49 protein-coding genes and 13 pseudogenes are annotated in these 56042 nt (G+C 37.4%); 26 read left to right on the top strand and 36 right to left on the bottom strand.

Going from position 1 to position 56042, the window contains the following annotated elements; translation table 11 throughout:
• Positions 1-412 (bottom strand): IS5 family transposase (locus RJ01_RS12220; RefSeq protein ID WP_034171286.1); only part of this gene is annotated, 412 nt, incomplete at its 3' end.
• Between the two features lie 150 nt (positions 413-562).
• Between RJ01_RS12220 and RJ01_RS12215 the strand changes: the two genes are divergently transcribed.
• Positions 563-1315, top strand: coding sequence for a hypothetical protein (locus tag RJ01_RS12215; protein WP_034171285.1), 753 nt, complete (start codon positions 563-565; stop codon positions 1313-1315).
• A 689-nt stretch (positions 1316-2004) separates the two neighbouring features.
• Here the strand turns inward: RJ01_RS12215 and RJ01_RS12210 are convergent.
• From RJ01_RS12210 to RJ01_RS12195, 4 genes are all read right to left on the bottom strand, one after another.
• Positions 2005-2586 (bottom strand): hypothetical protein, encoded by a 582-nt coding sequence (locus RJ01_RS12210; protein WP_227504431.1) that lies wholly within the window; start codon positions 2584-2586, stop codon positions 2005-2007.
• A 147-nt stretch (positions 2587-2733) separates the two neighbouring features.
• Entirely contained in the window at positions 2734-3036 is a 303-nt protein-coding gene (locus RJ01_RS12205) for a hypothetical protein (protein WP_034171283.1), read from the bottom strand.
• Between the two features lie 165 nt (positions 3037-3201).
• A complete protein-coding gene (locus tag RJ01_RS12200; protein ID WP_034171282.1) occupies positions 3202-3726 on the bottom strand; it encodes a hypothetical protein in 525 nt (174 codons plus the stop codon).
• Positions 3727-3749: 23 nt separating this feature from the next.
• Positions 3750-4199: a hypothetical protein gene (locus RJ01_RS12195; protein WP_034171281.1), complete on the bottom strand. Its 450-nt coding sequence runs from the start codon at positions 4197-4199 to the stop codon at positions 3750-3752.
• Positions 4200-4475: 276 nt separating this feature from the next.
• Here RJ01_RS12195 and RJ01_RS12190 point away from each other — a divergent pair.
• A pseudogene (locus tag RJ01_RS12190) lies at positions 4476-5087 on the top strand (LysE family translocator).
• 309 nt (positions 5088-5396) lie between these two features.
• On the opposite strand, the gene RJ01_RS12185 reads toward RJ01_RS12190, so the two are convergent.
• The 4 genes from RJ01_RS12185 to arsC all read right to left on the bottom strand — a co-directional run bounded on the left by RJ01_RS12185 (position 5397) and on the right by arsC (position 9139).
• Entirely contained in the window at positions 5397-6971 is a 1575-nt protein-coding gene (locus RJ01_RS12185) for a sensor domain-containing diguanylate cyclase (RefSeq protein ID WP_034171280.1), read from the bottom strand.
• 112 nt (positions 6972-7083) lie between these two features.
• Entirely contained in the window at positions 7084-7548 is a 465-nt protein-coding gene (locus RJ01_RS12180) for an N-acetyltransferase (RefSeq protein ID WP_034171279.1), read from the bottom strand.
• A gap of 111 nt (positions 7549-7659) precedes the next feature.
• The gene (locus RJ01_RS12175) at positions 7660-8592 is read right to left on the bottom strand and encodes an IS5 family transposase (protein WP_034171278.1); all 933 of its coding nucleotides are present in this window, start codon (positions 8590-8592) and stop codon (positions 7660-7662) included.
• Positions 8593-8710: 118 nt separating this feature from the next.
• Positions 8711-9139 (bottom strand): arsenate reductase (glutaredoxin), encoded by a 429-nt coding sequence (gene arsC, locus RJ01_RS12170; protein WP_034171277.1) that lies wholly within the window; start codon positions 9137-9139, stop codon positions 8711-8713.
• An 82-nt stretch (positions 9140-9221) separates the two neighbouring features.
• Between arsC and RJ01_RS12165 the strand changes: the two genes are divergently transcribed.
• The 7 genes and pseudogenes from RJ01_RS12165 to RJ01_RS12135 all read left to right on the top strand — a co-directional run bounded on the left by RJ01_RS12165 (position 9222) and on the right by RJ01_RS12135 (position 14997).
• Complete coding sequence (locus RJ01_RS12165; protein ID WP_034171276.1) at positions 9222-9536, top strand: metalloregulator ArsR/SmtB family transcription factor; 315 nt, start codon at positions 9222-9224, stop codon at positions 9534-9536.
• A 4-nt stretch (positions 9537-9540) separates the two neighbouring features.
• Entirely contained in the window at positions 9541-10581 is a 1041-nt protein-coding gene (arsB, locus tag RJ01_RS12160) for an ACR3 family arsenite efflux transporter (protein ID WP_034171275.1), read from the top strand.
• A 246-nt stretch (positions 10582-10827) separates the two neighbouring features.
• Positions 10828-11985 carry an MFS transporter gene (locus RJ01_RS12155; RefSeq protein WP_034171274.1) on the top strand — a complete coding sequence of 386 codons (1158 nt, stop codon included), beginning with the start codon at positions 10828-10830 and terminating at the stop codon, positions 11983-11985.
• 96 nt (positions 11986-12081) lie between these two features.
• The gene (locus RJ01_RS12150) at positions 12082-12963 is read left to right on the top strand and encodes a LysR family transcriptional regulator (RefSeq protein WP_264673490.1); all 882 of its coding nucleotides are present in this window, start codon (positions 12082-12084) and stop codon (positions 12961-12963) included.
• A gap of 153 nt (positions 12964-13116) precedes the next feature.
• Positions 13117-13256, top strand: a pseudogene (locus RJ01_RS16860) (ISNCY family transposase); the annotation flags it as partial.
• Between the two features lie 604 nt (positions 13257-13860).
• Positions 13861-14247, top strand: a complete 387-nt coding sequence (locus tag RJ01_RS12140) for a diacylglycerol kinase (RefSeq protein ID WP_034171271.1) — start codon at positions 13861-13863, stop codon at positions 14245-14247.
• Between the two features lie 39 nt (positions 14248-14286).
• Positions 14287-14997: a phosphatase PAP2 family protein gene (locus tag RJ01_RS12135; protein WP_004780023.1), complete on the top strand. Its 711-nt coding sequence runs from the start codon at positions 14287-14289 to the stop codon at positions 14995-14997.
• Positions 14998-15023: 26 nt separating this feature from the next.
• On the opposite strand, the gene RJ01_RS12130 is transcribed toward RJ01_RS12135, so the two are convergent.
• The 3 genes from RJ01_RS12130 to RJ01_RS12120 are packed head-to-tail and all read right to left on the bottom strand — an operon-like array spanning position 15024 to position 18693.
• A complete protein-coding gene (locus tag RJ01_RS12130) occupies positions 15024-16337 on the bottom strand; it encodes an ATP-binding protein (RefSeq protein ID WP_171248474.1) in 1314 nt (437 codons plus the stop codon).
• Positions 16338-16343: 6 nt separating this feature from the next.
• Positions 16344-17015: a response regulator transcription factor gene (locus RJ01_RS12125; protein WP_034171269.1), complete on the bottom strand. Its 672-nt coding sequence runs from the start codon at positions 17013-17015 to the stop codon at positions 16344-16346.
• 1 nt (position 17016) lies between these two features.
• Entirely contained in the window at positions 17017-18693 is a 1677-nt protein-coding gene (locus RJ01_RS12120) for a phosphoethanolamine transferase (RefSeq protein ID WP_034171268.1), read from the bottom strand.
• A gap of 657 nt (positions 18694-19350) precedes the next feature.
• Between RJ01_RS12120 and RJ01_RS12115 the strand changes: the two genes are divergently transcribed.
• From RJ01_RS12115 to RJ01_RS15895, 4 genes and pseudogenes are all read left to right on the top strand, one after another.
• On the top strand, positions 19351-19791 hold the full coding sequence (locus RJ01_RS12115) for a transposase family protein (protein WP_052209096.1): 441 nt from the start codon (positions 19351-19353) through the stop codon (positions 19789-19791).
• Entirely contained in the window at positions 19776-20171 is a 396-nt protein-coding gene (locus RJ01_RS12110) for a transposase (RefSeq protein WP_081402673.1), read from the top strand. Before RJ01_RS12115 ends, RJ01_RS12110 begins: the two co-directional genes overlap by 16 nt.
• A 16-nt stretch (positions 20172-20187) precedes the next feature.
• A pseudogene (locus tag RJ01_RS15645) lies at positions 20188-20483 on the top strand (IS3 family transposase); the annotation flags it as partial.
• Positions 20484-21190: 707 nt separating this feature from the next.
• Positions 21191-22485: pseudogene (locus RJ01_RS15895) on the top strand (ISNCY family transposase).
• Between the two features lie 67 nt (positions 22486-22552).
• On the opposite strand, the gene RJ01_RS12085 reads toward RJ01_RS15895, so the two are convergent.
• The 5 genes from RJ01_RS12085 to RJ01_RS12065 all read right to left on the bottom strand — a co-directional run bounded on the left by RJ01_RS12085 (position 22553) and on the right by RJ01_RS12065 (position 27092).
• Complete coding sequence (locus RJ01_RS12085; RefSeq protein ID WP_034171264.1) at positions 22553-23470, bottom strand: LysR family transcriptional regulator; 918 nt, start codon at positions 23468-23470, stop codon at positions 22553-22555.
• Positions 23471-23577: 107 nt separating this feature from the next.
• The gene (locus tag RJ01_RS12080; protein ID WP_034171263.1) at positions 23578-24378 is read right to left on the bottom strand and encodes a sulfite exporter TauE/SafE family protein; all 801 of its coding nucleotides are present in this window, start codon (positions 24376-24378) and stop codon (positions 23578-23580) included.
• A gap of 43 nt (positions 24379-24421) precedes the next feature.
• A complete protein-coding gene (locus RJ01_RS12075) occupies positions 24422-24916 on the bottom strand; it encodes a flavin reductase family protein (protein ID WP_034171288.1) in 495 nt (164 codons plus the stop codon).
• A 97-nt stretch (positions 24917-25013) separates the two neighbouring features.
• On the bottom strand, positions 25014-26057 hold the full coding sequence (locus RJ01_RS12070; RefSeq protein WP_004281804.1) for a methionine synthase: 1044 nt from the start codon (positions 26055-26057) through the stop codon (positions 25014-25016).
• A gap of 51 nt (positions 26058-26108) precedes the next feature.
• Entirely contained in the window at positions 26109-27092 is a 984-nt protein-coding gene (locus RJ01_RS12065; protein ID WP_034171262.1) for a putative oxygenase MesX, read from the bottom strand.
• A gap of 300 nt (positions 27093-27392) precedes the next feature.
• Here RJ01_RS12065 and RJ01_RS16605 point away from each other — a divergent pair, with 300 nt between their 5' ends.
• Positions 27393-27905, top strand: a complete 513-nt coding sequence (locus tag RJ01_RS16605) for a hypothetical protein (RefSeq protein WP_227504430.1) — start codon at positions 27393-27395, stop codon at positions 27903-27905.
• A 71-nt stretch (positions 27906-27976) separates the two neighbouring features.
• On the opposite strand, the gene RJ01_RS12050 is transcribed toward RJ01_RS16605, so the two are convergent.
• On the bottom strand, positions 27977-28453 hold the full coding sequence (locus RJ01_RS12050; RefSeq protein ID WP_034171260.1) for a hypothetical protein: 477 nt from the start codon (positions 28451-28453) through the stop codon (positions 27977-27979).
• Between the two features lie 301 nt (positions 28454-28754).
• On the opposite strand from RJ01_RS12050, the gene RJ01_RS12045 reads away from it, so the two are divergent.
• Positions 28755-29423: an epoxyqueuosine reductase QueH gene (locus RJ01_RS12045; protein ID WP_004647714.1), complete on the top strand. Its 669-nt coding sequence runs from the start codon at positions 28755-28757 to the stop codon at positions 29421-29423.
• Here RJ01_RS12045 and RJ01_RS12040 read toward each other — a convergent pair.
• The 8 genes and pseudogenes from RJ01_RS12040 to RJ01_RS12020 all read right to left on the bottom strand — a co-directional run bounded on the left by RJ01_RS12040 (position 29420) and on the right by RJ01_RS12020 (position 36735).
• Positions 29420-30811, bottom strand: coding sequence for a methylenetetrahydrofolate reductase C-terminal domain-containing protein (locus RJ01_RS12040; protein WP_034171259.1), 1392 nt, complete (start codon positions 30809-30811; stop codon positions 29420-29422). The genes RJ01_RS12045 and RJ01_RS12040 overlap by 4 nt on opposite strands.
• 188 nt (positions 30812-30999) lie before the next feature.
• Positions 31000-31116: pseudogene (locus RJ01_RS16140) on the bottom strand (putative oxygenase MesX); the annotation flags it as partial.
• A 9-nt stretch (positions 31117-31125) separates the two neighbouring features.
• Positions 31126-31242 (bottom strand): annotated as a pseudogene (locus RJ01_RS15890) (transposase); the annotation flags it as partial.
• Between the two features lie 50 nt (positions 31243-31292).
• A complete protein-coding gene (locus RJ01_RS12035; RefSeq protein WP_034171258.1) occupies positions 31293-32498 on the bottom strand; it encodes an integrase arm-type DNA-binding domain-containing protein in 1206 nt (401 codons plus the stop codon).
• A 342-nt stretch (positions 32499-32840) separates the two neighbouring features.
• Positions 32841-33068 (bottom strand): annotated as a pseudogene (locus RJ01_RS15885) (helix-turn-helix domain-containing protein); the annotation flags it as partial.
• A gap of 202 nt (positions 33069-33270) precedes the next feature.
• Positions 33271-33621: a hypothetical protein gene (locus RJ01_RS12030; RefSeq protein WP_034171257.1), complete on the bottom strand. Its 351-nt coding sequence runs from the start codon at positions 33619-33621 to the stop codon at positions 33271-33273.
• 150 nt (positions 33622-33771) lie between these two features.
• Positions 33772-34271, bottom strand: a pseudogene (locus tag RJ01_RS15880) (IS3 family transposase); the annotation flags it as partial.
• Positions 34272-34635: 364 nt separating this feature from the next.
• Entirely contained in the window at positions 34636-36735 is a 2100-nt protein-coding gene (locus RJ01_RS12020; protein ID WP_034171287.1) for a TonB-dependent siderophore receptor, read from the bottom strand.
• A gap of 144 nt (positions 36736-36879) precedes the next feature.
• On the opposite strand from RJ01_RS12020, the pseudogene RJ01_RS12015 reads away from it, so the two are divergent.
• From RJ01_RS12015 to RJ01_RS15870, 5 genes and pseudogenes are all read left to right on the top strand, one after another.
• Positions 36880-37819, top strand: a pseudogene (locus tag RJ01_RS12015) (IS5 family transposase).
• A 435-nt stretch (positions 37820-38254) separates the two neighbouring features.
• Positions 38255-39889 carry a malate dehydrogenase (quinone) gene (mqo, locus tag RJ01_RS12010; protein WP_034171255.1) on the top strand — a complete coding sequence of 545 codons (1635 nt, stop codon included), beginning with the start codon at positions 38255-38257 and terminating at the stop codon, positions 39887-39889.
• 72 nt (positions 39890-39961) lie between these two features.
• Positions 39962-41237 (top strand): annotated as a pseudogene (locus tag RJ01_RS12005) (MFS transporter).
• A 56-nt stretch (positions 41238-41293) separates the two neighbouring features.
• Positions 41294-41779 carry a hypothetical protein gene (locus RJ01_RS12000; RefSeq protein WP_034171254.1) on the top strand — a complete coding sequence of 162 codons (486 nt, stop codon included), beginning with the start codon at positions 41294-41296 and terminating at the stop codon, positions 41777-41779.
• A gap of 351 nt (positions 41780-42130) precedes the next feature.
• Positions 42131-42459 (top strand): annotated as a pseudogene (locus tag RJ01_RS15870) (transposase); the annotation flags it as partial.
• 557 nt (positions 42460-43016) lie between these two features.
• Here RJ01_RS15870 and RJ01_RS11995 read toward each other — a convergent pair.
• Both RJ01_RS11995 and RJ01_RS11990 read right to left on the bottom strand, forming a co-directional pair.
• Entirely contained in the window at positions 43017-43655 is a 639-nt protein-coding gene (locus tag RJ01_RS11995) for a glutathione S-transferase family protein (protein WP_034171253.1), read from the bottom strand.
• A gap of 16 nt (positions 43656-43671) precedes the next feature.
• On the bottom strand, positions 43672-44691 hold the full coding sequence (locus RJ01_RS11990) for an NADP-dependent oxidoreductase (protein WP_034171252.1): 1020 nt from the start codon (positions 44689-44691) through the stop codon (positions 43672-43674).
• A 143-nt stretch (positions 44692-44834) separates the two neighbouring features.
• Here RJ01_RS11990 and RJ01_RS11985 point away from each other — a divergent pair, with 143 nt between their 5' ends.
• Complete coding sequence (locus RJ01_RS11985; protein ID WP_034171251.1) at positions 44835-45443, top strand: TetR/AcrR family transcriptional regulator; 609 nt, start codon at positions 44835-44837, stop codon at positions 45441-45443.
• Between the two features lie 111 nt (positions 45444-45554).
• The gene (locus RJ01_RS11980; protein ID WP_034171250.1) at positions 45555-45785 is read left to right on the top strand and encodes a hypothetical protein; all 231 of its coding nucleotides are present in this window, start codon (positions 45555-45557) and stop codon (positions 45783-45785) included.
• Positions 45786-45868: 83 nt separating this feature from the next.
• Here the strand turns inward: RJ01_RS11980 and RJ01_RS15865 are convergent.
• From RJ01_RS15865 to RJ01_RS11970, 3 genes and pseudogenes are all read right to left on the bottom strand, one after another.
• Positions 45869-46009: pseudogene (locus tag RJ01_RS15865) on the bottom strand (alkene reductase); the annotation flags it as partial.
• 102 nt (positions 46010-46111) lie between these two features.
• On the bottom strand, positions 46112-46789 hold the full coding sequence (locus tag RJ01_RS11975; RefSeq protein WP_004761253.1) for a type 1 glutamine amidotransferase domain-containing protein: 678 nt from the start codon (positions 46787-46789) through the stop codon (positions 46112-46114).
• A gap of 75 nt (positions 46790-46864) precedes the next feature.
• The gene (locus RJ01_RS11970) at positions 46865-48022 is read right to left on the bottom strand and encodes an iron-containing alcohol dehydrogenase (protein ID WP_034171249.1); all 1158 of its coding nucleotides are present in this window, start codon (positions 48020-48022) and stop codon (positions 46865-46867) included.
• Between the two features lie 191 nt (positions 48023-48213).
• Between RJ01_RS11970 and RJ01_RS16855 the strand changes: the two are divergent.
• A pseudogene (locus RJ01_RS16855) lies at positions 48214-48531 on the top strand (IS3 family transposase); the annotation flags it as partial.
• A gap of 85 nt (positions 48532-48616) precedes the next feature.
• Here RJ01_RS16855 and RJ01_RS11965 read toward each other — a convergent pair.
• From RJ01_RS11965 to RJ01_RS11950, 4 genes are all read right to left on the bottom strand, one after another.
• Complete coding sequence (locus tag RJ01_RS11965) at positions 48617-48919, bottom strand: putative quinol monooxygenase (RefSeq protein ID WP_000920558.1); 303 nt, start codon at positions 48917-48919, stop codon at positions 48617-48619.
• A 334-nt stretch (positions 48920-49253) separates the two neighbouring features.
• On the bottom strand, positions 49254-50084 hold the full coding sequence (gene fghA / locus RJ01_RS11960) for an S-formylglutathione hydrolase (protein ID WP_034171248.1): 831 nt from the start codon (positions 50082-50084) through the stop codon (positions 49254-49256).
• 228 nt (positions 50085-50312) lie between these two features.
• On the bottom strand, positions 50313-51425 hold the full coding sequence (locus RJ01_RS11955) for an S-(hydroxymethyl)glutathione dehydrogenase/class III alcohol dehydrogenase (protein ID WP_000842149.1): 1113 nt from the start codon (positions 51423-51425) through the stop codon (positions 50313-50315).
• Positions 51426-51446: 21 nt separating this feature from the next.
• Complete coding sequence (locus tag RJ01_RS11950) at positions 51447-51722, bottom strand: metal/formaldehyde-sensitive transcriptional repressor (RefSeq protein ID WP_001133624.1); 276 nt, start codon at positions 51720-51722, stop codon at positions 51447-51449.
• A gap of 467 nt (positions 51723-52189) precedes the next feature.
• Between RJ01_RS11950 and RJ01_RS11945 the strand changes: the two genes are divergently transcribed.
• Positions 52190-53185, top strand: a complete 996-nt coding sequence (locus tag RJ01_RS11945) for a zinc-dependent alcohol dehydrogenase family protein (protein WP_004812136.1) — start codon at positions 52190-52192, stop codon at positions 53183-53185.
• Positions 53175-54191, top strand: a complete 1017-nt coding sequence (locus RJ01_RS11940) for a zinc-dependent alcohol dehydrogenase family protein (RefSeq protein ID WP_004812134.1) — start codon at positions 53175-53177, stop codon at positions 54189-54191. Before RJ01_RS11945 ends, RJ01_RS11940 begins: the two co-directional genes overlap by 11 nt.
• A 50-nt stretch (positions 54192-54241) precedes the next feature.
• Here the strand turns inward: RJ01_RS11940 and RJ01_RS11935 are convergent, their stop codons facing one another.
• Positions 54242-55141 carry a LysR family transcriptional regulator gene (locus tag RJ01_RS11935; RefSeq protein WP_004812132.1) on the bottom strand — a complete coding sequence of 300 codons (900 nt, stop codon included), beginning with the start codon at positions 55139-55141 and terminating at the stop codon, positions 54242-54244.
• Positions 55142-55276: 135 nt separating this feature from the next.
• Here RJ01_RS11935 and RJ01_RS11930 point away from each other — a divergent pair, with 135 nt between their 5' ends.
• The gene (locus RJ01_RS11930; RefSeq protein WP_004812130.1) at positions 55277-56017 is read left to right on the top strand and encodes an SDR family oxidoreductase; all 741 of its coding nucleotides are present in this window, start codon (positions 55277-55279) and stop codon (positions 56015-56017) included.
• Positions 56018-56042 lie beyond the last annotated feature (25 nt).

Here is a 56042-nt window from a genome sequence, read left to right as displayed (position 1 = left end):
GTTTCTTGCGTTTCCATTCGCCCTCACCTAGAAACTTCATGCCTGTAGAGTCCATGAGTAGATGCAGCCCATCGCTACTTTTTTGGTAGCTGATTGCAATATCAATATGCTTTTGTCTTCTACAAAGCATGGTGTAATCTGGAGCTATCCAATTTAATCCGCAAAGTTTAATCAGACTTTGCACAAAGCCAGTAACCATACGTAAAGACAGACGAAATAAGGATTTAATCATTAAGCAGCATTGGATGGCTGCGTCGGAGTAGGTTTGATTTCGCCCTTGTTTGCCTTTTGATGGCGCATACCATTGCGTAGCAAGATCAAACCAAATGGCAATATTTCCGCGACTCATGAGTGCTCGGTTATATGCGGGCCAATTGGTTGTGCGGTAGATTTTGTGTGTAGGCTTCTTCATTTGAAAATTATATCGCTGAAAAAGCCTTTACAGATAGGTTTGTGCAACAAAGCCGTTATGGATGTAATATATAGTTTTTCCGACGTCAATAAACTCAACTATTTTGGATGTTAAAATAATCAATTATTTTTTAATACGAAAGGTTTTAAGATGAAATCAAAGAAAATACTCGCTCTTGCATTGGTGATGTCGTGTATAGCTGCTCTATCAGGCTGTAACACAACACCTGATAACAATAGTCAGTATACTAATGCAGTCGAGACTTCTCATAAAAATAGTCACAGTAATATTGCTAACCCCCAAGTTTTGGATATTAAGGGCAGTATTACTGGCTATGATACAAAGGAATATATATTCCATGCACAAGCTAATCAAGTATTAAGAGTAGTAAGACAAAACACATCAGACGATGTGGTATTAAATTTACTGTATCTTGGAAATAACAATAAAACTAGTGAACTCTCTGGTGATTTCCAAGTCCTGCCTTATACAGGGGATTATAAGCTTATCGTAAGCCAAACACGCAATGATGCCCGTAAGCATGCAAGCACCGAAATAAAATTTAATTTGAAAGCCTTTATCACTGACCAGCAGCAACCATCTAACCAGCAAAATTATGTCGTCAACTACAAGTGTGATAGCAACGAAAATCTAAGCGTAACCTACCACTTTAATAATCAAAAAACTAGTGCGACAGTGACTTACGATAATATTTCACAACAGCTAAACTTTGATGATCAATATAGTAAAAAAAATAATCCAGTATTCTCCAATAATAACTACTTACTGAGCGTAGGAACTATTAATGATGGCGTGTTTGGAGACTCAGTGGTCTACTCTCTGTTAGATTTAAAAAAATCTAAAGGTGGCTACGCATTATTACAAAACTGTCAAAAATTATAAACGGTGGTCTTTATGCTGTTCAAGTTGGTTTTGAGTTTATAAGTTAATACCTGTTTTGACTGGGTTTAATATTAGAACCCAGTCAAAATTCTGTGTAACTGTTATTTGCTAACAGGAATCTCAATCTCTCACTAACCTCGGCCCAGCAGCAACGCTGATCCGCATTCTGGATGCTCATCCAACCTTGATTTAAAAAATTAGATAATAAAAAACCCTGACATCCTGTCAGGGTTTTTTACTTTTGCTTGATGTGCTGTTATTACCCTCTGGTTCCTGTGCAATAACTTATAATTCTTGTTTTGTGTTATGGAACTTCCTGTTCCTGATGAGTTCATCATAGGAAAGTTCCAGTATCCTGGATAGCCGCAAAGGGCCGGAATTCACGTAAGCCCAGGCGTACAAAATAGCCTAAATTTTATCCCCAGCAATTGGGGATAGTTTTGGAACCTGGATCCGCATGAAATGGGCACCGATCGCCAAATTGATCGTTTTTTAGCCAATTTTACTGGCAAAATGTTACAGATTCGCTTAAAAACTCACCAACTTATTACAAAAGCCAATTTTTTGCCTTTTCTTGGTCATGACTAAAATTTTAAGTTATTGATATTTATATTAATATACAAGTGTATTTCGTAGAACTGCCATTATATTAAATGAGGTACCTTACATACTTCATTCCTCTCTAATTTCTACTGTATGAAATAAGCTTGTGAAAGGCATTGTGCTGTAGTTTCATCAAGCTTTTTTTCGATTTCGTTCCAACTATCGAGATATTCTTGAAATTGCTCATTCATAAAGTTTGAATGTAATGCCACCTGCATATAGTAGCCATCAACAACCAGGGCTATAAAATTTAGGTTGCTTTCAATAATTGCATATCCACCATTTTGCATTTGCAGAAAAGAGCGAGAAGCATAATCTAAATACTTGGCTTCTATTGGAGTCTTAGCAATCATTACTGGAGAATATCCGGCAAAGGTATTTTCATTTTTTGCATTGTTTATAGGTAGCCAATAGAGATATCCATCTGTTTGCTTTAGGCTCTCACATAGCAGTTCGTATAAGTCTTGATTACATTTTTCGTTGTATTTATTTGAATAATCTAATAAATTTAATTTTTTATTTTTAGAAATTACTGAAGGATTGATATAATTATTATGATTAATCCATAAAGTAAATATATTAGAAATATCGGTATATTCCTGATTACTTAATTTCCCATAATAGGGCTTTAAGGGATCACTATCCTCAATCCAAGGTTCAGTTTTCATATTCATAGAACCATTCTCTAGTGTATTTAGACATTCATTTTAAAGTGAAGAAAAACTAAAATTAACATAATACAGATTATACGAACCCCATGCCTTAGACATGGGCTTTTTTTAAATTTCGTATAAGCTCCATTATGTTAAATGGCTTTAATTTTGCTTAGCCCTATATTCATTAAATGCTAGAAGCATTCCCTCTTTTTGTTCTGCAGAGGCATCTGGAAATGAATAAAATCTTTCATAATCTTTTCTAAATTGGCTGCTTTCAATTCTTTTAGCTAAGTCATCAATAAAACCTTTTCCTTGAGTCTGATATTGCTGAATCGTTTGTTTATCTAGGCAGATAGTTTTCTCCCAAGAAATTGCACTCATATTTATAAGAACATTGAGATATATATTTTCGCTATCCTCATATAGTTCCCAAAAATAAGGCTCCATTTCTATAAGTTGCATTTCACTAGTATTTCCAAACTTTTAATTATTTCTAAAATGAACATAATACACCTTATACGAAATCAAAAAAATTGAGATATATCCTTAATTTATCTAGAGCTTTTCAGAAAATGGAATCTAGATTTTTGTCTAGGCTTCCTTAAAGTTAGCATAACGCCCATTATGTTAAATAACCCCATTCCAGACTTCATCTAAGTTCTTTAAATTATTGTATGCTTCTTCAAAATTACTCAATTTGAATGTTAAGACAGGAGATGCAAAGGGCTTCTCCCAAATTACTGATGTAACTAGATCGTGTATATGATTCCAGCTTCGTCCAAATCTAATCCATGTGACCTCTGTTTCTGTAATAACTTGTTCAACCATAATTACGCTACACACAAGGTCTAAATCATCAGGACAAATTAAAATTGGTACGACTGTCGAGACAGCACCATATTCAGAAACTTCAGGTTTTAGAATTTTCCAGGCATCACTTAAAGACAGATTGTTTTCAAAGTCATATAACCATCCTTGTGCTGGAACAAGAGTATTTGTCTCTTCAATGATATTGGTGTTTTTATCTATCCATACATTTAATGGAATCCCATCAATAGCAAGAATTGGAAACGGTTTAGGATTCCCTCTTCCATCTTGAATACATCCACTAATAGGGTGTTGCTTTAATAAAATTGCTGAAATTAAGTTCATATATTTCGTTTAAATATTTAATCTTAAATAACTTCAAAAAACTCTTGTTGAATACCTAGCCTTCCATCTTTATATTCGATTATATATAGCTTGATATCTTCAAAAATACCTTTGTATGTAATTGAAATTAAATATAGTTGTTGAAAGTCATCTCCTTTTTCATACAATTTTATATTAGAGACTTTTACCCAATCAAAATTTGCACTGTTTCCACCAGAACATGGTTGATAATATTCTTCATGATTATGCCAATATTTTTCAAAAATTTTTCTTTTTAAATCAATTAAATAATTCATATCTGCATTTTCATATTTATCACCAATATGTAGTTTTTCAACTTCATACATGTCTGCATAATATGATTTTAAAAAATTAGTGATAATTTCTTCTTTATTCTGTCGTATTACATCACCATTCGTGACTCTATCAACCATGTTTGAAAAACTTAGTAGAATCTCAATATCTTCACGCATTTAAAATTCACATCAAAATTAAAAAATAAGAATATCTTAGTGTTAATTTGTAGTCCATTTAACATAATGGCCGTTATGTGAAATTTGAAGAAGTCTAGACAAAAATCTAGGCTCTAATTTCTGAAAAATCATCAATAAAAATGGGAGCTTAAACTCTCATTTTTGACTTCGCATAACGTGTATTATGTTAACTTTAGCTGAACTTCAATTTTTTTTCTGATTGGCCTTAAATTATTTAATTTATAATTGGTACTTTTCTAGTTTGATAGAGACAGTATGCTTGAGCTTCTAATTCCATTTTTTATAGCGATTATCTTGTTAACTGTAACTCCCGGATTGGATACAGCCCTAATAATAAGAACTGCTACAGTGGAGAATAAATGTAAAGCATTTCATGCTGGATTAGGTATAGCCTCCGGATGTCTAGTATAGGGCATCTTAATTGCTTTGGGTGTGGGAGTTATCTTATCAGCCTCCGAATTAGCCTTTAACTTAATGAAATGGGTCGGGGCTATCTATTTGGTATGGCTAGGTTTAGGTTTACTATTCAAGCCAAGAAAAAGCTTTGAGATAAAAACTACTAAAATGAGAAATGAAAACTGGTTCTTAAAAGGATTTCTTACTAATATTTTGAATCCTAAAGTGGGGATCTTTTATATTTCCTTCCTACCACAATTTGTACCTAGTAGTGGAAATTCTACCTTATGGCTTTTAAGTTTGGTAAGTGTGCATGTTAGTTTAGGCATTTTATGGTCAGTCATTCTTATTACTTCAATGCAATCTATTTCCAAGTTTCTTCATCGAAATGGAGCATTGAAAAAAATTGATCAAATTACGGGATCAATTTTTATATTATTTGCCGTCAAACTAGCTTTTACTAATAGATGATACTGTGATTTTTTGAAATCGTGGCCCTTATTTAACATAATGGTACTTACACGAAATTTTCAAAAAAACAGTGAAAATGGGAGCCTTTAACTCCCATTTTTGTGTTATTCCTAAGTAGAAATGTCCTACCTTAAAACCAAGTAGAAATATCCTATACAGACATTTCCAAGTCAAGCACAGGATTGGGTGAGTGGATATTACGATTCTAATAATGATACTTTTATACACCGAATAGGGTAGACGATATAATCTACGATTAATGGTAGTAGTCCAGCCTATTCATATGTATAAATTTTTTTTAACTATTGATTAGAACTTTACACAGTTCCTTCCACTGTTCTTAGCTTCATAAAGATATTTATCTGCAATTTTAAAAACTTCTGAAATATCCTCAGAACTTTCAGGCCAAGAAGCTATCCCTATAGAAACTGTAATAGACCCTACATTTGGGATGGTCTGTGTTGCTAGTTCTTTTCTAAATCGCTCAGCACTTTCATAAACATCTTGTTGGCTAGTATTAGGTATCACAACAATAAATTCCTCCCCACCATAACGACAACAGACGTCATTTTTACGAAAACTTTTTTGCATAGTTTTTGCAAGATACTTTAGAACCGAATCACCTTGATCATGTCCATATGTGTCATTTATTCTTTTAAAAAAATCTATATCTATTAGTAAAATAGATAAATTATTTTTTTCATTCATTTGATTGGTTATAAAAAAGTTCATTCCCCTACGATTCATTAGACCAGTAAGAGGGTCAGTGTTAACATAGTGATCCATTTCATTGATTTTTATTGAAAAGTTTTTAACACTTAGTAAAAGAGCGTGTTTTAATTTAACTATTTCGTAATACCATGGATAAATAGTTTTAATTTCACCCCGTACTTCTGGTAGATGAAGCGAACCAGCAATATTCGCTAATTTATGCAGAGGTGATGCTATGAAAAAAGAACATTTCCATACGATATAAAAGATAATTAAATAGAATATAAAGATTCCAGCAGAAACTTTATAAATAATTGAAGTAGCTTGCTTTAATAATTCCATAGTAGGTTGTTGCGAGACAATTATCCAATCTGTAGTTTTTATATGTGAAAATCCAGCAAGATTATCTATCCCTCTACTATTGATCAGGCGAATTTTTCCAACTTTTTGCTTTTTTATATATTCTAAACCATTGTTATTTTTTACTATATCCCCAACTCTTTTATGATCAGGATGAAAAATTATCTGACCATTTCCATCAATGACATACATATAGCTTTTTTTATAGCTTTCAGATGTAGTTAACATCTGATTAATAATATTTTTTTCCTTTAAATAAATAGTAGATCCAATAAATCCCTTATAGTTTTTTTTACTATCATAAATCGGCTGAGAAATAAAAATAATCATATTCTTTCTAATAGAAAGATAAGGTGTAGAGATATAAGGCTTTTTATTTTTTATTGAGTTATTAATTCCTAATGTGCTTTGTACTTTGTTTTTATCAATGTTTAAAATATTAGGTGAATAGTTGATCAACCTACCCTGAGGATCGCTAATTACTACGCTATTGTAGTAATTAGATTGCATATTTAATCTCTGTACTTCTGATTCTCTAGTGCTTTCATCATCAAAATCTTTTCCTAATACTTTTGCACTATAATCGAGTTGGGTTAATATATTTTTAAAATGATTATCAGTACTTGTTGCAATTTTATTTGCATATTCAGAGTTTAATGATAATGAATTATTGATAAGTTGATTTTTTACTATTTGATAACTAACAACTAAAGAAATAATAAAAAGGGTAGATACAGAAAATACTGCTAAAAAAAGTATTAGGTTTCTAAGAGTTAAATCAAGTTTTTTTTTAATAAATAAAAATAATTTCATTCACTTACAATTAATTAAGTATAGCTTTTAAGTTTAGTATACTTTTAGATAATACTTAAAGCTATATTCATATTTATTTGTTCTAATAACTATATATTTAACATAAAATCTCTTATACGCAATTAGCTTCGGTCTGTCTCAACAGCTCATATTCTTGAATAGAATTTCTCAATTCGCCAATAGGTAGAATATGAGTATCTTTAAACCCTAATTTTCTCATGAACGCCTGACAATCAGGATTAGGGCATTCTACTTGCAAAAATTCATAACCAAATCTTTGGCCAAACATACAAAGTACTTTCAGCAATTCAGTACCATGCCCCCTTTTTGTCTGACGAAACCCAATTCTCGCAACAACAATAGATTTGTGATCTGGAGCTGCATGTCGACAATCTCCAAATCGAAGATACAAATCATCTAAACCTATATTAAAGTGAGCCGTCATATATTCATCCTTATGCTGAAGGAAAAAAATATCTGCTCGTCTTAGGGAATATCCAAGTTTTCTAACTGTAAATTTTTTTAACACGTCTAATGCGGCTTTTCGTTCAATCTTATCAATCACAAAATTTGGCATATATAAAAATCCATCCGAAAAATACTACTCTCCATGAGCAACCAATTATAGTATCTAGTGGCTTTGTTGCACAAAGATTTAAAAATTAAGATTTCCCATATCTACTCAAATTTAAGTGGCAACTTGGGTGTGAGGTCGGCCTAACTCTGTGAATTTATTTAATACTGCTACACGTGCATGCATCTCATTGACTTGGCTTTGGAAGTTTCTCGAACTGAGTTTATCCCCCAATAATTTGATGCAATGCATCTTAGTTTCGACCAAACTTCGCCGATGATAGCCTGACCATTTTTTCCATAGTGTCCTGCCTAAACGTTTAACTGTTCGAAGTAATTCATTTCGCTCTAACGAGCTGATCTTTGTATCTTTCCAAGGTTTCGCATTTTTTCTTGGCGGAATCACAGCATGCGCTTGCCGATCTGCAATGACCTGACGGCATTGTTTTGTGTCATAAGCACCATCGGTATAAACAGAGTCAATCTGCTCATCTTGTGGAATTTGATCAAGTAAATCCCCAAGGACTTGTGAATCACTCACATTATTCGCTGTGAGCTGAACTGCTAGTATTTGTAGGGTTTTCGCATCTATACCAATATGTAGTTTACGCCATTGTCGACGATATTCAGGCTGATGTTTCTTGCGTTTCCATTCGCCTTCACCTAAAAATTTCAAGCCAGTGGAGTCTACGAGTAGATGCAGTCCATCACTACTTTTTTGATAACAAATCGAAATATCAATATACCTTTGTCTTCTGCAAATGGCGGAATAATCTGGTGCTGTCCAATCTAAACCACAAAGCTTAATGAGGCTTTGCACAAAGCCAGTGACCATGCGTAGAGAAAGACGAAATATGGATTTAATCATTAAGCAGCATTGGATGGCAGTATCGGAATAAGTTTGATTTCGACCATGTTTGCTTTTGGGTTGAGCATACCATTGTGTTTTTGGATCAAACCAAATGGCAATATTCCCACGATTAATGAGAGCTTGGTTATATGTGGACCAATTGGTTGTACGGTAGATTTTAGGTGTAGGCTTATTCATTCGAAAATTATATTAGGGAATAAGCCTTTAGAGATAGGTTTGTGCAACAAAGCCTCTCTAAATTAAAACCCTAATTTTAGCTTAATCTCCCCCTCCCATTATGTTAAATGAGGCGGATTTATTTAATCCGCTTACCATTTTTATCGATGATTATTTCACCATCTTCTTTGATAAAAGCTCCTAATTGAGGCGCAGACAAAATATCTAAAACGAGTTCAGATGGTCTACATAGTTTTACGCCCAGTTCAGTCACAACAAATGGACGGTTAATTAAAATTGGATACTCAAGCATAAAATTAATGAGCTGTTCATCTGTCCAGTGCTGCTGATCCAAGTTGTGAGCTTCAAAATGTTCCACGTTTTTGCGAATAGCTTTACGTACAGAGAGACCTGATTTCTCAATTAAATTAATGAGTTCACTTTTACTTGGAGGGTTGAGAAGATACTCAATAATTTCGGGTTCTTCTCCGGTATTTCGAATTAGCGCCAGTGTATTTCTTGATGTTCCGCACGCTGGATTATGATAGATCTTAACTTTTGATGACATTGGACTTACTCAGGACTTTATAATATTGCATTTATATATGGATATACGTATATTCGCAATAGCATATATAAGAGTATAGATTATGGATCAAGCAGATTTCTTTAAATGCCTATCTGACCCGACACGTCTAGATATTTTAAAAATTATTTTAAAAAGACAAAATGTATGTGTTTGTGAAATCACAGAGATATTACAACTGAGCCAACCTAAAATTTCTCGTCATTTGGCTTTACTCCGTAACCTTTCAATTTTGCTAGATGAGCGCAAAGGACAATGGGTGTACTACCGATTAAATCCTGATTTACCAGAATGGGTAAATGCAGTTCTCAATGTTTTAAATGATGAAGTACTGAATAAACCTGCGAGCAACTTATCTATCTCTATGCAATGCGAGTAATTCAATGTCCGCATCAAAGCTCTCATTCTTAGATCGAAACCTAACTCTATGGATTTTCATTGCCATGGCATTAGGCGTAGGTATTGGGGTGTTTTTCCCTCAAACATCTGTTGTATTAGATCAATTAAGCATTAATTCAGTGAATATCCCTATCGCAATAGGGCTTATTTTGATGATGTATCCCCCACTTGCCAAAGTTGACTATGCAACCTTGCCTAAAGTCTTTGAGGACAAGCGAACCCTTACATTATCTCTTGTTCAAAACTGGATCATTGCACCTTGTCTAATGTTTGCTTTGGCAATCATTTTTCTGCACACCTATCCTGAATATATGACTGGCCTAATTCTCATAGGCTTAGCTCGATGTATTGCGATGGTCCTCGTCTGGAATGGTCTGGCATGTGGGGATAATCAATATGTTGCTGCCTTGGTTGCGTTTAACAGTATCTTCCAGATCTTGTTCTTTAGTACTTATGCTTGGTTGTTCTTGACCTTCTTACCGCCATTCTTTGGGGTAGAAGCACAAATCATTGATGTAAGTTTTTGGACCATTACCCATGCTGTTCTGGTTTATCTAGGTATTCCATTCTTACTTGGTTTTTTAACCCGGCTGATTTTAGTCAAACAGAAAGGTTTGGATTGGTATCAAACTAAGTTTATTCCAAAGATTAGCCCAATCAGCCTTATTGCGCTTTTATTCACGATTGTAGCCATGTTCAGTCTTAAAGGTAATGAAGTGATTAGCCTTCCTCTAGACGTGCTTAGAATCGCTATTCCTTTATCGATCTATTTTGTTGCAATGTTCTTCATCAGCTTCTTTATGAGTAAGTGGATGGGTAACGATTACCCTAAAACGACTGCTATTTCCTTTACAGCGGCAGGCAACAATTTTGAATTAGCACTGGCTGTGGCGATTGCCACTTTTGGATTAGCTTCACCTGTAGCTTTCACAACAGTGATTGGACCGCTTGTTGAAGTGCCTGTATTGATTGCCTTAGTCACGGTTTCGCTATGGCTTAGAAAAAAAGTTTTTAAAGAAGTATGAATCAAAAGAGTATTTAGTTTTCCTAAAATTAACATAATACACCTTATGCGAAGTCAAGAATGGGAGCCTTAAGCTCCCATTTTTACTGTATTTTTTTGAAAATTTCGTATAACGCCCATTATGTTAAATAGCCGATATAGCTCTTATTAATAGGTATAATTTTTTTTATATTTAATATAAATATTATAATTTTTTTATATATTTATAGAAATTAAACTTCTCATATATTTAAATATGAGTTTAAAAATGCCATTCATTATCTACATCTTTACAATAACGGCTTTTGCTTTAGGTCTAGCGGAGTTTGTACCAATTGGTATCACAGATGTGATGGCAAAAAGTTTAGGAGTTAATGTTGAAAAAATCGGTTCACTTGTTACTGCTTATGCACTAGGAGCTACATTCTCAGCACCTATAGTAACTCTCTTAACAAATGGTTGGTCACGAAAGAAAGTCATGTTAATGACCACCGTTATTTTTACTCTAGGTAGTTTAATTACCGCTCTAACAACTAACTTAACCTTAATGATTATTGCCCGATTTATTGCAGGAATGGGACATGGTTTATTCTTAGCTGTTGCTGCAAGTACAGCAGCTAAACTAGCAGGTCATGGACGTGAAGGTCGTGCAGTAGCCATTGTATTTGGAGGGTTCACCATCGCAATGGCTATAGGAGTTCCTTTTAGTACTTATCTAGGCAGTATTATTGATTGGCATTTAGCATTGTTATTGATTGCAATATTTGGTGCTTTCGGGTTTTTAGGATTATTTATTGGTATGAAAGATCCTTTAATTACTGATTTAGACCAGAAATATAGTATTAAACAAGGGCTTCTAAGTTTATTAAATTCCAAATTAATATATGGAGCCTTAGTAACGGTATTTGCTTTCTCTGGATCTTTTGTTGCTTATACCTATATTGCTTCAATGCTTATTGAAGTGACAGAAGTTAATGTAACTTCAATACCTGTATACACTCTCTTATTTGGTATATTTGCTGCAATTGGTAATATGCTAGGTGGAAAAATTACAGATGCAGTTGGTACAAATAAAGCCAATATTGTAATTATTGTGGGTATTGCCCTTAGTACCTTAAGTATGTGGTTATTTATACATTCTGCAGTGATGATGCTTATTCTTGTATCCTTACTTGGCCTATTTACTTTTGGTTCAGTGCCTACTCTGCAAGCTAGATTAATGGAGATTGCAAAAAAACATGCACCTAATTCAGATAGTATTGCATCAGGTCTGAATATTGCTGGTTTTAACTTTGCAATTGCACTGGGATCAACACTAGGTGCCTTGACTATCAGCCATGTCGGTTTGATCTATACAGGCATTACAGGCGCTTGTTTAGCTATTATTGGCCTCGTAATTTTAATGGTTCAAATTAAAAAAAATTAAGTTATGAAGTAGAAAAAATCTATCGATTTTTTTCTACTTTTCTTATTTTCGATAACTTAAAATCAATATTAAAGAAATATCTGAATGATCAAACTTATGAGCCGTCTTACCCATTTAAGGACCTTTCTAGAAGTATATAGATCAAAATCTTTTTCAAAAGCAGCAGAGAATTTATCAATAACTCAACCCGCTGCTTCACTACATATTCAGTCTTTAGAAGCTTTTATTGGCAATAAGCTTTTTATACGTAAGCCACGTGGTGTTGAACCTACTATTGCCGCTGATGAATTAGCCCGGTCAATAGCATCTAATGTTGATGCACTTGAACTAAAGCTATCTTCCTTTAAATTAGGTGACGTGTCTGGTGGGATAATATTTCTAGCTGCTCCAGCAGATTTTATATATTACTGCTTAACATCACCTTTTATTTCGTTGATGGAGAAAGGTTTCAATATCCGTTGTCAAACAGGTAATAAAAATAGAATATATGAGCTTCTAGAAGATAAGCTAATCGATTTAGCAGTTACAGCATCTAAGCCTAATGAAGAAAAGTTCGAATTTTTACCATTAATTACTGAAAAATTCTTATTGGTGCATGCTCCAAACCTGAGTAATAAAATTGGTAAGAAGCCTAATAAGGATGTTTTAACACAGATACCATTAATTTCTTATGATGAAGATTTACCTTTAATAAGAACAGTTTGGTCAGCCTTATTTAAAACTAAAATTAATATGATTGCATCATGCATTGTTCCTGACTTAAGAGCTATTAAACAACTTTTAATAGCTGGACATGGTTGGTCGGTGCTACCTGATTATCATTGTGAAGAAGAACTTAGAACGGGAAAGTTGATAGCAATCAACAATAAAATTGAAGCACCAGAGAACCAGCTCTATTTAGTTTGGAACAGAGGTGTACCGAAACCGAATATCTCTTTTGTTAGGGAGTATCTTTTAAATTATTTTAGTTTAAAATAATATTAATTTCTTAGATTTTCTAAAATTAACATAATACACCTTATACGAAAGCTCCAGAGTTTGTTAGAACCCATTTAAAGTGTCTATATTCTCACCAATAAAAATGTCTAGTTTATGGTGGTTTAAACATCATGGACTGGATATGAAATATAGATGCTGATCACTATGTCTGACAAAGAAATTCAACGTCTTGCAGTTCTGCAAGACGTTCGAGATCATCGCATTATTCAAGTCTATGCTTTAGAATTTTTAAATCTTTTGACTTTCAAATCACTCGTTTGATTAAATTTTTAATTATTAGAATTTTTCAAGAATTGTATTACATTAAGTGCAAAGTGACTCTATTTTAAAATATGGTTTGAATCCTACTTTAAGATCTCGAGCTGAGATGCTAATATTTATTAAGTTATTTCTAATAGAAGTATACAAATGAAGGGCAAAATAAGCATTCTTATCATAATAATAATTATATTAGCTTTAGCCATTAAGATAGAAAATGACAGAAAAAAACAAAGGATTAATGAGTCGATTCTGAATGACAAAAATACTCGAGTACCTTAACCAAATAGCTGACCTACTCCTTGAACAATATACCTCTTGCGAAAGTATCATTTTACCTAATTTTTGAATTGGCTAAAACCTTATAAAATGTAGCTTTGGGCTGTTTAAATTTTGACTAACGCAAGAAGTCTAATCATGATATTAGTTACTACTTTTGATGATTTTTAAGAAGATGTGTAATGAGGGATACCTTAGAGCATTTCAAGAAATTAAAAACTATTGAAGTGGGTTAAGCCATTTTTTGCGCCAAAACAATCAAATAAACATCCATTTTTAAGGGAGTTTTAAGGTTAAAAATTTAAATTAATCAAATCTCGTCTTAACTGAATCACTTCTATGTCCCCCGATCGTTCACTCTACAAAGGTACTTCCGGAACACAACGTATTTTCAATGCTGCTCGTTATTCCGCGACCGGCCTTAAAACAGCCTTCCGAACTGAAGCAGCCTTTCGGCAGATCGTGCTGATTAACCTGATTTTGATTCCTCTTAGTTTTTGGATATCACAGAGTCTAGCTGAGCAAGCACTCATGGTGGCTGTGTGCCTGCTAGCACTGATTGTTGAACTGATTAACTCAGCAATTGAGGCAGTAGTGGATCGTATTTCCATAGAACAGCATGAGTTATCCAAAAATGCTAAGGATATGGGCAGTGCCGCCCAGTTTGTCGCACTCATTTTAATTACCGTAACTTGGGGCATCATTTTAATCGGTCATTCGTTTTGATCTTATTTCTGCTACAACGACAAGAATGGAATATTTAAAATGTCGTCCGAACGATCTCGTTTTTTACTGAATCAAATATTGCTACTGAGTTTCAGTTTTTTGCTTCTCTGGAATTTTTTTGATGTGGGTGGAGTCATTGATTTAAAACTAATCTATCCATTTATCGATGGTCAGGGACAATTTCCCCTCCGGCAAGATTGGGCACTGGCAGAGTTAAATCATCGTTATATCAAAGATCTGTTAATTCTAGTTTATATAGTGCTATTCATTGGTTGGATGGTCGCACTAAAATGGCAATCTTGGCATAAGAGGCGTTGGGAATTAGGTTATTTCTTTATAATGGTAGTGCTTACAACTGGGATAATCGGAATTATCAAATCCCAGTCAGTTCATGCCTGTCCTTGGGATATGGTAACACCTACATCTAATGGGTTTTTATGGGATTTCAGTGCTACCGCTGGACATTGTTTTCCTGGTGGACATGCATCTAGTGGTTTTGCATTAATGACAGGCTATTTTGTTTATCGCACTGTAAACCGTCAGCGGGCTTATTTTTTTCTAATCGCTGCAGCGATCTTAGGCTTCGCTATGGGCTGGGCACAAATGATGCGAGGGGCACATTTCCTGAGTCACAACCTGTGGACTGGCTGGGTGATTTGGTGCATTAATATCATTGGTTATGTTTTATTTAGCCACAAAATGCCAGTTGAAAAAAACGCTTCCTTGCTCGCTAGCATCAAACAGCCTTAATACCTAAAAGACAAAAGTCTATCTATTTAGGCTTCGACCAAGGCAAATTTCACTTGTACACACAGACCACCTAAGCTGCTACTTTTTGAAAATTCTAAAGTACCGCCCAAACGTTCAGTTGCTTTATCCACAATTGATAGACCTAAACCACTACCAATTTCAGCATGGTTATGAACCCGATAGAATCTCTGACGAATTTGGTTAAATTGCGCTGGATCAATCCCTGCTCCACTATCTTCTATCTGTAGAATCGCCTGTTGACCTTGCTGCAATATCGATACATTGATCACGCCATGCTCTGGGCTGTATTTAATTGCATTATCAATCAGGTTATAAATAATCGAGTGTAGGGCTGAGGCCTGGCCCTGAATCAACAATTCTTGCTGTTGTTCTACTCCTAAATCAATTTCTTTTTGTAGTGCCAGCTGGATCAACTGCTCAATGCAGGCGACTGTCATTTGATTCAGAGACAGGGATTGTACAGGCTCAGTTAAACCTTCTGTGACATCCTGTTTAGCCAAACTTAACAGTTGATTTACCAGATGTTGCATCCTTAAGATGCCCAGACTCAAGTTGTGCAAGGCATCACTTTGTGGAAATTGCTGTAATAAGATCTGTAACTGTAAATTTAAAGCTGTCAGTGGTGTACGTAGTTCATGTGCAGAGTCTGCTACAAATTGACGCTGCTCTTGTTGGGCTAAGGAAATACGGCCAAACAGGTAATTCATTTCCTGAATGGTCGGTTCTAGCTCCAAAGGATATTCTTTCATTTCAATTGGTTTTAATTCTTGAGCCTTACGGCTGGCCAATTCTGTTTTAAAATCAATAAGAGGCTGAAAATTTCTCCGAATTACCCAGCTTAAACCGAATATAGCAAAAGGAAGAAATAGTACATAAGGGAGAAGCATATTCACTGCGAGCTCCAATGCTAGATCTTGCCGGACATTTTTTTGCTGGCTTACTTGGATCTGTAATTGGTCTCCAGGAATGATATAAGTTAGCCAGGTTCCGTATGGGGTTTGATGTGTATAGAATCCTGCTTTCTTGACCGATGCAACCAAAACATCCTGTGGATGTAATGTAGTATCTGTATAAGACCAAATATCTACAAATAAATCTTCTTCACTATACTGTTTTCCTAAATCAATCTCGCTTTGTAGCGGTTCAGGATGATTTTCTGCAATGCGCTCTGCGAGACTTTGCATCTGTTTGTCCAAGACTTCATTAATTTCTTCAAGTGCAATCCGGTATGCCGCAGAGATTAGTACACAGCCTAATACTACGCTAAACAATGAAATATAAATAATTAGACGTTTTTGCAAGGAATAGCGTTTTTTCATCATGCTTTACCCTAAGCGATATCCTAGTCCACGAATCGTCCGGATAAAGTCTTTCCCTAATTTGGCCCGCAGATGATGAATATAGACTTCCACAGTATTACTACTTACATCACTATCGAAATCATAAAGTTTGTCTTCTAAATCATTTTTAGAAAAAATTTTGTTTGGATACGTTAATAGTGCGGTGAGAATAGACCATTCTCGATTAGATAATTCGATAGCCTGTCCGTTAAATAATGCGATGTGTTGCTCAATATCCAATTCCAAACCACTGTGTAATAACTTCTTATTAGTATCTTTCTCAATATTTATACTTCCACTTCGACGCATTAAAGCGTGAATACGTGCCAGTAGCTCGTCAAATTCATAAGGTTTAATTAAGTAATCATCTGCCCCATTATTCAGTCCATCTACCCGGTTTTGTAGCTGATCTCGAGCAGAAATAATCAGGACAGGTAAACTTGGGAACTTTTGACGGATATTTTTAAGTACCAGCATACCATCCATCATTGGCAAACCCAGATCTAGTAGGACAATATTATAATTTTGCTGTTGTAGCTGTTTTAAGCCATCAATACCATTGTTGACCCAGTGCACATCAAATTGATGGAGCTTGAGCAATGTTTTAGTTGACTCGGCAATCATGAAGTCATCTTCAATAATCAATATTTTATGCATCTCAAGCTCTGTTCTTTAATGATGATGAGCATTGTGCAAGCATATCATTTTTAGCTTCAATCACTTGCGTTTTTATACCCAGCAAACTCAATAAACTCGGGAACAGATTATCCTGACTGTGCATCTTACCGGTTTGTGCTTTGAGACAGTTGACCTGCTGGGTATTGTACTGTTGCCAATACTCTGAAAACCACATCAACATTGGAACATGGGTCTGTTGCGTTGGTGCTATGCTATAAGGGGCACCGTGCAGATATAGACCATGTTCTCCGGTAGATTCACCATGATCAGACAGATACCAGAAACCAGTTTGATATTGTTTTTGATCCTGCAACGTTTTGATCATCTGAGCAAGGACATAATCTGTATAGACAATAGAATTATCATAGCTATTTTTTAGCTCATCGGCGCTACAGCCCTGAATGGCATTGGTATTACAGGTTGGTTGGAAAGGTTGGTATGGTGATTTGGAGCGTTTGAAATAAGCCGGACCGTGGCTGCCCATTTGGTGCAGAACGATCAACTGTGGTTTTTGATTATTTTTATCGAGATGTGACAAATAATCTTTCAGACTATCTACCAATATTTCGTCAAAACATTCACCTTCAGCATCACACCACTTTTGTTTCAGTTGAATGGGAATTTGATAATTTTGAATCCGGTTACAGGCACCTTTACAGCCAGAATTATTATCAATCCAAGTCACTTGATAACCAGCACGCTGAGCAATATCTAGTAATCCTTCACGATGGCTAGCCAACTGTTCATCATAGTTTTGACGTGTCATCCCTGAAAACATACAAGGTACTGAAACAGCTGTGGCAGTTCCGCAAGAACTGACTTGATTAAAATTTATCACCTGCAGTTTGCTCAGTTCAGGATTTGTATTACGTGCATAGCCATTTAGAGCAAAGCTCTCAGCACGTGCAGTTTCCCCTACTACCAGCACCATCAATTTAGGTTTGCTTTGCATTTGAGTCTGCTGAAGTAGATGTGCATCTTCACCAAAGGTCACCAATGGCAAATTTGCTTTAGGGGCTTTTTTCTTATAATAGGATAATGTAGATGCAATACTGTTTTGTGGGGAGATCATCCCTTTCAGGTCACGATGCTCACGAAAGATGGCAGCATAATCGACATAAAAACAGAATAATAAGCTGAGTATTAATCCGAGTGAAAGTACACTGCTCAAACTTTTATGCAACAATTGACGCCCCAATGATACAGGCTGAATTTTAAGTATCCACACGATAAAGAGTGGGAAAATGACAAATACCAATGTCCAGATAATTAATCGTATTGACCAAAGATCCCGAATTTCACGAACATCAGTTTGTAACATATTCTGGATCTGGTCTGGGGTAATGACTATACCTAGACTATTAACAAAATAAGCACTAAAGCCACCCAGAATGATCAGAATACTGGCTAGTATTTTGGCATTCCACTTCCAGATAAGCCATTGTAATACCAGATAATAAAAGCCAATAACAACCAAGACTGTCGTAGCTAATAATGCCCATGCTTTGAAATTGCTATGGGGCGTCAGTTGATGAATTTTTTGATAAAAAGAAAAATTCAAAACTAATCCCAACCAAATAGCGAGCATCAGATTAAATCTTGCTAAACGAATTGGTTTGATTTGAAGAAAGCTTGGAAAAGAAGTCAGTTTAAGCATTTTTTAAGTTCGAAGACTTTAATATGCTTTAGCCTAAAATTTGAATCTTAAAAATGACTTAAAATAATCTGAGAACTACAAAAACTCAGACATATTTTAATTTCAAATCTAATCCTAAGACATCAAAAAATATAAGCCATTGTTTAATATTAAATTGTATTTATCAGTAAGGTTATTAGTAAGCATCGGTTTTATTGCACAAAGATTTGAAAGGCAAAGCGCCCCTTAATTGAGCCAAATTTAAGACGTAACGTGGGTAAGTGGTCGACCTAATTCCGTCATAGATCAGTTTTTAATCAACTCCAAGTTGTAGATTTCAGCTTACAATCTTGCATAGGAATGAACATAAAAAGTGCCTGTTGACTGCCATCACTCTCCTAGACAAATATCATCTATTATTATAGTCAGCCTCAGAGTGAAGTCTGTCTGAACCTTACCGGGTTTGTCGGAGACCAACTTTCTTGAGATGAGATAAAGTATTGTTTCGCAAGATGTAGCGAAGCCTAGTGTCCCGATGACAAAACCAAAATATACCCCTGAAATTAGAGGTAGAACGGTTCAATTATTGATTAGATCTCTTGCATAAATCAAAAAATGACTAACCTGGTAGTCGTTTTTCGTACCGATCAATAAGCCGTATTTGGTTAGCATTGTTGCATGAACTACTCAAAAGTAAAAATACTGCCAAGCCAGCAGTTTAAACGACTTGTCGGAATACAACCCTCAACTTTTGCAGAAATGCTTGAAGTATTGAGAGCCGCTCAAAGTGATAGTCGACGAGGAAGACCCTCAATACTTTCGCTTGAAGATCAGCTGTTGATGACCTTAAGCTATTGGCGCGAATATCGCATACTCTTCTATATTGCGATGACCTATGGTATCCATGAATCAAGCGCTTCACGCATTATTCAAAAGATTGAAAACCTTTTAATAAAGTCCGATAAATTTTATTTACCTAAAAAGTTACCACAAGGCGAAGGTGCAGATTGGGGAGTTATCGTGATTGATGCCACTGAAATGACGATAGAACGTCCAAAAAAAAATAGAAAAAGTACTATAGCGGCAAGAAAAAACGTCATACGATCAAAGCCCAGCTGACGATTCACTACGAGACTGGCCAAATTATATCAACAGCCATTGCACATGGCAGCGTGCATGATTTTGAGTTATTTAAAAAACAGCGTAAAAAACAAAAATACAAGGCATTATTGCTTGTAGATAAAGGCTATCAAGGTTTGAATCGACTGGGAGTGAACGGCCTTATTCCCTTTAGATCAAGCAAAAATAAGCCATTGACGCTGTTACATAAGCAAATCAATCGTGAAATTGGAAAACGACGTATCCGAATTGAGCACGTAAATGGCAAATTAAAGACCTTTAGAATTCTTGCTGAGCGTTATCGCAATCGGCGTAAACGGATGGGTTTACGCCTTAATTTGATTACTGCAATTTACAACATGGAATTGATTAAAAAATGATTTTTGCAAGAGGTCTATTGAATCTGAAAAAGATTATACTTCTACTTGGGCTGCAATCACAGCAATTGCTCCCAAGATTGGCTGTACTTCTGAAACACTACGTTTCTGGCATCAGAAGCATTTGAGTCAACAGAATCCAGCCAAAGTACAGCAACTTTCAGATCAAGAACGTATTAAACAACTCAAACGTGGCAATAAAGAATTGCAAAGAGCCAATGAAACTCTACGTAAAGCAGCCGCTTTTTTCACCCAGGCGGAGCTCGAATGCCCACACAAATAATGGTGGATTTTATCCATCATGATAAAGAACTGTAGGGATAGTCACGTACTCATAGATCTATCTAAATTAACAAGAGTTTATGGGAATCCAACTGGTGCCCAGTACGTGTACAATCAGAGATCGAAAATGTTCTAAAAGATCAAATTTCTTTACTTAAAAATCAGTTAGATTTAGCAAATCAAAGAGAAAGCTCTTTAGTGCAACATATTGAAGATCTCACTCATAGAATTGAGTTTAAAGGCACCTTAGAACAGTCAAGACAAGAAAATACTAGTAAACTAAATGAATCTAGTAATATGAATATAGCAACAGATCCTCGGTCAGAGACTGAGTCAAACTATGACGAATTGACTACTCCTAGGCAAAACAATAAGCATATTCTTATTCTAGGGCATGTTGAGTTAGCACCGAAAAAGTGGCTTTTAGAGCCGTTTTTTTAGACCCTATGATTAACCATAATTATTTAACTAATATGAAAAAAGTCGTGAAAATTTGATTAAATAATAAACGTAGAACGTGAAAAATCATAAAAAAAGCCCACTTTGGGGGGATGGGGCAAAAAATAAACTACAGGTTTGAGTTTTCAAGAGAATTTTAACACTGTTATTCACCAATTAAAATGTCTAGTTTATGATGGTTTTTATCATCATGGACTGGATATGAAATATAGATGCTAATCACTATGTCTGATAAAGAGATTCAAAGTCTTGCAGTTCTGTAAGACGTTTGAGATCATCGTATTATCCAGGTCCGTGCTGCTGAAATCCTGAATCTTTCTACCCGTCAACTTACCCGGTTATTGCAGAAGCTTAATCAAGATGGGGTTTCAGGTCTGGCGCATGCCAGTCGTGGTCAACCTGGCCATCGTCGCCATGACGTCCTGTTAAAATCAAAATGTCTTTCCATTATTTCTGAACATCTGCTGGGCTTTGGACCTAAATTGGCGCATGAGAAGCTCAGCAGCATATTTGACCCGAATATCCCGGTAGAAACGGTTCGTTCGGCGCTGGATGACGCCCAATGACCTGTGGATCGAGATCAGCGCATGAAACGTCCGTACCAGCCACGCTATAACCGTGATTGCTTCGGTGAGCTGATCTAGATTGATGGCTCATACCATGACTGGTTTGAAGGTCGAGCTGTAAAATGCTGCTTGCTGGTTTATATCGATGATGCCGCTGGAAAGCTGTTGCATCTGTGCTTTTGTGAGGCTGAAACGACCTTTGATTACATGCTTTCAACCCGAGCCTACATTGAACAATACGGCAAACCTCTGGACTTTTATAGCGACAAACATTTGGTATTCAGAGTTAAGCAGAAATCCAGGCAGGACAGCCAGATCACGCAATTTAACCGGATTCTGAATGAGTTAAACATTGATATTATCTTTGGCAACTCACCACAGGCCAAAGGTCGCGTAGAACGCGATAGAACCCTTCAAAACCGTTTGATCAAGGAGATACGTCTGGGAAGGCATCAGTTCGATTGCCGAAGCGAATGCCTGGCTAACCTGCTTCATTGAGCAGTTTAATCAGAGAAGTTTGCCAAATGTGCGCGAAACTCAAAGAACCTGCATCAGCCATTAACCGAATCTGATCTTGAACTGGATGAGATTTTTACTTGACGTGAACCCCGTAGAGTCACGAATAGCCTGACCATTACTTATGATAAATGCGTATATCTCCTAGAGAAGACAGAAGAAAATCAGAGGCTGATCAGTAAATATCTTGAGTTTTTGGAATACCCGGAAGTACTGTAGCCATCATGTGTGATGGTCGAAAGCTCAACTACAGCCTCTTCGATAAATTAAGTCAGCTGAATCAGTGAGAGATTGTTGAGAATAAGCGGTTAGGTTCAGTCCTGGCGCATATTTAACATCAACATGAAGAATTGGAAAAACAAAATAAACGTTCTCGTTTCAAGAAAAGTATGCCGAGTCGTAAAGCTCAGAAAGCTGTTATTGAACAAAGAAATCTGAATCCTGTGCTTGACTCTTGGGGGGTAAAAAAACAGGACATTTTAATTGGTGAATAACATACAAATCTACTGTACACTTTTTTAGCACTCCTTTGACCCTGAAGTAAAGGAAAAAAGCCTAGATTTAAACATAATAGCTATTTCGTTTCTTAGAAAATCGTTCAAGCTGCTTTAAGAACCCTTCAAAATAGTCTCTCTGTTTTTCACCCGTTCTAAAACCTGCATATAAGGTTCGGCGTAATCCTTCAGGTGAAACACATTCTAGACGTCGTGACGTGACCCAGCCTTTCGCTTCATATTCATTCACTACCCAATCAGGTAGCGCTGCAATACCACGTCCGCTCGCCACAAGCTGAATCAGCATTTGGGTTAAGTCAGTGGTTCGAATGTTTTTAGGTTGAATATTTTCAGGAATAAATAGTTTCGACATGATATCTAAACGATGTTTATCCACTGGATAAGTAATCAGTGTTTCTTCAGCTAACTCTTGAGCGGTAATTTGTTCTACACGTACCAATGGATGGGTTGTTGATAAAACAAGTCGCGATTCATATTCAAATACCGGAAAGTATTCAACACCTTTTAAAGCGATTGGATCTGCTGTAATCAGTAAGTCAAATTCGCCATTTTGCAATAACTCATGTGGATTCGCTTCAAATCCTGATGCGAAGTCTAAATCGACATCTGGATATTGAATACGGTACTGATTTAATAGTGGCATAAGCCAATCGAAACAACTATGGCATTCAGAAGAAAATGTGATTCGACCTGTTTGACCATGCAGAATTCTACTGATATCAGCTTGTGCGATTTGTACTTGTGGCAAAATCTCATCTGCTAGTTTTAGTAGACGTTGACCAACATTAGAAAAAGTAATAGGCCGAGTCTTGCGGTTCACGACCTCAATACCCATCCACTGATCAAGCTCACGTAGCTGATGAGATACCGCTGAAGGTGTAATGCAAAGATCGCTCGCAGCTGCGACTAAAGAACCATGTTCTCTTAAAGCTGAAAGCATTTTTAAGTGTTTTAATTCGATCATCTTGGGAGAAACTCAAATCATTGTCCTTGTAAGGATACATTAAAAGCAAAGATTAAAAGCCCACATGAAGCAGGCTATTTAACATGATGAATGATCATTGCGTAATATCAAATGAATCCTTTCACAAGGAAAAAGCATCCAACAATGACCAATAAAAGGGCAAAGCATTTCTTCAACATTACTGGCGATAAGGCATGTGCAGCCTTCGCACCAAATTTTGCAGTGATGAAACTCATGATACTGATGCCAATGAAGGCATAAATATGAACATAACCAATAGTATTCGGCACATTGATTTCAGCATTCATGCCAAAAAGCATAAATCCTAATGCACCTGCAACCGCAATCGGTAACCCACACGCCGCAGATGTTCCAACAGCCTTCTGCATGACCACACCATAGCGATTCAGATATGGAACCGTCAGACTTCCACCACCAATACCAAAGATTGCTGATGCAACCCCAATCACACTACCTGCAGCAACTTGTTGACCTGATGAGGGTAACGTTTTCGTTGGGTCAATTGCTTTTTTGGCACCTGTAAACATCGTATATGCGACCCAAATCAGAAATAAGCCAACAATGATTTGTAGATGTAATCCTGATATCAAACCAGCAATACCTGCCCCAAAAAAACAACCAATTACCATAGGTGGCGCTAGATTTTTAAAAACAGGCCAAATCACAGCACCAGTTTTATGATGCGCCATCAATGAGCTAATCGAGGTTACAACAATGGTTGCCAAAGATGTGCCTAATGCGAGGTGCATAACCACATCGGGGTCATAGCCCATTTGGGTAAAGACAATAAAAAGCAGTGGTACAATAATCGTACCACCGCCGACACCAAACAGCCCTGCCGCAAAACCAGCAAAAGCACCGATGATTAAAAAGGTTATAAGTTCCACAATAGACTAACTTTTAAAAAGATGAAGGAATTAAGGCATTGGGTTAAACGTGTTCCAATTGACCCACTTGATGATAAGCACGGTTAAAATACACCAGACTTTCTTCTTGATCGCTTTGTTGAACTTTAAGAACACGACACATGAATACACTGTGTGTACCGACTTGCTGAATATCTTGAATCTCACAGTCAAAACTGACCAAGGCATCTTTCAAAATAGGTGAACCAGTTTCCATCGTACTCCAATCACCGAGTTTGAAACGATCTTCTGAGCTGAATTTACTTGAAGCAAAAGCATTTGAAAGCTGTTCATGCTGAGTACTTAGTACGTTTACAGCCAAGACTTTATTTTCAACAAAATGGGCATGTGAACGGGAGGATTGATTCATACAGACTAATAACATTGGCGGTGTATCCGTCACGCTACATACGGCAGATGCAGTAAATCCATGCATACCTTTTTCACCCAAAGTCGTAATAACATTCACTGCTGTGGTGAGTAAAGACATTGCATTTCTAAAGTCTGTTGCTTCAATCATCTCTTTCATCTCAAATGTACATATCACGTGCTCGTGCATAAAGCTGGACAAATGACCTTGCGATGATTTGTTCTGCTTCGCACGAGACTACGTTTGATTAAGCTTCTAGCTCTTTACGAACAATGGCAGCACCTGCGCTTAAAGCTTCAAGTTTGCCACGTGCCACTTGGCGAGATAGCGGTGTCATACCACAGTTAGTTGAAGGATACAGTTTATCTGCATCAACAAATTGCAATGCTTTGCGTAGCGTATTTGCTACTTCCTCTGCAGTTTCCACTTGAGTGGTTGCCACATCAATTGCACCCACCATCACTTTCTTACCACGGATCAATTCGATTAAATCCATTGGTACACGTGAGTTTTGGCATTCAAGTGAAATAATATCGAGCTTAGATTGTTGTAGTTTCGGGAATGACTCTTCGTATTGACGCCATTCATTACCTAAAGTTTGTTTCCAATCTGTATTGGCTTTAATGCCGTAACCATAGCAAATATGAACTGCGGTTTCACATTTTAGACCTTCAAGTGCACGTTCTAAGGTTGGTACACCCCAGTCATTCACTTCATCAAAGAATACGTTAAACGCAGGTTCATCAAATTGAATAATGTCTACGCCTGCTGCTTCAAGTTCTAAAGCTTCTTGGTTCAAAATTTTGGCAAATTCCCAAGCCAGTTTTTCACGGCTCTTGTAGTGTCCGTCAAAAAGTGTATCAATCATGGTCATTGGACCAGGCAACGCCCATTTAATTGGCTGACTGGTTTGGCTGCGTAAAAATTTCGCATCGTCTACAAACACTGCTTTTTTACGAGAAACTTCACCCACAACTGAAGGTACACTTGCATCATAACGATTACGAATACGCATGGTTTCACGCTTTTCGAAATCTACACCTTCAAGATGTTCAATAAACGTGGTTACAAAGTGCTGACGGGTTTGCTCACCATCACTCACGATATCGATACCTGCAGTGACTTGCTCATGTAATGATAATTTCAAAGCATCACGTTTAGCTTCTAATAATTCTTCGCCTTCAAGCTTCCATGCAGACCATAATTTTTCAGGTTCAGCTAACCAAGACGGTTTTGGCAAGCTACCCGCAGTTGAAGTTGGGAGTAAAAGTTTCGGTTGTGTAAGCGCCATGTCTAATCTTCTTTCTCTAAAATTCGTCAGTCTGTGTGTCAATTCGATGTCTTAAGCAGCTGTTTCGACCTTAAAGTTTGCTGCCCATTCATTTAAAATATCTTGATATGGTTTGATGAAGTTTTCTTCTGTCCATTTACCTTGCTTAACCGCTAACTCACTACGTTCAACACGGTCATAAACGATACGTGTCAGTGAGTAATCGCCATAGCTCAAGCTTGGTTGATACTCCACACCTGCCGGAGAGTTGGTGTTGTAAATTTCAGGACGATAAATTTTTTGGAAGCTTTCCATGGTTGCAATCGCGCTGATCAATTCAAAATCAGTATAATCACGAACTAAGTCGCCAGCGAAATAGAATGCTAATGGTGCATTACCACCTTCTGGTTTGAAGTAACGTACACGTAAGCCCATTTTGGCGAAATATTCATCGGTACGTGAATATTCATCATTGGTATATTCCTCACCTAAAATAGGATGTACGTTTGCCGTACGGTAATAGGTTTTAGAGGTTGAAACACTTAAACAAATCACAGGTGGCTTGGTAAATTCTGCCTTAAATACATCTGAATTCACCAAATGTTGATACAATTTACCATGTAGATCTCCAAAATCTTCAGGTTTTTCACCTACACCACAACCCAATTGAGGCAATACTACGCTGAAGTCGTAATCACGCACATAAGATGAGAAGCTATTGCCGATCATGCCTTCAATACGCTCCCCTGTTTTATGGTCAATCACTACACTTTTCAGTGTTTCAATAAATGGAAAGGTTTGGCCATTGCCTTCGATATCAATTTCAGCAGAAATGATGTCGATCTCAAGTGAGTAGCGATCACCTTTCGGGTTATCAACGGTCGCCAAGCTATTAAAACGGTTGTTGATCATCGCAAGGGTACGACGCAAGTTTTCTTCACGGCTTTCTCCACGTGCCAAATTGGCAAAATTTGTGGTTAAACGTGTGCTTTCTGCTGGCGTGTAGTTTTCATCAAAACGGATACGTTTAATTGAACATTCAAATGCTGTACTCATGGAGATTACCACCTAAAAATTTTATAAAAAGCTAAATTTCTGAATGGCTGTATTTAAACGTGAATAAGAAAGTGAGTAAAACGATATAAATTCAGCTTAAGATGAGAAATACTCATCTTAATAAATTAAAGATGCTGAGGATTTTTAGTTATTCAGTAAGCTAAGAGCATATTCTGGTCCAATTGGACACTTAATAGTATATCGTACTGGACATAGATTCTTCTTTTAATTGGATACTCTGATTTTCAGATACTCTTTGTATCTAAAACGAAATTTAAATGAAAAAGTAAAATAAGTCCTATGAAAAAAGCAGTTATTGCACTGAGTTGCTTAAGTATATTTATGACAGGCTGTTCCTCGCTTCTTAATCCAAGTATTCACAATTCACTAAAAGAAGTGAGAACATCGAACTTCCTAAAAAATGAAGATAAAACAAAAACCATTGGTGGGATTGATGCAAACAGTAATGGTGTTCGAGATGATATTGAGGGATACATAAATCTCAAATATGGAAATAACCCCAAATTTGTTAGCGTATATATGCAGTATGCAAAAGAATTACGAACAAAGCTGACGTTGGCTAGTGATGATCGTGAAGCCTATCGTAGAGCATCACACAAAGTCAGCAGGCAAATGATTTGTGCTTCGAAAATTGACTATGAAGTTGAGCCTGAAAAAATGTATCGGGACACAATGATCATCTATGCTCTGTCGGTGAATACTAAGCAGCGCAAGGCTGAAAGTAATCGTATTAGCTCATTGGTGAGTGGCATGGTCTTCATATTGCCAACTGAGGAACATTGCAAAAATTAACGATTTATTAAAATGTCCAAGTTAAAGAAGAATGGGTGTCCAAATACTTATTGATTTTGCAAGCTAAGCGGCTATCTAAAATCTTTATCTGAAATTGGTAATGTTTTTTGCAACTCTACCAAAGATAATAAATCTCCAACTATCAAGTATGTGTAAATAACATAACGATCAGCTTTTTGCCTAGAAGTAATAATATTATGAGAACCTTTCTGAGCAGCTTTGAAAATAGCATCTAACCGTTCACCCAAATATTTCATCTGTGAACCAACGATTTCCTCAAATCTTTTAGAGTCTGACTGCTCATCAACATATGTAATAATTCGATTTATATAATTATCCACACCTAATTTAATAATTTTAGTTTTACCATTATCTAAATTAATAGTCTTATCCTCTCTAGCAGGATAAATCACATCAGCAGTATCTTGTAATATTCGCCTACAACTATGAACGGCATTTGACCAATCCTCTGAATTTTCGGACGTTAAATTCTCATAAACAGATGCAAATTTTTGTGCTGATAATGGTACTTTGGTAATCGAATTCATTTAGCAATCTTGCCAATCTACTCGCCTTTAATGCGCAATTAGATAAAGAAGAGGTACTTAACTCAATATTACTAATAATTTCTTCACTTAATTTTAAAGCTTCATTCAATGACTCTTGATTAACTTGCAATGTTCTGATTCCAAAGCATTATTGTAGTTATTCTCTTATATACTTTAGTTCTTATTAAATTTCAATTAGTGAATTTCTTTCATCTTAACCTTAGAAAATATCAGTATATCAAATCCTTACTATCTAATTAAATCGTTAAAATATAGGGTTTAGATTTAAACCCATATCACTATGTCAAACAAACTTGAACGTCAGAAATTGACTCTCCCAGCAGGTCACGACAAGCTTCTGCTTCACTCCTGCTGTGCACCATGCTCGGGTGAAGTGATGGAAACCCTAATTGAATCAGGCATCGACTTTTCGATCTTTTTTTATAATCCCAATATTCACCCTGTCAAGGAATATGAAATCCGTAAGGAAGAAAATATTCGCTTTGCAGAAAAACATAATATTCCTTTTATTGACTGTGATTACGATACAGACAATTGGTTTGCACGTGCCAAAGGCATGGAAAATGAGCCAGAGAAAGGTATTCGCTGTACCATGTGTTTTGATATGCGCTTTGAACGGACTGCCCTTTATGCAGCTGAAAATGGCTTCAGCCTAATTAGTAGCTCATTGGGTATTTCTCGTTGGAAAGATATGAAGCAGATCAATGATTGTGGGCATCGTTCTGCTTCACATTATGAAGGTATCACCTATTGGGACTACAACTGGCGTAAAAATGGTGGTGCTGTTCGTATGCTTGAAATCAGCAAGAAGGAAGAATTCTACCAACAAGAATATTGTGGCTGTGTATACTCCTTACGTGATACCAACCGTTGGCGTATGAGCCAAGGTCGTGATCGCATCAAATTGGGCGTGAAATTTTATTCGAATGCCATGGATGATGAAAGCTAAGCTTCGGTCGCCAGATACCAATTTTTCCAGGAACTGGTTCCACGGACTTCAATAGGCACAGTTGGAATCAGTTTTTCTTTTAGAACATCAGTCTGTCCCACGGCTTTGGCAAGTCGGGCTTTCACAGAATGAATGCATTCACGATCTCCAAACTCACAGCGATCCAATGTCGTACCACCACAAGGACCATTCGCCAATCCTTTGGGGCAAGTTTCAGGGCAAATATATAAAGTATCTCCTAACCTACATTGACCACAACTTTCACAACCCACGACCCCTTGCTTAGAGATAAATTCAGTTTTTAACAATGCTTTTGCTGCAGGCGTATTTTCCCAGAGTGAGGCTTTAAAAATAAAATGCCCCACACCTTTGGCAATTTTGGACTCAAATAGAGCCTTGTGCATGAAATGCAATTGCTGATATTTAATAAGCTGGCTAGAGGATGGTTGGCGGGAATAATAAGCTAATTGTGGCACGAGTTCCTTTTTAGTCTCCACTTGCCACAGTGCATTCCAGAGTGCTTCGAGTTCCTGTAAACCATAATGTCGATATTGTTCAATATATTTTTCTAAAAGCTTTTGCTCTTCAGGCTTATGGCATGCTGAAAGATGCACACCTGCAAAACCCAAATACTTACACATCAATATTTGTATAGCACAACGTTTATAAGCATTCTCAGTTCGTCCATCCTGTTCTTCCTGAGCCAACACTCGTAACATGTGTGGTGTAATCACAATTCCTGCGATCTTATGTTTCACCATAAAATTGGCACGTGCCAAACTAAGTGGCATAACACAAGCAAGTATATTTTGTGGGTATCGATGACGATTTAAAAAAGCCTTGGCTTGTTTTAAAGCCTCCATATCGTAACCCAACTGGGTAACGATAAAGTCTGCTCCTGCTTTAATCTTTTTGTGAAGTTTTAAATATTGTGCATCACGTTCAGCTTCAGCATATTTAAAGGGATTAAAAGCTACACCAATATGAAATCCACCATAACACTTTGCGGCCATAACCGCATTTACAGACTCTAAATATCGGGTGCGATTCGTTCCATCTTGACCATTTGTATGCCCTTTTAACTTATCACCTGTGAGAAGCAGTAAATTTCTTTGTCCTGAAGCTTGAGTTAATTTTAAGAAGGTCTCAAAATCAGTAATATCCCGACCTTTCCCTGAATAATGGATGATTTTTTCCACTGATGAAGAAAATGTCTTCGCACATTCAAGTGGTGGCAAATCACTATCGGCATGCACTCGATCTGCCAAAGTGATCGCACATGGAAATTCTGCTAAAGACATTGGTACGGCAATGCCCTTAGCAGAACTTAAATATTCCAACAAAATACAAAACTGATTGTGCTTAAAATGGGAAGCAAGCTGTGACATAAAATAAAGTTCAAATAAAAATGATTAAAGCAGGTCGCTATTATATTCGACCTAATAGAATCAGCCCGATTAATCTTAAATAGGCTGATATAGAAAATTTTAGTCAATAATTATGCAATGAATCTATTCACTACATTCAATCAGGCAACTTTCTCATTAGATTCTCGCTCTAATGTGAAATGAAATGCCTATTTTTCAAGAATATTTTGATACGACTTAATGAAGTTCTCTTCTATCCATTTACCTTGCTTAAGATTCAGTTGAACACGTTCAACACCTTCATAAACTTTACGAGTTAAGAGAAATCATCATTGTGAACAGACTATTTCTCTAAGTTGATTCATCACAACATGTAATTTATAGCCATAGAACCGGCCCATTGAGCTTTTACCACGAGATGCAATTTTAGATAATGATTTATAGCGGTGAATAGGTTTGTGCAACAAAGCCTATTCTAATTAAAACTTGGATTTCATAACCATTAATTTACAGTACAACTATCAATAAAATCGCCCCACCATTGCATCATTTCCATACGCTGATTAAAATATTCTGCATGATTATAACTTGCACGGGTTTTATTTTTATCAGTATGAGATAGCTGTGCTTCAATCCAATTTGATTGAAATAAACCGGATTCATTTAATATGGTACTAAATGTCGATCGTAACCCATGAGAAGTTAATTCATTTTTAGTATATCCCATTTTTCTGATAATCAAGTTCAGGGTATTAAAATGAATAGGTTTATTATTGTTTCGGGGGCTAGAAAACACATATTTTTCGCCATGAGACCAAACGAGTGCTGATTTTACAACTTCAAGTGCTTGATCAGATAGTGGAACTAAAAATTCAGGAATATCATGACCTAAAATAACTTTTCTTCTATATTGTTTAATATGTAAGGCTGGTATTTTCCATATTTTTTTATCCAGATCGAAATGATGCGGTTCACAAAGCAGTAATTCTCCACCTCGTACGCCTGTATATAACTTAAATAATAGGGCTTTTTTAATAATAGGATCTGTATTAACCTGCTTTAATCTAGCTAAAAAGCTAGATAGTTCATCTGAGTTTAAATACGGATAATTTTTTTTAATTTTATTATTGATTAATATTTTATGAAGACCATGGGCAATATTATATTCACAATAACCCATTGCTACAGCATAATCATAAATCTGATTTAAATAACTATAGGCTTTCTTTACAGGTTCTTTTACATTTCTAGATTCTATATTTTTAATAATCTTAACTAGATCATATCTTTTAATTTCAATAAATGGTATTAGTCCAATATTTGGATAAACATCCTGATCTAAACATTTTTTTGCGAGCTGAATTACACCGCATCGTGGTTCATCTTCAAAGGAATTTTTAATTTTAAATTCTAACCACTCTTCACAAATATCCTGAAAAGTTTTGATGTATTTTTTATGCAGTGGTTTATTTTCATAATTATTAAATTTATATTCATCCCGGACTAATCTGGCCTCTTTCAAGGACATTACAGGATATTCACCCAACTTCATGCGAGGACGTTTATTTGTCCCTGCAAGTGAATAGCGGTAACTCCAAGATTTACGTCCGTTTGGTTCTACCTTCAAACTTAAGCCGTCATCATCTGCCAGAAAATAGATTTTTTCCTTTGGTTTAGCTTGACGTACCTTAATTTCAGTAAGACTCATGAATTTTTAACCTAACCACAAATGGCACTGCTCAATTCAATTATAGCAAATTTAAGCGATATTCATATGATGCGTATCATACGCATCACATATTTTTATAAGTAATTGTTAAATATAATTTATATTTAGATTGGTTATTCCCTAGTAACCAATTAATTAACCATTGATTTTGCAAGTCTTAAATTGGCATTTGAAGTGCAACCCCATGTTATGACCATTCACATTTCTGCTCCATCATTCATGGTTACTTATTAGTTATGTTATTATGTCAGGAGCGATACAAGAATTAGGGTAACCTTATTATGGAAATAGCGAATACGAAATTACTAGCTGGCGCTTTGATAGCCCTAACTTTAAAGCTTCTAGCTCAGCATTGATTTTAGTATTTGGCGATTTTAAGGAACATTTACTATGACTACTTAATCCATCAATACCTTGTTCAGAATATCGTTTCCACCACTTGCATAAAGTTGGTCTAGAAATGCCACATCTCCGACAAACCAGGCCAGCATTATTGGTCTCTTCAAATAATTTAACCCATACGAGTCTTTGTTGAATTTCTCTGTTCATAGACACCCATTATATTGAAGTGATGTCTATGAATCACACAGATTATCATAAGGCTTTTGCAACTGTCGCACCTCATGTTTGAATTCACCCATTAACAGAGTGCGAATTAGTCCTTGATCATGTTTGACCACATTTCAAGGAATAGTGTCCAACTTTCGGTATGCAGATTATGGTGTGGGGTTCTCTTAAAGTTTAAACCTTATTATTTTACTTCAGTAATGCTGATTGGCTGGTCTTTTACAAATTCAACAACCCCTTCACCACGTTTAAAGTGAATTGAAACTCCATTATTATTAGCTAAACGAATACCACTACCAGCAACTGTTTGCTTTAAACGATATACCATGCCTGAGTTATCAGTCATTAAAGCAGTTTCAAAGTTATCCGATGATTTCAGAAAAATTAATAAACCATTTGGACCAGAAAATTTAAGGACCTGCGTATCAGCTGAAGTATTGCTTGTAGCCTTATCTTGTAAAGTTTCAGTCTTTGGACTCGAAGTACACCCAGTCATTGTTAAAACTAACAAAGTTAAACTTAGAAAATATTTCATTTAACTACCTTTTTCATCTGTAAATCATAGGTGTATTTATACTAATTGTTATAATTTAACAATAAAACAGATATTACTTTTTTTTACATAAAAAAGCCATAAATCGCATTTTGAACCTTACTGGATTTATCAGAGATTTTTTTATTTAAGTTAGGCCACCTGACCTAACGGGTTAATCTTATCATAGTACATTGCTTCAAACTCAAAAGGCGATACATAACCTAGTGCACTGTGTACATGCTTTTTATTAAACCAATCTACCCAATTTAATGTCGCAAGTTGTACATCTGCTAAACTTTGCCAATCTGCTTTTAAATATTCAATCATCTCTGTTTTGTATAAGCCATTTACTGTTTCAGCCAAAGCATTATCATATGAGTTCCCGTTGTACCGATTGATGCTCGTAAATTTTCTGCTCCTAAACGATTGGTATAGCGAATGGAAAGATATTGCATACCTCTGTAGGAATGGTGAATCACATTCTTTGGCATGCCTCGATCGTGCAATACTTGCTCTAATGCATCGAGTACCATATCTGTATTCATACGTGTTGATACTTTCCATCCAACAATTGCTCGTGAGAACACATCAATAATAAAGGCGGTATAGACCCAGCCTGAATTTGTTTGAATATACGTAAAGTCACTCACCTGAGATACCGTCTTGGTAGTCAATCAATAATTGAACCGCTCTATCTCTGATTTCAGGGGTATATTTTACTTTCTTCATCGGAACACTACGCTTCGCTACGTCGTGCGAAGCAATGCTTCTCATCTCAGGAAAGTTGGTCTCAAACAAACCCGGTACGGTTCAACATGCTATCAAATGAATATTAAACCTCTTGCGAAAGTATTATTTTTGACTATTTTAGACTTTGATATTTATTTAAAAATCAACGTTTATCACTGATTAAATTTTGACTAACGCAAGAGGTCTATTATGTTGATAGATATTTAATTAGCAAAGTATAAGTACATGTGCATACTTTGCTAAATTCATGTTATTAGGATGTTTTTAATACTTGAATTTAACCGTAAAATTTACTTGACGGGGGTTACCAAAAGCCACGACTCGGTTATCAATTACACCCGAATAGTAGTTTTTATCAAAAAGATTGCGAACAGATAATTGTGCTCCCCAATGTTCTGCATCATATCCTGCGTCAGCGTTATAAATAGTATAAGCAGGTAGTTCAATATCGAGACCTGATAACTCTGTTTCACTGGCACCCGTAATTCCTGCACCTACATACCACCCCAAAGAACCTTGAGGACGATAACGAGCCATAAAGCTATAAGTGTGTTCTGGAGTATTTTCTAAACGTTGTCCAATACTGCTGATATCAGTACTCTTAGTTGTTTTAGAGTCATATGTATAAGCATATGCGACAGAAGCAGTCCAATAATCATTGATTGCGGTATTTATTTCAGCTTCAATACCACGAGTGGTCTGCTCACCCTCAGTAATTTGGTAGCTAATATCAGTTGGATCATTCACCAGAACATTCTGACGACGTAAATCAAACCAAGATAATGTACCTTGAATCAGTTGATCCGCACCTTGGAATTTAACACCTGCTTCATATTGCTTGCCTTTCTCTGGGTCGAATAGGGCATTATTTCTATCGGTACCAATGTTGGGAACAAAAGAAGTTGCATAACTAACGTAAGGAGCAATCAAGTCATTTACTAAATACATGATCGATGCATTACCAGTAAAAGCATGATCCTCTTGAGGATCAGTTTTAGTTCCTTTTAGGACATTCTCTGAGGAGGATTTTGCCCAGTCATATCGACCAGCCAAATTTATAATCCACTGATCGCTTAAAATGATGCGATTTCGGGCATAAATCCCCATATCACGCAAATTGGTAATACTATGGCTATTCAAACTGAGTGTATTGATACAGCCTTGATTGTACTGTGGTGCGAAAGGGTTAATTGTTGCAAAGTTACAACGGTCCGCAGCTGTTTCTCGCTTCTCCTGCATAACGTCAAAACCGACCAGTAGATCATGTTCACTGTTTCCAATTTGCAACTTCTTTTGAAGGTTATTATCGATTGTATAATTGGTATAATCCCAATCTTGAACCTCTAATCGGCGTTTTACCGCAGTTTCAGTACTACCCGCTTGTAGAGAAATGAAGCCACCATTCATTTCAGTTTTTTGAACAGCCGCATTTTGCTTAAAGACTAAGTCATTACCGAAATCATATTTAAAATTCCACCCTGCACGATATACATCTGCTTTGTAAGGATCTGATGAAGGGTCTCCACTAAAGAAAGAGGAATCAATCTTACCTAATGCACTTGGCAGTAATGTACCGACTAATGGTGCACCTTGATAACGTTGATATTCACGATGTTGATAGCTGGCAATCACGGAAAGATCAGCATGATCTCCTAAATCAAAATTATAAGTTGGAGAGATGTATAGATTTTTAAAATAAACATAGTCAACAGGATCATCTTGATCTGCATATCGGCCTGTTAAACGGAAGGCTCCTTTTTCAGTTTCATGCGGGGCATAGTTCAAATCGAAGTTGGCTTGTTTAAAATCATAACTTCCATAGCTTACGTCTGTTTGAGCAAAACTTTCCGCTTCAGGCCGTTTAGTCACTAAATTTACTAAACCTCCAGGTGCTACTTGCCCAAAGCTTACGGATGCAGGGCCTTTAAGTACTTGTACTTGATCAATCCCAGATAAATCAACCGCAACAGCAGATCGAGCAGATGTTCTAAGCCCATCAACAAAGATCTGATTATTTGCACCTTGCCCACGAATATTGAAGTCATCCCATCCGCGGCGACCACGTTGACCAGAGACTACACCGGCAACACCATTGATTGCTTCAGCTAAGGTTGTAGCTTGCTTTTGATCTAATTGTTCACGTGTGACAACACTTACGGATTGAGCTGTTTCAAAAAGTGAAGCATCAGATTTGAGTAAAGATGCTGCATGTTGAGCAACATATGGTGATTTAGCTTCTTGGGCTTGTATGGTGATGGTAGGTAGAGTAGAGGACTCACTCTCAGTGGAATGAGATTGCGCATATGCTGTAGAAACGATAAGAGGAAGCATCGCAAGAACAAGAGGGGATTTTCTATACAACATAAATATGGAGAAGGAATTAATATTAATGAGAATTGTATTCATTTTTATTTACAAATGAAACTGCGTTTATTTCCTTTTTTCAGTTTAAATATACTTTGTTGCACAAACCTATCTCTAAGGCTTATTCCATAATATAATTGTCAAATGAATAAGCCTACACCTAAAATTTATCGTACAACCAATTGGTCTTCATATAACCGAGCACGCATTCATCGCGGAAACATTGCCATTTGGTTTGATTCAGCCACCGAATGGTATGCTCCGTCCATCGGTAAACACGGGCGAAATCAAATCTATTCCGACGCAGCCATCCAATGCTGCTTAATGATTAAATCTTTATTTCGTCTGTCTTTACGTATGGTCACTGGCTTTGTGCAAAGTCTGATTAAACTCTCTGGCTTAAATGGGACGGCCCCAGATTATTCGACCATATGCAGAAGACAAAAGCATATTGCGATTAGCTATCAAAAAACTTGTGATGGACTATATCTACTCATTGACTCTACTGGCTTGAGTTTTTTAGGTGAAGGTGAATGGAAACGCAAGAAGCATCAGCCTGAATATCGACGACAATGGCGTAAACTGCACATAGATATAGATGCTGAAACACTGCAAATACGTGCAGTTCAGCTTACAAAAAATAATGTCAGTGACTCACAGTTTCTTGGTGATTTACTTGATCAAACTCCACAAGATGAGCGGATTGACTCTGTTTATACTGAAGGCTCTTATGACACCAAGCAATGCCGTCAGGTCATTGCAGATCGGCAAGCGCATGCGGTGATTCCACCTAGAAAAAATGCGAAACCATGGAAAGATACAAAGAGTAGCTCGCTAGAGCGAAATGAATTACTTCGAACAGTTAATCTTGCGAAGTAGTGCTTCTCAGGTAGACACTATGGAAAAATGGTCAGGTTATCATCGGCGAAGTTTAGTTGAAACTAAGATGCGCTGCATTAAATTATTAGGAGATAAACTCAGTACAAGGAGTTTTGATAGCCAAGTCAATGAGCTTCATGCACGTGTAGCAGTCATTAATAGATTTACGGAATTAGGTCGACCACTTACCCAAGTTACGCCTTAAATTTGGCTCAATTAGGGGCGCTTTGCCTTTCAAATATTTGTGCAATAAAGCCGTTGGAAAGTAACCTTGAAACAAGTTATAAGCTTCTTTTTAATAAATTACTGAGTATTTGTATAAATATTCAACATCTGATTTTTTTTAAACCAGATATTGAATTAAAATAAAAACCAATAAACAAGAACAAACATCATTGGTATTTATATTTTAATTATGTTCATTTAGAATAAAAATTACTAAGTCAATACATATTTAGTCTAAAATATCCATCAATCAAAAATGTGTGATAGCTTCGAACGTTAATCTTTGCATACTTGTAATTTTGAGTATTACTTCAATTCTCTAAGCTAATTCTTTACAAGTGTTCCTATCACCATAATTGTTATTCTTGTCTTCGCTATAAAGCGATCCAAACCTGCCCTCCATGGTCATAATCGCATGAACAAATTTTTAAAATACCTATTGGTATTCATCGTTCTGCTTATTATTGCAGCACTAATCTTTTTATTTAGACCTATCGCGTCTAAGAAAATTCAAAACACCAGCAATGAGCCTGTCGTTGACGCAGTCTTAGTTGGTGGTGGCATCATGAGTGCAACCCTAGGCACATATCTTAGTGAACTTGAGCCAAACTGGCAAATTCGCATGTATGAACGCCTAGACAAAGTTGCACAAGAAAGCTCTAACGGCTTCAATAATGCAGGCACAGGTCACTCTGGCTTTATGGAAATGAACTACACCTCTGAAAAAGATGGGAAAATGGACATTACCAAAGCTGTAAAAGTGGCTGAACAATTTGAAGTTGCAAAACAGTTCTGGTCTTATCAAGTCAAAGAAGGTGTTTTGGGACGACCAAATAGTTTCATCAACCCTGTACCGCACATTGCTTTCGTTTGGGGTGATAACGTGAATTTCCTCGAAAAACGTTACGCTGCAATGGTTAAAAACCCAATGTTTTATGGCATGAAATTCTCTGAGAATCCTGCTGAAATTAAACAATGGGCACCATTGGTGATGAATGGCCGTGATGCTGCACAAAAAGTAGCTGCAACACGCATGGATGTAGGTTCGGATGTGAACTATGGTTCAATCACCACTCAATTGGTCGATCACCTTAAAAAACAACCTAATTTCCAGTTACAAACATCGACTGAAGTGACTGGCATTAGCCAAAACGATGATAAAACGTGGACTGTTGCATTTAAAGACCTCACTACAGGGAAAACAGATCACGTGAAAACGCGATTTGTCTTTATTGGTGCAGGCGGTGCAGCGGTTAAACTTTTACAAATGACAGGCTTACCAGAAGCGAAGCAATATGCTGGCTTCCCTGTAGGTGGCGTGTTCTTAATGACCGACAACCCAAAAGTCACTGAAGGTCATACTGCAAAAGTTTATGGTCGTGCTGAATTAGGCGCACCGCCAATGTCTGTTCCACATATTGATACACGTTATATCGACGGTAAAAAATATGTGTTGTTTGGTCCATTTGCAACTTATTCAAACAAGTTCTTAAAACAAGGTTCTCAGCTTGATTTATTGAAATCAACCACTAAAAACAACGTTTTACCAATGACCGCTGTAGGTATGGAAAATCTTGATTTGGTGAAATATTTAGTTAGCCAAGTCATGATGACCGATGAAGACCGTTTTAATGAGTTGAAAAAATACTATCCTGATGCAAAACCAGAAGACTGGCGTATGAATCAAGGTGGTCAACGTGTTCAAATCATTAAGAAAGAACCAGGCAAACCTGCAAGCTTGCAATTTGGTACCGAGATTTTTGCATCACAAGATGGTGCTGTGACTGCCCTATTAGGTGCGTCTCCTGGTGCTTCAACTTCCCCTTATATTATGTTGAGCTTGCTTGAAAAAGCATTCCCTCAGCAAGTAGCAGGTAAATGGAATCCGAAATTACATGAAATTGTAAAATCGTACCAACAAGAACTCAGCACTAATCCTGTGCTTCTTGACCAAGTTCGCCAATACACCAGCACAACCCTTGGTTTGAAATATACACCTATGGCTAAAGCTGCAAATGACGAAACTATTGCGGTAGCAAAAGCACAGTAATCTGCTTTAAACCCTAAAAAGGATGGACTTTGCGCCATCCTTTTTTAATTCATATTTGAAACTATTCTGTTTATGTCGCTTTTCCATTCCGATGCTTTTTTGGCTTTTCGTTCACGTGATTTTTCACTTCTGAGTGTCAATCAGTTGTGCTTAATTCTAACCATCATGATTCAAGAAGTCGTCATTGCCTATAGTATCTATCAACTCACTCAAAATCCACTCAGCCTTGGCATGATTGCCTTAATTGAGTTACTCCCCTTTATTCTCCTCTCCCTGATCAGTGGCGACTGGGCTGATCGCTATAACCGACAAAAAATTGTGCAGTGGAGTTTTAGCTGTAGCACTTTAATTCCATTATTATTTATTGTTCTTTTTTCTCAGTACCAACAACAGCACATTCAACAAAATACACTTTTATGCGGCATTTATAGCCTCATCTTTTGCTTAGGCATACTTAGAGGCATCTACAGCCCATCATTTAATTCATTACGCCCTTTTCTAACCCCCGAGTCAGTCTATAGCAATGCAGCCACATGGACCGCGCTCATTTGGCAAATAGGCGGCATTTTAGCGCCTTTATGCGCAGGACTTTTACTCGGCCAACTTGGGCTTGAAAAAACCCTCTTTATTGTTTTTTTCTTGTGTTGCGTGGGTAGCATCTGCTTATTCGGATTAAGTCCTCGTCAATTCCCTAGCCCCCATAAACAGCATTTAAGCAAAAGTTTGAAAGAAGCCTATTTGTTTATTTTTAAACATCCACTAATGTTTTGGAGTATGTTGCTGGATCTCGGCGCCATGCTTTTTTGTAGTGTCATTATCTTACTGCCTATTTTTGCACACGATATCCTGCATCTTGGTGTTGAAGGCTTAGGTATACTCAGAGCTGCACCAGCTATTGGCGCCTGTATCATGATGTTGATGTTGACCTGTTATTCTCCGATGCAAAATGCATGGAGAAATATGCTCTATAGTAGTTTTGCAATTGCTTTGTGTACTTTAGCCTTTGCACTATCCTCTCATGTTTGGCTCTCAGTCTTCTTCCTTGTTTTAATCGGTGCCTTTGATAGCATCAGCATGGTCATTCGACAAACTTTATTACAGCAACTCCCCCCAAAAGCACTATTAGGGCGTGTAGCGGCTTTAAATGGCATATTAGTCACTTCAGGCAATCAGCTCGGTGCCATACACATGAGCTTGATGACGCGCTATTTTTCTGTGGTGCCAGCAGTACTTATTGGAGGGACGCTGTGTTTAATAATCTGTGGTCTAAGCTCTACTCGTACGCGACATTTATTTAAGCCATCTCCAACACTAAAAAAAACATGCCACAGTGGCAAAAAGTGAATAACATGTTAAGCTTCAAATCCTCTTTTAATATGATGTGAGTTTTCAATAGAGCAAATTATGAAACAGATTTTCCCCTTTTCACATATTCTCTATACCAAACTCTATTCTTTCGTACTATCAGTGCTGTTGGCTTATTGCCTATTCAATGCAATTTATACGTTCATTATTGGTGGGACTGGTTTTTATTTATTTGCAACTTTTATTTTAGCTTTTCAATGTAATTTCGCGTTACGCACTTCTCTGCATGACCGTATTTACACCAGTTTAGGGTTAGTTTTGCTTATTATTGGGTTATTGTATACACATGGAATTCACTTTCTAAACCATTTAAAAACAATTGTATTGGTTCCTGTTTTAATTTTAACTGCCTTTGGAATAGATAATTTATATAGAAAGCCAAATAGACTTAGTTGTCTTAAAGTTGGACTGATCCTCGGCCTATTACTATTAGCTTATATTCAATATTATGATTTAGTAGAACTGCAAAATTATTATGACTCTTTACATAATGATGAGACTTGGCAGCAATTTGGCGCATTATAACAGCTGGCACAAAAAATTCGGTGGGTGAAAAATTTACAATCCTAATTCTGATTTATCATGTTATTACATAGGAAAACTGCCTTTAAAAGGCGGGTCTTGCTAGTCTGGAATTGCAGACGAAAGGGAATAAAATGCCTGTATATCAAATTCTAGAAATTGATCATTTTCAGCATCATAAACAAAAGATTTTTCTTCTAATAAGTATTGGCCATCTTGCTCATTAAGAAAATTTTAAAGTTATTTGCTTGATCAGGGAAAATTTGTTTTCCGTCAAAAAAGATCATAACAATCTCGAACGGCTTTGTTGCACAAAGATGTTCTTAAGGGCTTTTTCAGCAATATAATTTTCAAATGAAGAAGCATACACATAAAATTTACCGCACAACCAATTGGTCCGCATATAACCGAGCACTCATGAGTCGCGGAAATATTGCCATTTGGTTTGATCCTGCTACGCAATGGTATGCTCCATCAAAAGGCAAACTAGGACGAAATCAAATCTACTCCGACGCAGCCATCCAATGCTGCTTAATGATTAAATCCTTATTCCGTCTGTCTTTACGTATGGTCACAGGCTTTGTGCAAAGTATGATTAAACTTTGCGGATGAGCAGCCCCGAATATCAGTGATATTCGTACACCACGCTTTGTAGAAGACAAAAGCATATTGATATTGCAATCTTGGAGAATATTCTCCAGAGCTTGATAATAATGGTCTTTATATTTTACCTGCTTCAGGTGAGTATGAAATTAGAGTATTACAACCTAGATCACAGGCAAGAAAAGATAAAAAACCTCAATACTGGATGAGTATTGACATTAAATAAAGACTTGCTAGATTCGTTTAAGCTTTTATACAAGGGTTCAAAAACTATTGCCAGTTAAACTGGGGCGTGATTTTTACGTATATGTGTTTATGTTAGTAAAATGATGTAGATCACTTGTTTAATCCCCCGAGGAATAATTTAATCTTGCTGTGCGTTAGTCACTTTTCTTTCAAAAGTTGATTATATCTTTCAAGGTAACCGTCGTGATATTCAAGCCCTTTTGATAGGAATTTGCAGTGAAAGAATAGGCGAAACTTGTCTTAAATAATGGTAATTCCTTATCTTTAAAATAAAGAACGCCCGATGAAATTCATTAGGCGTTTACTTTAACTAAGTGTCAGCTTATTTTATAACCAGATGTACTTGTCAATCATGATTCTTTTTCTCAATTGCCTTAAAAAAACAATCTTGCTATTTTTGACTTTTCACACCATTTTGTTCAATTTGTACTGCGGCTTGCCAGCTAGGTAGTTGGCTTAAACCTGCTACATAACATTGGATATGCGGATAATTTTCACCTTGTCCCATATGATAAACTAAAGCATGTAGTCCAAAGCCCATCATAAAGTCAGCACCGGTTAAACGGTCTGCCACTAGAAATTCTTTATCTTTTAAATATTCATTTAAATAGCTAAATACTTTATCGAACTCAACTTGAGTATAATTTTCTAGAAATACCAACTTCGTACCCTGCTTGGTTTCTAGCGCATTAAACGTTTTTAACAAAAATGGCAGCATGGCAGAGCTTTCTGAGAAATGAATCCACTGTAGATAATCGACATAAGTAGGTTCATCCATATCTGGTGCTAAATGCGGCGCAAGTTTCTGAATTAATAACTCAACGATTGCGCCTGACTCTGCAATAACCTTGCCATCCCATTCCAATACTGGAGATTTCCCTAAAAGATGGATGGTTTTTAAAGAGTCAGGGGCCAAATGCGTGCTTGAGTCACGATAATAGCGTTTCAGCTCATAAGGCTGCTTGATTTCTTCAAGTAACCACAAAATGCGAAAAGAACGTGATTGATCTAAATGATGTAGTGTAATCATGATAATTCCTATTTTTTTAAATTTTTACAACGACTTTGCCAAAGTTTTTGCCTTTCAACATACCATTGAAAGCATTGATCGTGTTATCTAAACCTTGCACCATATGCTCTTTATATTTGATTTTTCCGTCTTTCAACCATTCAGACATTTGCTGAGAGAATTCCGGATACTGACTGCCATAATCATCAAAAATAATAAAGCCTTGCATGCGAATACGCTTTTTTAAAAGGGTGGAAATAAAGCCCGGTAAACGGTCTGGCCCTTGTGCTTGCTCGGTAGCGTTATACTGGGAAACCACACCACACACCGGTACACGTGCCGCAGAGTTAAGCAATGGCCATACCGCATCAAACACTTTACCTCCTACATTCTCATAATAAATATCAATACCGTTGGGAACTGCTTGTTCTAATTGTTCTGCAAAATTTTCATCATGATGATTGATACAAGCATCGAAGCCGAGCTCTTCTACTGCATAACGACATTTTTCAGGCCCACCTGCGACGCCAACCACGCGACAACCTTTAATTTTGCCAATCTGTCCAACCGTAGCACCAACAGGTCCCGTTGCAGCTGCAACGACTAAAGTTTCACCGGCTTTAGGCTGACCAATGTCCAACAGCCCCATATAAGCAGTAAATCCTGGCATTCCCAAAATACCCAATGCCCAAGATGGATGTTCAGGTTGCATACCTAAGCTTTGACATGCAGTCCCATTAGAAATTGCGTAGCCCTGCCAGCCATTTCCTGATAGAACCCACTCGCCTTCTTTGAATTTTGGGTTTTTAGAGGCCACTACTTGACTGACTGTTCCACCGACCATCACTTCGCCAATTTCAACCGGTGCTGCATATGAAGGAGCATCACTCATGCGACCACGCATATAAGGATCGAGTGACAAGTAAATGGTTTTTAACAATATCTCGCCTTGTTTAAGTTCATTGAGCTCAACTTGCTCAATACGAAAATCGCTGTGTTTTGGCTCACCGACTGGCCGTTGAGCTAAAACGATACGTTGATTAATAACTGTTTTCACACATATAACTCCATGTTTTATTTAAAAGTATTTCTATTTACAATCAAAAATTATGATTAAAATTTCTTTACATCCATTGTAGATGAGTTATACTAAAAAGCAATACGACTGGTCTATTTTTTACAATAGAGTAAATAATTGATATGAAGCCTACTCCTATTAAAAAGTCTGAAGCGAAGCGCTTACACATTCTTAATACCAGTTCAGACCTGATTTTGCATAAAGGTTTTACTGGTGTAGGATTACAGGAAATTTTACAGAGCTGTGAGATCCCTAAAGGCTCGTTTTATCATTATTTCCAATCCAAGGAAGCTTTCGGATGTGAATTGGTACAACATTATGTGGATAATTACCAAGTCCGTTTAAATGATGTATGGCGTAGTGATAAATCCCCTTATCAAAAGCTGATTGAGTATTTTAATTTATGGATAGAAGATCCTGAAACACAGTGTGGTTGGGCGGATAGCTGTTTAATTGTGAAACTTGCCGCAGAAGTTGCCGATCTATCTGAAGATATGCGCTCCATTATGTCCGCTGGCGTCGATGATGTAATCCAACGGATTGCTGCTTTAATTGATTTAGGAAAACAGGATCAGTCTATCCAAGCAGATACTGAGTCCTCGACGTTGGCACAAGTACTTTACCAAATGTGGTTAGGTGCAGCATTACTGAGTAAGTTGCAAAAAGATAAAACGCCATTACATCAAGCTCTGAGAGCAACTAAATTTCTATTAAAAAGTGAAGATTCATAAAAAATAAATTAAATATCAATAACATAATTAATGGTTTATGATAGCAACCCAATGATTACTTATTCATGTATTGCTATTAGATCGATTTACAATCAATGAGTATAGCGCGCAATGAATTCTCCTTCTAAAGCCCTCATGACTCGTATTTTAGTCGGATATTTAGGCTTATATCCCACACTATTACTAGTACTCACGTTATTAAAGCCAATTACTCAGCATCAAAGTTTCCCGATGATGGTGTTGATTGAAGTCATAGTTTTAGTGCCAGTAACGCAACTGATTTCTTTCCCACTGGCAGGTCGGCTCATTACACAGCTAAAAAATTTTAAGAATTTGTTTTAACAAGAAATTGTGCTGGCAACAGCAATCCTAAGCCCTTATATTGCCAACCACAAAGGTTGGCAAAATAACTCACTTAGTCGAGATTAATCTGCGTAAGCTGGATAATCAATATAGCCTTTTTCCGTCCCACCATACATAGTGCTTGCATCTACTGCATTCAATGGCCAGCCATTAGCGATGCGATCGGGTAAATCTGGATTCGCAATAAATGGGCGTCCAAATGCGGCTCTTACCATTAAATGAGGGTTATTTTGCTTATTGAGCCAGTTGCTCAAAGTCAGAAGTTTTATTCACTGCTAAGCACCACAACAGACACTAGCTACTCTTTATTTCAACAATTGAAGTAATGCTGTAGCGGTTGCAGCAGAAGAGGCTGGATTTTGTCCAGTAACCAGCAAGCCATCTACTTGAACATATACTTGCCAATCATCCACTTTAGAATAATGACCACCGTTTTCTTTAAGCATGTCTTCGACTAAAAATGGTACAATTTCAGTCAAACCTACAGCGGCCTCCTCAGTATTGGTGAAACCAGTCACTAATTTACCGCTAACTAAAGGCGCTCCATTACTCGCTTTCACATGACGAAGAACACCCGGGGCATGACACACTGCTGCAACAGGTTTGCCAGACTGAATCGCCTGTTCAATCAGAGAAATTGAAATCGGATCTTCTGCTAAATCCCACAACGGGCCATGCCCGCCTGGATAAAACACTGCATCATAATCAGCTACAGAAATTTCGCTAAGTTTATGCGTCTGGGCCAATGCTTGCATTGCAGTTGGATCTGCTTCAAAACGATGAGTGGTTTCAGTTTGCGCATCGGCTAAATTACTTTTAGGATCTAGTGGTGGCTGCCCACCTTGAGGCGACGCCAGCGTAACTTCAGCACCAGAGTCAATAAAGGTGTAATACGGTGCAGCAAGTTCCTCTAGCCAGAAACCTGTTTTCTTACCAGTATTGCCAAGTTGATCATGTGAGGTTAAAACGATTAAAATTTTCATGTTATTTCTCCGATAATTTTCATGATTGAGGAGCATTGTTACAGGGTCAGAGCATGCCAGATACGCGCATTTAGCTTAGATGCTCATCTCGAGAATTTGGCGACTGATCTCTAATGAAACATTTTTATGTTCGCCTAGCTGTGTAAGATTATGTGATTTAAGTTGCGTAATGATGATCTCAATATCTGTCTCCCCCAGTCCATAATCGCTAAGACGAGTCGGCAATCCAAGTTGCTCAAAGAAGGCTCGAGTACGAGCAATAGCAGTATCAATACGTTGTTCTTCATCACCTTCGACAATCTGCCAGACACGAGCTGCATACTGTAGTAATTTTTCTCGCTTCTCTTGACGACGTACATGTAGATTGGCCGGCAACACAATGGCCAAGGTACGAGCATGATCAATACCATATAAAGCCGTGAGCTCATGTCCAATCAAATGGGTTGACCAATCTTGTGGTACCCCAGCTCCAATTAGCCCATTCAGTGCCATGCTAGCAGACCACATCAAATTCGCACGCATGTCATAATCTACTGAATTTTCAAATATTTTTGGTCCAATCTCAATCAGAGTTTGCAATAGACCTTCGGCAAAACGATCTTGTACTTGTGCATTCACAGGGTAAGTTAAGTATTGTTCCATGACATGAATAAATGCATCGACCACGCCATTAGCTAACTGGCGTGTCGGCAAGCTAAAAGTTTTATTCGGATCAAGTACGGAAAATTGCGGAAAAACATAAGGACTGCTAAATGACAATTTGGCTTGGGTCGATTTTCTGGTGACTACCCCACCGCTATTCATTTCTGAACCAGTTGCCGGAAGGGTGAGTACACTCGCAAAAGGCAAAGCTTGAGTAATTTTAGTACCATGGGTTTCTAAAATCTCCCATGTATCCCCTGTATAATTGACTGCTGCTGCAATAAATTTAGTACCATCAATTACCGATCCACCACCGACAGCCATCAAGAAATCTATCTTTTGTTCTCGAATCAGCTCTACGGCTTTCATGAGGGTTTCATAACTCGGATTCGGCTCAATTCCGCCAAATTCATGAATTTCTCTTGCACCTAATGCTTCACGCACCTCAGCTAAAGTACCATTCTTACGTGCACTTTCACCACCAAACAACATTAATACTTTTGCTTCTGTAGGCACATAGTCATTGATTTTAGCTATTGTATCGCCACCAAAAATAATGCGGGTCGGATTATAAAAGTTAAAATTCAGCATATTTTTATCCTAGGATGATCAACTAATTGATTTGAAAAACCACCGTTATTCATCAAATAAACTTTAAAAAATTGGACAACACTGCGGCTTTTGCCTACACCATGTGGTGACTATACATAAAAATAGACCAGTCGTCTATTTTTATAAAAATTATTTCAGCTTGCAACTTTAGTGATGGTTAAAAAAATCTAGGCTTGTTCTATACCGCTTTTATTATTGATGTATTTTCACGAGCGATTGTTGGATGAAAGGTATCAACACGCATGACTACTGACATGGTCATGAACGCATTGGCTAAAACAGTGAATGGCTTATACAAAACAGTGGTGATTGAATATTTAAAGCAGATTGGCACGGTTTAGCAGATGTACAAATGCGACAGTAAATTAAATATATTGGTTCAATATAAAGCATGTAAATGGGTGCATTCGTTTATTTACCCTGTTTTGATATTGACCCATGTAAATGATGAAATTAAGCCATTAAATAAAGTAGCCCAACTTGAATAAAAAGCCTCTGACAAACCTCACAGGGTTAAAGTGCTGCCTTTCATTCAAAATTTCAGGCAGCACACTCATACATTTAAGCGTCGGTTTAAGCTGGTAGTTTACTCGCCAAAACATCTACTTTTTCAATAGACGGTGGCTCTGAAAATAGCTCTTCGGCCTGAGCCATCAACGCAGCTGCAACCTTGCCAGATAGATGTGCTTGGCGACCCGCCTCATCAGGAAATGCATCGAAAATACCAAATGTTGTAGGTCCAAGACGTAGGCCAAACCACGCAACTGTCGCAGGTTCTTCCATTACAATAGGTAAACCGGCTTTAAGGAAAGCTTCCACTTCGTCTTCTTTACCCGGTTTAGCTTCAAGGCGGACATATAAAGCTGTTTTAAGCATGACTAAAACTCCACAATTGATTAGAATTAAAACGATTCTTACATTGCTAATGGATGCATGTCAGAAAGTTTTGTTGTATAAAAGTTAAAAAAAATTCCCATAGCTGAGCCAAAATCTGATTTTTTTATTTCGACATAATGCTATGAATTTATTCAAGTTAATATCATTAACATTTGAATCAAAAAATTAAGATATGAGATGATTAAATTCAATCTTAGTTATATAAGGATCAATTGACTCTACCTTAGATTTATAAGCTGACCTCTTCATCTGGAAATTATATTGCTCAAGAAGCATTCAAGAACAATAGTGTACATCCTCATATCTATGAAAGTTATTTAGCTAGGAATTTGCTGTGAAACTCTAGATGTTTCTCTATAAAGCTCGCAATGAAGTAATAGCTATGGTCATACCCTTCTCTTAGGTTAAGTGTAAGAGGATATTCTTGTTCCAAACAAATATCACTAAGAAGCTTAGGCCTTAACTGTTCTTCAAGAAAATCATCAGCTGTTCCCTGATCGACTAAAATAGGTAAATGAACTTCAGCGTTTTTGATTAATTCAATCGCATCATAGCTTTTCCATAAAGTTTCGGTTTCACCTAAGTAGTGTGTAAAAGCCTTTTTCCCCCAAGGTACTTGGCTAGGTGCAACAATTGGTGCAAAAGCAGAAATACTTTTATACAGCTCAGAATTTTTTAACCCAATTACTAATGCACCATGACCACCCATGCTATGCCCCATAATGCTTTGGACTTGATTGGTCGGAAAATTCAGGTCAATCAGATTTCTGAGCTCTTCCACAATATAATCATACATTTTGAAATGCTGTGACCAGGGTGCTTGTGTTGCATTCACATAGAATCCTGCGCCTTGGCCTAAATCATAATCTGCATGATCTGGTACATCCTCTCCACGTGGGCTGGTATCTGGTGCAACAATAATGACTTTATGTTCAGCCGCATACTTTTGTGCTCCGGCTTTAGTAATAAAGTTCTGTTCGTTGCAAGTCAGTCCTGATAACCAATATAAAACTGGCAACCGCTCATCTTTATCATGAGGTGGCAGATATATTGAGAATTTCATTGAACAGTTTAATGCTATTGACTGATGGCGATACACTTCTTGCGATCCACCAAAAGAAGCATGTTTCTCAATTATTTCCATAATCAATTACCTATGTTGAGCAAGACTTCATGAGAAATCAAGTAAACAAAGAGTCTGACATTCTCCACAGAGAATAGTGATAAAGATTTAAAATGTAGGCAGGTTTATTGAACCTATACATGATGCCTACACAGATAGATCTGTTTTACAGATGATGTGCCGTTTTAGAGGATTCCATGCATATCATTCATGATGCACATGCATGGAAAAGTATAAGGTCTGACGGAATTATTCGTAATGAATTACAGTACGAATTGACTTACCTTCATGCATTAGATCAAAGGCTTCATTGATCTGATCCAAGCCCATCGTATGTGTCACAAATGGTTCTAATTGAATTTTACCTTTCATGGCATCTTCAACCATTCCTGGAAGTTGCGTGCGACCTTTTACGCCACCAAAAGCAGAACCTAACCATTTACGACCAGTAACTAGTTGGAATGGACGGGTAGAGATTTCTTGACCTGCGCCAGCTACACCAATAATTACGGATTGTCCCCAGCCACGGTGTGCACTTTCAAGGGCTGCACGCATTACATTCACGTTGCCAATACATTCAAATGAATGATCTACACCCCAGCCAGTCATTTCGACAATTACTTGCTGGATCGGTTTATCGTAGTCTTTAGGGTTCAAGAAGTCCGTTGCACCAAACTCTTTTGCCAGCGCAAATTTATCTGGATTCATGTCAACCACAATAATACGTCCTGCTTTAGCTTGACGTGCGGCTTGTACGACTGCTAGACCAATACCACCTAAACCAAAGACCGCAACACTATCACCTTCTTGTACTTTAGCGGTGTTGTGTACTGCACCGATACCCGTTGTGACACCACAACCTAGTAAGCAGACATGTTCGTGATTGGCTTCAGGATTGATTTTAGCCAATGATACTTCTGCCACTACCGTGTATTCACTGAACGTTGAGCAGCCCATATAGTGGTAAATCGGTTGACCATTATAGGAAAAACGAGTTGTGCCATCTGGCATTACGCCTCTACCTTGAGTTTCGCGAACGGAAATACACAAGTTCGATTTTCCAGATTTACAGAATACGCACTCGCCACATTCAGCGGTGTAAAGTGGAATTACATGATCACCTGGTTTGACGCTAGTCACGCCTTCACCAACCTCAACTACGACACCAGCACCTTCATGCCCGAGAATAGCCGGAAAAACACCTTCAGGATCATCGCCAGATAAAGTAAATGCGTCTGTATGACACACACCGGTATGGGAGATCTTGATTAATACTTCACCTTTCTTCGGTGGTGCAACATCAACCTCAACAATTTGAAGAGGTTGACCAGGACCAAACGCAACGGCAGCACGTGACTTCATGGAATAATTCCTTATACAGATCTATTTTAAATATGATTTTAGAATCTTGGCGATTTCAGCCAATTCTTCTTTTCGTTGTTGTTCTGTGGTTTCACCTGATACTAAAGTGTCTTTTAAATGAACCTCTAACATCTCATTCATTAAACCATTAATAGCACCACGCACAGAGCATATTTGTTGCAGAATTGCACCACATTCCACATTGTCTTCTAACGCTTTTTCAATCGCTTGCGTCTGACCTTTGATCTTTCTGACGCGTAGAAGAATCTTTTTTTTGTCTTCAACCTGATTAGGCATCAGACCTCCTTATTTGCTAGCATTTATACTATAGTACCCCATAGTATAAAAAAAGCAATAATTTTTATAAATCGAAAAATCAAAAAGGTCTTTAGCGAAAATTTTCTATCCCTGTTTTTAGTTTTTTTAAATTAACGTCGTAGAGCTTATGCGAAGGTCACAAAAAAATGGGACTTTTAGCTGCCATTTTTTATTTTGGCTCATGTTCTTTGTAATGCTGTGACCTTTTAGAATTATGTTTCAAATTTTAGCCACTTTGTAGATATTTTGAACGTTTCAAGCCTTGAAAATACTACCGACAGTTTAGATTAAACTGCCTTTACAGACTGTACTAGAATATTTTTAGTGAGCGGATGATATTTATTATTCATTATTTAGGAATTATTAAATCCTATAAATATCATTTATTGGATTAATTTACTTTGGTACTGTGCATATCATCCCCCAGTTAAGAATAAGGAACAACTATGAATAAGATGATGAATGCTCTTATCCTAGAAAATTTTGGTGCTCATGAATTTACACGTGTAGAACTCCCTATACCTCAACCAGAGGCTGGGCAAGTTCTAGTACGTATTCATGCCAGTGGTGTAAACCCTATTGATTATAAAATTCGTCTTGGTGAAGCACCATATGCTATGCCAGAGCTTCCTGCCGTGTTGGGAACAGATATGGCTGGGGTTGTAACTGCTATTGGTGAAGGTGTCACTCACTTCAACGTCGGAGATGAAGTTTACGGTCTGATTGGTGGCGTTTGTAATCTTCAAGGATCTTTAGCAGAATATGTTGTAGCAGATGCTGATCTGATCGCATTAAAGCCACGGAATATCTCTATGCGCGAGGCAGCAGTACTACCATTGACGTTCCTCACCGCTTGGGAAGGTTTAGTGGATAATGCGAAGGTCCAACCAGGGCAAACTGTACTGGTTCAAGGTGGTGCTGGTGGCGTTGGTTATATGGTGGTTCAGCTTGCAAAAGCACTTGATGCAAATGTTTGGGCGACTGGTCGTACAGCTGATCAATCACTGATTTCAGAACTCGGTGCAACACCTCTCGATTACACAACAGCATCTTCCGATGACATTATTGCTGCAAGCCCTGAGGGTCAAGGTTTTAACATTGTTTACGACACTGTGGGTGGTCCAGTACTCGAAGCTTCACTTTCCATGACAACTCACTATGGCCACATTACCAGCTGTGCTGCATTTGGTAATCATAATTTAGCGAGTTCATCTCTACGGTGTGCCACAGTGTCTGGCGTATTCGTCCTAATGCCGATGTTAACAGGCAATCGCCGTTCTCATCATGGTGATATCCTTAAGATCGCGACTCGTCTCGTTGAGGAAGGTAAACTGCGTCCTATTGTTGATCCTCGTCATTTTACTCTAGACCAAGCGATTGAGGCTCATGATGCTGTTCAAGATCGCTCTGCCAATATTAAGGTAGTGATTGATGTCATTTAACGCACTTCAGGCCAAGACTTGGCGCTTCAATAGTATTGGAGATACAGATGTTCTGACATTAGAAACACTTCCTGTTGCTTTACCAGCAGCAGGAGAAGTTCTAATCCAGATGAAAACGATCGGACTCAACCGGGCTGATGTAATGTTTCGGCGTGGTACTTATATTCAAAAGGCAGTATTCCCTTCTCGTCTGGGATATGAGGGAGCAGGCATAGTTCTGGCAATAGGTGAAGGTGTACGCCAATTTTCTCCAGGAGATGCAGTATCGATTCTTCCGACTGACAATCTAGCCAAATATGGGACATATACGGACAAGCTTCTGATTCCAGAAACTTTTTTAGTTCACAAACCCGATAGTTTAAGCTGGGAAGAAGCTTCTTCAATCTGGATGCAGTATTTGACGGCTTGGGGTGGTGTAATCCATGCTGGTGGAGTTTCGAAAGGCAAAACGATCTTGATCACAGCAGCTTCAAGTAGCGTAGGACTAGCTGCGATACAGATCGCTGAAGCAGCGGGTGCTAAGGTCATTGCAAGTACACAGACGATAGAGAAAAAGCAACGTTTACTGGATCTCGGTGTTAAAAATGTTATAGCCAGTGAAGATGAACCAGATTTGTATGAGGCGCTTGTTTCACGTTTGGGTGGAGAATATCTTGATGTCGCCTTCGATGCTGTAGGAGGGCCACATATTGAACAGATTGCAAAAGCGATGTCTGTGGGAGGAACGATGGTTATGCATGGTGCACTTAGCCCGGAGATCACACCATTCCCCCTAAAAATTGCATTACGCAAGAGCTTAACTATGCGAGGTTTTTTGTTCCTTGAGGTTCTGCATGACCCTGTTCTAAGGGAGCAAGCCAGACGATTTATTCTTAGCAGTATAGGTGCAGGATATCTTCGTCCAGTGATCGACTGTTGCTTTAACTTTGAGGACATGCATGACGCTCAGCGCTATCTTGAATCAAATCAGCAAATAGGAAAAATTGTAGTTACTCTAAATACATGATGGTCTTATCTGATTTCTACTTTCTAGAAAAAAGGTTAGTTCCTTCTGATTCAGGTTTCTATATGGCCCAGCACTTCCACTAAGTAATCAAACAATGCTCGGATTCGCAAAGGTGTCGGGCCCCGCTGTGGACGATATAAATACAGGCGCCAAACAGGAGAGGTTTCCTCATGAAGTATCTGAATAAGCTTACCACTCCTAAGCCACGGCAAAACTAGAAATCCAGGCATGTGTCCGAATCCAACTCCAGCGAGAATCGCTTGAAATTCAGCTTCTAGATCATCTGTAATAAAACGGGGCTTTGATGGCGTAAAGCTTCGACTTTCGGTGAATGTCCATGGCCAGTAACGTCCTGTTTTATGATCGACTAATGCTGTTAGAGGGTATTTATCTAGGTCAATAATTTTTTTGGGCATTCCAACCTTATCAATTAACTCTGGCGTACCCACAGAATAAAAGTTCACTTTCGCCAATTCCCTTGCCACATATCGATTGTCCGGCAAAAATCCAAATCTGATCCCGATATCTATCCGCTCATCGATCACATCCGAGTGTGAATCTGTTAGCACACAATCCACGACAATATCTGGATAACGTGTGGCAAATTCTGCTAGTGCAGGTACTACCAATTTGCGCCCTAACACAGACGACACAGTAAGACGCACAGTCCCACGCATTTCATCTCGTTTTTCCTTGGTGTCTTTTACAAACAAAGCATCGATCGATCCCACCGCAAAACGTGCTTGCTTTGCCAGACGCTCACCATCAGCGGTAATTTTAATTTGTCGAGTACTCCTGTAAAACAGAATCTCTCCGCGCTGCTCTTCTAGCTCTTTTATTGCCCGTGTCACTGCCTGTGGGGAAATACCCAGATGAGTTGCTGCCTCTTTAAAATTTCGAGACTCTGCTGCGACACAAAAGATACGCATCATTTCCAATTTGTTCTGCATGTCCAATCCTGTGGTCTGGTAATTATTCCGTAAATAGGAATTCTGAAAGATAATATTATTCATTTATTATACCTAACAAGGCTGTAATACTTAATCCATCAAATATGATTGACAGATAGGTTGAAGGGCACTTGTATGAATAATATAGAAAATAAAGTTATTGTTATCACAGGTGCAAGTAGTGGTTTAGGTGAAGCTACTGCTCGCTTACTTGCTAAAAAAGGTGCAAAGGTTGTACTTGGTGCTAGACGTACTGAAAAATTAGAGGCTATTGTTCACGACATTCGTACTGAAGGTGGTCAAGCTGAATTTATTGGTATGGATATAACCAAACCACATGAAGTACAAGCACTTATTGAAAAGGCATTAAGCGCATTTGGTCAAATCGATGTATTGGTAAACAATGCTGGATTAATGTCTATTGCACCATTAAGTGAGCTAAAAGTTGATGAATGGGATCGTATGATCGACATTAATATTAAAGGTGTTCTTTATGGTATAGCAGCTACTCTACCTGTTTTCCAAAAACAAAACTTTGGACACTTTATTAATCTCGCATCTGTTGCAGGGATAAAAGTATTTAGTCCAGGAGGTACTGTTTATAGCGGTACTAAGTTTGCTGTAAGAGCCATCTCTGAAGGACTTCGTCATGAAGTTGGGGGAACAATTAGAACGACTACTATTGAGCCTGGTGCAGTTGAGTCAGAACTAAAATTTGGTTCTTCTCATAAAGAAAGTTCAGAGTTTGTTACTGATTTCTACAAACAAGCTATACCAGCTGACTCAGTCGCTCGAGCAATTGCTTATGCAATTGAACAGCCTGCGGATGTAGATATTAATGAAATTGTTTTACGCCCAACGAGCCAAGAGTTTTAGGGTGTGTTGACACTTTTAGCTTAAA

It is taken from the genome of Acinetobacter sp. YZS-X1-1 (assembly GCF_000804305.1).
Classification (GTDB): domain Bacteria; phylum Pseudomonadota; class Gammaproteobacteria; order Pseudomonadales; family Moraxellaceae; genus Acinetobacter; species Acinetobacter variabilis.
Note: the sequence above shows the minus strand (reverse complement) of the source record. Positions and strands in the feature narration are given on the sequence as shown.

Excerpts from the sequence above, each read along its gene's own strand:
- RJ01_RS12215 (WP_034171285.1), top strand. The coding sequence starts at position 563 with ATGAAATCAAAGAAAATACTCGCTCTTGCATTGGTGATGTCGTGTATA.
- RJ01_RS12210 (WP_227504431.1), bottom strand. The coding sequence starts at position 2,586 with ATGAAAACTGAACCTTGGATTGAGGATAGTGATCCCTTAAAGCCCTAT.
- RJ01_RS12205 (WP_034171283.1), bottom strand. The coding sequence starts at position 3,036 with ATGCAACTTATAGAAATGGAGCCTTATTTTTGGGAACTATATGAGGAT.
- RJ01_RS12200 (WP_034171282.1), bottom strand. The coding sequence starts at position 3,726 with ATGAACTTAATTTCAGCAATTTTATTAAAGCAACACCCTATTAGTGGA.
- RJ01_RS12195 (WP_034171281.1), bottom strand. The coding sequence starts at position 4,199 with ATGCGTGAAGATATTGAGATTCTACTAAGTTTTTCAAACATGGTTGAT.
- RJ01_RS12185 (WP_034171280.1), bottom strand. The coding sequence starts at position 6,971 with ATGAAATTATTTTTATTTATTAAAAAAAAACTTGATTTAACTCTTAGA.
- RJ01_RS12180 (WP_034171279.1), bottom strand. The coding sequence starts at position 7,548 with ATGCCAAATTTTGTGATTGATAAGATTGAACGAAAAGCCGCATTAGAC.
- RJ01_RS12175 (WP_034171278.1), bottom strand. The coding sequence starts at position 8,592 with ATGAATAAGCCTACACCTAAAATCTACCGTACAACCAATTGGTCCACA.
- arsC (WP_034171277.1), bottom strand. The coding sequence starts at position 9,139 with ATGTCATCAAAAGTTAAGATCTATCATAATCCAGCGTGCGGAACATCA.
- RJ01_RS12165 (WP_034171276.1), top strand. The coding sequence starts at position 9,222 with ATGGATCAAGCAGATTTCTTTAAATGCCTATCTGACCCGACACGTCTA.
- arsB (WP_034171275.1), top strand. The coding sequence starts at position 9,541 with ATGTCCGCATCAAAGCTCTCATTCTTAGATCGAAACCTAACTCTATGG.
- RJ01_RS12155 (WP_034171274.1), top strand. The coding sequence starts at position 10,828 with ATGCCATTCATTATCTACATCTTTACAATAACGGCTTTTGCTTTAGGT.
- RJ01_RS12150 (WP_264673490.1), top strand. The coding sequence starts at position 12,082 with ATGAGCCGTCTTACCCATTTAAGGACCTTTCTAGAAGTATATAGATCA.
- RJ01_RS12140 (WP_034171271.1), top strand. The coding sequence starts at position 13,861 with ATGTCCCCCGATCGTTCACTCTACAAAGGTACTTCCGGAACACAACGT.
- RJ01_RS12135 (WP_004780023.1), top strand. The coding sequence starts at position 14,287 with ATGTCGTCCGAACGATCTCGTTTTTTACTGAATCAAATATTGCTACTG.
- RJ01_RS12130 (WP_171248474.1), bottom strand. The coding sequence starts at position 16,337 with ATGAAAAAACGCTATTCCTTGCAAAAACGTCTAATTATTTATATTTCA.
- RJ01_RS12125 (WP_034171269.1), bottom strand. The coding sequence starts at position 17,015 with ATGCATAAAATATTGATTATTGAAGATGACTTCATGATTGCCGAGTCA.
- RJ01_RS12120 (WP_034171268.1), bottom strand. The coding sequence starts at position 18,693 with ATGCTTAAACTGACTTCTTTTCCAAGCTTTCTTCAAATCAAACCAATT.
- RJ01_RS12115 (WP_052209096.1), top strand. The coding sequence starts at position 19,351 with ATGAACTACTCAAAAGTAAAAATACTGCCAAGCCAGCAGTTTAAACGA.
- RJ01_RS12085 (WP_034171264.1), bottom strand. The coding sequence starts at position 23,470 with ATGATCGAATTAAAACACTTAAAAATGCTTTCAGCTTTAAGAGAACAT.
- RJ01_RS12075 (WP_034171288.1), bottom strand. The coding sequence starts at position 24,916 with ATGATTGAAGCAACAGACTTTAGAAATGCAATGTCTTTACTCACCACA.
- RJ01_RS12070 (WP_004281804.1), bottom strand. The coding sequence starts at position 26,057 with ATGGCGCTTACACAACCGAAACTTTTACTCCCAACTTCAACTGCGGGT.
- RJ01_RS12065 (WP_034171262.1), bottom strand. The coding sequence starts at position 27,092 with ATGAGTACAGCATTTGAATGTTCAATTAAACGTATCCGTTTTGATGAA.
- RJ01_RS16605 (WP_227504430.1), top strand. The coding sequence starts at position 27,393 with ATGAAAAAAGCAGTTATTGCACTGAGTTGCTTAAGTATATTTATGACA.
- RJ01_RS12050 (WP_034171260.1), bottom strand. The coding sequence starts at position 28,453 with ATGAATTCGATTACCAAAGTACCATTATCAGCACAAAAATTTGCATCT.
- RJ01_RS12045 (WP_004647714.1), top strand. The coding sequence starts at position 28,755 with ATGTCAAACAAACTTGAACGTCAGAAATTGACTCTCCCAGCAGGTCAC.
- RJ01_RS12040 (WP_034171259.1), bottom strand. The coding sequence starts at position 30,811 with ATGTCACAGCTTGCTTCCCATTTTAAGCACAATCAGTTTTGTATTTTG.
- RJ01_RS12035 (WP_034171258.1), bottom strand. The coding sequence starts at position 32,498 with ATGAGTCTTACTGAAATTAAGGTACGTCAAGCTAAACCAAAGGAAAAA.
- RJ01_RS12030 (WP_034171257.1), bottom strand. The coding sequence starts at position 33,621 with ATGAAATATTTTCTAAGTTTAACTTTGTTAGTTTTAACAATGACTGGG.
- RJ01_RS12020 (WP_034171287.1), bottom strand. The coding sequence starts at position 36,735 with ATGTTGTATAGAAAATCCCCTCTTGTTCTTGCGATGCTTCCTCTTATC.
- mqo (WP_034171255.1), top strand. The coding sequence starts at position 38,255 with ATGAACAAATTTTTAAAATACCTATTGGTATTCATCGTTCTGCTTATT.
- RJ01_RS12000 (WP_034171254.1), top strand. The coding sequence starts at position 41,294 with ATGAAACAGATTTTCCCCTTTTCACATATTCTCTATACCAAACTCTAT.
- RJ01_RS11995 (WP_034171253.1), bottom strand. The coding sequence starts at position 43,655 with ATGATTACACTACATCATTTAGATCAATCACGTTCTTTTCGCATTTTG.
- RJ01_RS11985 (WP_034171251.1), top strand. The coding sequence starts at position 44,835 with ATGAAGCCTACTCCTATTAAAAAGTCTGAAGCGAAGCGCTTACACATT.
- RJ01_RS11980 (WP_034171250.1), top strand. The coding sequence starts at position 45,555 with ATGAATTCTCCTTCTAAAGCCCTCATGACTCGTATTTTAGTCGGATAT.
- RJ01_RS11975 (WP_004761253.1), bottom strand. The coding sequence starts at position 46,789 with ATGAAAATTTTAATCGTTTTAACCTCACATGATCAACTTGGCAATACT.
- RJ01_RS11970 (WP_034171249.1), bottom strand. The coding sequence starts at position 48,022 with ATGCTGAATTTTAACTTTTATAATCCGACCCGCATTATTTTTGGTGGC.
- RJ01_RS11965 (WP_000920558.1), bottom strand. The coding sequence starts at position 48,919 with ATGCTTAAAACAGCTTTATATGTCCGCCTTGAAGCTAAACCGGGTAAA.
- fghA (WP_034171248.1), bottom strand. The coding sequence starts at position 50,084 with ATGGAAATAATTGAGAAACATGCTTCTTTTGGTGGATCGCAAGAAGTG.
- RJ01_RS11955 (WP_000842149.1), bottom strand. The coding sequence starts at position 51,425 with ATGAAGTCACGTGCTGCCGTTGCGTTTGGTCCTGGTCAACCTCTTCAA.
- RJ01_RS11950 (WP_001133624.1), bottom strand. The coding sequence starts at position 51,722 with ATGCCTAATCAGGTTGAAGACAAAAAAAAGATTCTTCTACGCGTCAGA.
- RJ01_RS11945 (WP_004812136.1), top strand. The coding sequence starts at position 52,190 with ATGAATAAGATGATGAATGCTCTTATCCTAGAAAATTTTGGTGCTCAT.
- RJ01_RS11940 (WP_004812134.1), top strand. The coding sequence starts at position 53,175 with ATGTCATTTAACGCACTTCAGGCCAAGACTTGGCGCTTCAATAGTATT.
- RJ01_RS11935 (WP_004812132.1), bottom strand. The coding sequence starts at position 55,141 with ATGCAGAACAAATTGGAAATGATGCGTATCTTTTGTGTCGCAGCAGAG.
- RJ01_RS11930 (WP_004812130.1), top strand. The coding sequence starts at position 55,277 with ATGAATAATATAGAAAATAAAGTTATTGTTATCACAGGTGCAAGTAGT.